The sequence below is a fragment of the Cupriavidus ulmosensis genome, assembly GCF_977008105.1.
In genome coordinates this window covers 1-57,671 of record NZ_CDRMWP010000003.1, presented here as the reverse complement: position 1 = coordinate 57,671, position 57,671 = coordinate 1, and the positions used below count along the sequence as shown (strand labels likewise).

The 57,671-nt window shown below is 61.1% G+C and carries 49 protein-coding genes and 1 pseudogene (1 of these 50 running past the window's edge); 25 read left to right on the top strand and 25 right to left on the bottom strand.

All coding sequences use genetic code 11. The features are described 5' to 3' along the window. Positions 1 to 327, top strand: a pseudogene (locus ACWTPI_RS34195) (MgtC/SapB family protein); it begins 224 nt to the left of the window's first position. A 96-nt stretch (positions 328 to 423) separates the two neighbouring features. Further along, positions 424 to 705 (top strand): DUF4148 domain-containing protein, encoded by a 282-nt coding sequence (locus ACWTPI_RS34190; RefSeq protein WP_082080014.1) that lies wholly within the window; start codon positions 424 to 426, stop codon positions 703 to 705. A gap of 318 nt (positions 706 to 1,023) precedes the next feature. Here ACWTPI_RS34190 and ACWTPI_RS34185 read toward each other — a convergent pair whose 3' ends face one another. Further along, on the bottom strand, positions 1,024 to 1,347 hold the full coding sequence (locus ACWTPI_RS34185; RefSeq protein WP_454727993.1) for a helix-turn-helix domain-containing protein: 324 nt from the start codon (positions 1,345 to 1,347) through the stop codon (positions 1,024 to 1,026). Then, positions 1,344 to 1,604 carry a type II toxin-antitoxin system RelE/ParE family toxin gene (locus ACWTPI_RS34180; RefSeq protein WP_082080016.1) on the bottom strand — a complete coding sequence of 87 codons (261 nt, stop codon included), beginning with the start codon at positions 1,602 to 1,604 and terminating at the stop codon, positions 1,344 to 1,346. Before ACWTPI_RS34180 ends, ACWTPI_RS34185 begins: the two co-directional genes overlap by 4 nt. 523 nt (positions 1,605 to 2,127) lie before the next feature. Between ACWTPI_RS34180 and ACWTPI_RS34175 the strand changes: the two genes are divergently transcribed. The 7 genes from ACWTPI_RS34175 to ACWTPI_RS34145 all read left to right on the top strand — a co-directional run bounded on the left by ACWTPI_RS34175 (position 2,128) and on the right by ACWTPI_RS34145 (position 12,237). Beyond that, a complete protein-coding gene (locus ACWTPI_RS34175; protein ID WP_370552870.1) occupies positions 2,128 to 2,976 on the top strand; it encodes an AraC family transcriptional regulator in 849 nt (282 codons plus the stop codon). 695 nt (positions 2,977 to 3,671) lie between these two features. Then, positions 3,672 to 5,396, top strand: coding sequence for a YbaL family putative K(+) efflux transporter (gene ybaL / locus ACWTPI_RS34170; protein ID WP_059414518.1), 1,725 nt, complete (start codon positions 3,672 to 3,674; stop codon positions 5,394 to 5,396). Between the two features lie 209 nt (positions 5,397 to 5,605). Beyond that, positions 5,606 to 6,034, top strand: coding sequence for a hypothetical protein (locus ACWTPI_RS34165; protein WP_059414520.1), 429 nt, complete (start codon positions 5,606 to 5,608; stop codon positions 6,032 to 6,034). Positions 6,035 to 6,545: 511 nt separating this feature from the next. Further along, complete coding sequence (locus ACWTPI_RS34160) at positions 6,546 to 7,430, top strand: DNA-processing protein DprA (protein ID WP_059414522.1); 885 nt, start codon at positions 6,546 to 6,548, stop codon at positions 7,428 to 7,430. Positions 7,431 to 7,456: 26 nt separating this feature from the next. Beyond that, a complete protein-coding gene (locus tag ACWTPI_RS34155) occupies positions 7,457 to 8,137 on the top strand; it encodes a hypothetical protein (protein ID WP_156174003.1) in 681 nt (226 codons plus the stop codon). Between the two features lie 956 nt (positions 8,138 to 9,093). Beyond that, the gene (locus ACWTPI_RS34150) at positions 9,094 to 10,083 is read left to right on the top strand and encodes a hypothetical protein (RefSeq protein ID WP_059414525.1); all 990 of its coding nucleotides are present in this window, start codon (positions 9,094 to 9,096) and stop codon (positions 10,081 to 10,083) included. Positions 10,084 to 11,157: 1,074 nt separating this feature from the next. Next, on the top strand, positions 11,158 to 12,237 hold the full coding sequence (locus ACWTPI_RS34145; RefSeq protein WP_197090439.1) for an FRG domain-containing protein: 1,080 nt from the start codon (positions 11,158 to 11,160) through the stop codon (positions 12,235 to 12,237). A 630-nt stretch (positions 12,238 to 12,867) separates the two neighbouring features. Here ACWTPI_RS34145 and ACWTPI_RS34140 read toward each other — a convergent pair. From ACWTPI_RS34140 to ACWTPI_RS34120, 5 genes are all read right to left on the bottom strand, one after another. Beyond that, a complete protein-coding gene (locus tag ACWTPI_RS34140; protein ID WP_059414527.1) occupies positions 12,868 to 14,343 on the bottom strand; it encodes a UvrD-helicase domain-containing protein in 1,476 nt (491 codons plus the stop codon). Continuing rightward, entirely contained in the window at positions 14,279 to 16,012 is a 1,734-nt protein-coding gene (locus tag ACWTPI_RS34135) for an ATP-dependent nuclease (protein WP_059414529.1), read from the bottom strand. The genes ACWTPI_RS34140 and ACWTPI_RS34135 overlap by 65 nt, the downstream gene beginning before the upstream one ends. Before the next feature lie 207 nt (positions 16,013 to 16,219). After that, positions 16,220 to 16,489, bottom strand: a complete 270-nt coding sequence (locus tag ACWTPI_RS34130) for a hypothetical protein (protein ID WP_156174004.1) — start codon at positions 16,487 to 16,489, stop codon at positions 16,220 to 16,222. A 110-nt stretch (positions 16,490 to 16,599) separates the two neighbouring features. Beyond that, positions 16,600 to 17,235 (bottom strand): DUF1444 family protein, encoded by a 636-nt coding sequence (locus tag ACWTPI_RS34125; RefSeq protein WP_059414531.1) that lies wholly within the window; start codon positions 17,233 to 17,235, stop codon positions 16,600 to 16,602. Between the two features lie 204 nt (positions 17,236 to 17,439). Beyond that, positions 17,440 to 17,829 (bottom strand): hypothetical protein, encoded by a 390-nt coding sequence (locus tag ACWTPI_RS34120; RefSeq protein WP_156174005.1) that lies wholly within the window; start codon positions 17,827 to 17,829, stop codon positions 17,440 to 17,442. Positions 17,830 to 18,626: 797 nt separating this feature from the next. Here ACWTPI_RS34120 and ACWTPI_RS34115 point away from each other — a divergent pair. Beyond that, positions 18,627 to 19,760 (top strand): helix-turn-helix domain-containing protein, encoded by a 1,134-nt coding sequence (locus ACWTPI_RS34115; RefSeq protein ID WP_082080027.1) that lies wholly within the window; start codon positions 18,627 to 18,629, stop codon positions 19,758 to 19,760. Next, the gene (locus ACWTPI_RS34110) at positions 19,757 to 20,599 is read left to right on the top strand and encodes a GSU2403 family nucleotidyltransferase fold protein (RefSeq protein ID WP_059414535.1); all 843 of its coding nucleotides are present in this window, start codon (positions 19,757 to 19,759) and stop codon (positions 20,597 to 20,599) included. The genes ACWTPI_RS34115 and ACWTPI_RS34110 overlap by 4 nt, the downstream gene beginning before the upstream one ends. Before the next feature lie 325 nt (positions 20,600 to 20,924). On the opposite strand, the gene ACWTPI_RS34105 is transcribed toward ACWTPI_RS34110, so the two are convergent. Next, positions 20,925 to 21,791: a hypothetical protein gene (locus tag ACWTPI_RS34105; RefSeq protein WP_059414537.1), complete on the bottom strand. Its 867-nt coding sequence runs from the start codon at positions 21,789 to 21,791 to the stop codon at positions 20,925 to 20,927. A gap of 935 nt (positions 21,792 to 22,726) precedes the next feature. On the opposite strand from ACWTPI_RS34105, the gene ACWTPI_RS34100 reads away from it, so the two are divergent. After that, positions 22,727 to 23,578, top strand: coding sequence for a hypothetical protein (locus ACWTPI_RS34100; protein ID WP_059414539.1), 852 nt, complete (start codon positions 22,727 to 22,729; stop codon positions 23,576 to 23,578). A gap of 54 nt (positions 23,579 to 23,632) precedes the next feature. On the opposite strand, the gene ACWTPI_RS34095 is transcribed toward ACWTPI_RS34100, so the two are convergent. From ACWTPI_RS34095 to iscB (ACWTPI_RS34020), 16 genes are all read right to left on the bottom strand, one after another. Further along, positions 23,633 to 24,937, bottom strand: a complete 1,305-nt coding sequence (locus tag ACWTPI_RS34095; RefSeq protein ID WP_082080030.1) for an adhesin — start codon at positions 24,935 to 24,937, stop codon at positions 23,633 to 23,635. 124 nt (positions 24,938 to 25,061) lie between these two features. After that, positions 25,062 to 25,697 carry a type 4 pilus major pilin gene (locus tag ACWTPI_RS34090; protein ID WP_082080033.1) on the bottom strand — a complete coding sequence of 212 codons (636 nt, stop codon included), beginning with the start codon at positions 25,695 to 25,697 and terminating at the stop codon, positions 25,062 to 25,064. 15 nt (positions 25,698 to 25,712) lie between these two features. Beyond that, positions 25,713 to 26,933, bottom strand: coding sequence for a type II secretion system F family protein (locus ACWTPI_RS34085; RefSeq protein ID WP_156174006.1), 1,221 nt, complete (start codon positions 26,931 to 26,933; stop codon positions 25,713 to 25,715). 1 nt (position 26,934) lies between these two features. After that, positions 26,935 to 28,767 (bottom strand): ATPase, T2SS/T4P/T4SS family, encoded by a 1,833-nt coding sequence (locus tag ACWTPI_RS34080; protein WP_059414543.1) that lies wholly within the window; start codon positions 28,765 to 28,767, stop codon positions 26,935 to 26,937. Between the two features lie 6 nt (positions 28,768 to 28,773). Further along, positions 28,774 to 29,403: a hypothetical protein gene (locus tag ACWTPI_RS34075; RefSeq protein ID WP_063923077.1), complete on the bottom strand. Its 630-nt coding sequence runs from the start codon at positions 29,401 to 29,403 to the stop codon at positions 28,774 to 28,776. Beyond that, positions 29,400 to 30,818, bottom strand: coding sequence for an RNA-guided endonuclease IscB (gene iscB, locus ACWTPI_RS34070; protein ID WP_082080036.1), 1,419 nt, complete (start codon positions 30,816 to 30,818; stop codon positions 29,400 to 29,402). The genes ACWTPI_RS34075 and iscB (ACWTPI_RS34070) overlap by 4 nt, the downstream gene beginning before the upstream one ends. Positions 30,819 to 31,128: 310 nt before the next feature. Beyond that, the gene (locus ACWTPI_RS34065) at positions 31,129 to 32,469 is read right to left on the bottom strand and encodes a type 4b pilus protein PilO2 (RefSeq protein ID WP_059414547.1); all 1,341 of its coding nucleotides are present in this window, start codon (positions 32,467 to 32,469) and stop codon (positions 31,129 to 31,131) included. Then, positions 32,466 to 34,250: a protein PilN gene (locus ACWTPI_RS34060; protein WP_059414550.1), complete on the bottom strand. Its 1,785-nt coding sequence runs from the start codon at positions 34,248 to 34,250 to the stop codon at positions 32,466 to 32,468. The genes ACWTPI_RS34065 and ACWTPI_RS34060 overlap by 4 nt, the downstream gene beginning before the upstream one ends. Positions 34,251 to 34,267: 17 nt before the next feature. Next, the gene (locus ACWTPI_RS34055; RefSeq protein WP_059414551.1) at positions 34,268 to 34,888 is read right to left on the bottom strand and encodes a toxin co-regulated pilus biosynthesis Q family protein; all 621 of its coding nucleotides are present in this window, start codon (positions 34,886 to 34,888) and stop codon (positions 34,268 to 34,270) included. Between the two features lie 16 nt (positions 34,889 to 34,904). Further along, complete coding sequence (locus tag ACWTPI_RS34050; protein WP_059414553.1) at positions 34,905 to 35,333, bottom strand: lytic transglycosylase domain-containing protein; 429 nt, start codon at positions 35,331 to 35,333, stop codon at positions 34,905 to 34,907. Beyond that, positions 35,330 to 36,589: a hypothetical protein gene (locus ACWTPI_RS34045; RefSeq protein WP_059414556.1), complete on the bottom strand. Its 1,260-nt coding sequence runs from the start codon at positions 36,587 to 36,589 to the stop codon at positions 35,330 to 35,332. Before ACWTPI_RS34045 ends, ACWTPI_RS34050 begins: the two co-directional genes overlap by 4 nt. Beyond that, entirely contained in the window at positions 36,586 to 37,395 is an 810-nt protein-coding gene (locus tag ACWTPI_RS34040) for a transglycosylase SLT domain-containing protein (protein ID WP_059414560.1), read from the bottom strand. Before ACWTPI_RS34040 ends, ACWTPI_RS34045 begins: the two co-directional genes overlap by 4 nt. Further along, positions 37,388 to 38,635: a TrbI/VirB10 family protein gene (locus tag ACWTPI_RS34035; RefSeq protein WP_059414565.1), complete on the bottom strand. Its 1,248-nt coding sequence runs from the start codon at positions 38,633 to 38,635 to the stop codon at positions 37,388 to 37,390. The genes ACWTPI_RS34040 and ACWTPI_RS34035 overlap by 8 nt, the downstream gene beginning before the upstream one ends. Then, positions 38,635 to 39,543: a TrbG/VirB9 family P-type conjugative transfer protein gene (locus tag ACWTPI_RS34030; RefSeq protein WP_059414571.1), complete on the bottom strand. Its 909-nt coding sequence runs from the start codon at positions 39,541 to 39,543 to the stop codon at positions 38,635 to 38,637. Before ACWTPI_RS34030 ends, ACWTPI_RS34035 begins: the two co-directional genes overlap by 1 nt. A gap of 22 nt (positions 39,544 to 39,565) precedes the next feature. Continuing rightward, positions 39,566 to 40,273, bottom strand: coding sequence for a type IV secretion system protein (locus tag ACWTPI_RS34025; RefSeq protein ID WP_059414574.1), 708 nt, complete (start codon positions 40,271 to 40,273; stop codon positions 39,566 to 39,568). Then, a complete protein-coding gene (iscB, locus tag ACWTPI_RS34020) occupies positions 40,270 to 41,688 on the bottom strand; it encodes an RNA-guided endonuclease IscB (RefSeq protein WP_082080039.1) in 1,419 nt (472 codons plus the stop codon). Before iscB (ACWTPI_RS34020) ends, ACWTPI_RS34025 begins: the two co-directional genes overlap by 4 nt. Positions 41,689 to 42,381: 693 nt before the next feature. Here iscB (ACWTPI_RS34020) and ACWTPI_RS34015 point away from each other — a divergent pair. The 13 genes from ACWTPI_RS34015 (at position 42,382) to ACWTPI_RS33955 (ending at position 55,820) form a co-directional block, all read left to right on the top strand. Continuing rightward, positions 42,382 to 43,434 carry a CpaF family protein gene (locus ACWTPI_RS34015; RefSeq protein WP_059414576.1) on the top strand — a complete coding sequence of 351 codons (1,053 nt, stop codon included), beginning with the start codon at positions 42,382 to 42,384 and terminating at the stop codon, positions 43,432 to 43,434. Positions 43,435 to 43,449: 15 nt separating this feature from the next. Further along, the gene (locus tag ACWTPI_RS34010) at positions 43,450 to 43,797 is read left to right on the top strand and encodes a hypothetical protein (RefSeq protein WP_059414579.1); all 348 of its coding nucleotides are present in this window, start codon (positions 43,450 to 43,452) and stop codon (positions 43,795 to 43,797) included. Position 43,798: 1 nt separating this feature from the next. Next, the gene (locus ACWTPI_RS34005) at positions 43,799 to 44,128 is read left to right on the top strand and encodes a VirB3 family type IV secretion system protein (RefSeq protein ID WP_059414581.1); all 330 of its coding nucleotides are present in this window, start codon (positions 43,799 to 43,801) and stop codon (positions 44,126 to 44,128) included. Then, on the top strand, positions 44,122 to 46,572 hold the full coding sequence (locus ACWTPI_RS34000) for a VirB4 family type IV secretion system protein (RefSeq protein ID WP_059414583.1): 2,451 nt from the start codon (positions 44,122 to 44,124) through the stop codon (positions 46,570 to 46,572). Before ACWTPI_RS34005 ends, ACWTPI_RS34000 begins: the two co-directional genes overlap by 7 nt. A gap of 12 nt (positions 46,573 to 46,584) precedes the next feature. Continuing rightward, positions 46,585 to 47,346: a hypothetical protein gene (locus ACWTPI_RS33995; protein ID WP_059414585.1), complete on the top strand. Its 762-nt coding sequence runs from the start codon at positions 46,585 to 46,587 to the stop codon at positions 47,344 to 47,346. A gap of 8 nt (positions 47,347 to 47,354) precedes the next feature. Then, a complete protein-coding gene (locus ACWTPI_RS33990) occupies positions 47,355 to 48,425 on the top strand; it encodes a type IV secretion system protein (RefSeq protein ID WP_063923078.1) in 1,071 nt (356 codons plus the stop codon). 2 nt (positions 48,426 to 48,427) lie between these two features. Further along, a complete protein-coding gene (locus ACWTPI_RS33985; RefSeq protein WP_059414587.1) occupies positions 48,428 to 49,675 on the top strand; it encodes a TraI domain-containing protein in 1,248 nt (415 codons plus the stop codon). After that, positions 49,675 to 51,531 carry a conjugative transfer system coupling protein TraD gene (gene traD, locus ACWTPI_RS33980; RefSeq protein WP_059414589.1) on the top strand — a complete coding sequence of 619 codons (1,857 nt, stop codon included), beginning with the start codon at positions 49,675 to 49,677 and terminating at the stop codon, positions 51,529 to 51,531. Before ACWTPI_RS33985 ends, traD begins: the two co-directional genes overlap by 1 nt. 6 nt (positions 51,532 to 51,537) lie before the next feature. Next, positions 51,538 to 52,044, top strand: coding sequence for a hypothetical protein (locus ACWTPI_RS33975; protein ID WP_059414658.1), 507 nt, complete (start codon positions 51,538 to 51,540; stop codon positions 52,042 to 52,044). Beyond that, entirely contained in the window at positions 52,019 to 52,327 is a 309-nt protein-coding gene (locus ACWTPI_RS33970) for a hypothetical protein (protein WP_454728043.1), read from the top strand. Before ACWTPI_RS33975 ends, ACWTPI_RS33970 begins: the two co-directional genes overlap by 26 nt. Position 52,328: 1 nt before the next feature. After that, the gene (locus ACWTPI_RS33965; RefSeq protein WP_059414594.1) at positions 52,329 to 52,943 is read left to right on the top strand and encodes a DUF4400 domain-containing protein; all 615 of its coding nucleotides are present in this window, start codon (positions 52,329 to 52,331) and stop codon (positions 52,941 to 52,943) included. Between the two features lie 61 nt (positions 52,944 to 53,004). Beyond that, a complete protein-coding gene (locus ACWTPI_RS33960) occupies positions 53,005 to 53,856 on the top strand; it encodes a hypothetical protein (protein WP_059414602.1) in 852 nt (283 codons plus the stop codon). A 236-nt stretch (positions 53,857 to 54,092) separates the two neighbouring features. Continuing rightward, entirely contained in the window at positions 54,093 to 55,820 is a 1,728-nt protein-coding gene (locus ACWTPI_RS33955) for an ATP-dependent helicase (protein ID WP_059414604.1), read from the top strand. Positions 55,821 to 56,366: 546 nt separating this feature from the next. Here the strand turns inward: ACWTPI_RS33955 and ACWTPI_RS33950 are convergent. Then, the gene (locus ACWTPI_RS33950) at positions 56,367 to 57,671 is read right to left on the bottom strand and encodes a replication initiation protein (RefSeq protein ID WP_059414606.1); all 1,305 of its coding nucleotides are present in this window, start codon (positions 57,669 to 57,671) and stop codon (positions 56,367 to 56,369) included.

Here is a 57,671-nt window from a genome sequence, read left to right as displayed (position 1 = left end):
GCACTCGCCGACATGAGCCGCGTCCTTCAGGGACTGACATCGGGCATTGGGTTCCTCTGTGCGGGTGGCGCCATCCTGACGCCTGACAATGGGACGCATACAAGGGGCTTCGTGACCGCCGCCAACATCTGGATCGCTGCTGTGATTGTCCTGGCTGCCGGAATGGGGCATGCGACGACTACCGTCATTGCAGCCGGCTTCGCGCTTATTGTTCTCCGAGTTCTGCAAATATCGAAAAAGCAGGGGCGTCCAGTGCGAACTGCGCAGACCGCTTGCGATGAACTTTACGAACTTGTCATGAACCGTCAACGAGACAGCAAGCTGTGAGCGCTATAAATGGGCAGGCGACTATCCCCGATCGCATAGTCGATTCAATCACCTAAAGCCACATATTTGGCATCAGCCGGAGCAGGAGTCAATAAAATGAAAGGTATCGCATTTGCCATCGTTCTATCGGCCAGCATCGCGGCGCCCGCCTTTGCGCAAGGCAGCAGCGATTCCTCACAAGGTCGCAGCCGTGCGGAGGTCAAGAAGGAGCTCGCAAAGTCCAAACACGACGGAACGTTCATCAAGAAGAACGGCGAGTACCCACCCAGCGAGCAGACGGTAAAGCAACAGAAGGCTGAGCATGCCGCATGGATGCATTCCAAAGACGGTGCCAATCCGGCGTTTGACAAGCATGACGAGCCGAATGCCCATCGGTAAGTCAATTGACCAGAGCACATACTCGAAGGCCGTCGAGGGCGAGGCCTCCTGTCTATCCAAATGGTCACACGGTACTCCAATTGCGCCGGATGGGTTCTGCTCTCGTATTCCCGCGACCAACTGGTGCTAGCGATGGGGCGCACCGGTCGAGCGCCAGTGTAGTGCTGTCGCGACGTTCCTAAGCGCCGCACGCGGGAGACAGTCAAGGCCAGAGTCGGAGCACGAGCCTCACGGTCGCGCAGAAGTGGTTGGCGACGCCGATAGTACCGAAAAAGAAAAAGGGCGCTTGGGCGCGCTTTTTCTCTGGATACCAGAATCTCAGCGTTTGACGGCTTTCAACTGGCGTTTGAATGCCTTCAGGTTGGAGACAGCGAACAGTTGGCTGCGGCCAATCTCGCTGCTAGCGACCAGCTTCTTAGCCTGCACATAGCGTCGGAAGGTTGGCATTGACACTTCCAGGTACTCAGCGGCTTCGGCAGCCGTGAACTCATTGTCGGCAAGGTGGCCAAAGACTTCTTCGTGGCTCAGGTTACCACCGGAGAATGCTTGTTGCCCCACCAGCGTGAAGAACTTCACACGCTCCCGGGCAGGCATCTTGCCGAGGGTCTCCATCAGTTCTACTGCAGTCATGGTGCTCATCATTTCCTCTCTGCCTTCGAGTACAGCTTGAGCTGCGCGTAGAAATTCTCGTGCGAGCCCACTTGGTAAAAATCAATCATCAACAACTCGACATCGACTCCTTCGGCTCGTTGCTCTGGCGTTGGCGGCCGATAGGCGACTAAGTATTCTTGGCTCCGGAACCTAAACTTGTGGACCCAGATTCCGGCCAGGTCTCCTACCTTTGGCTCCCCGATATCCGGGTTGCTACAAACGACCTCTACTTCGTCCTCAATGGCCACTTGGGGAGTGGCTTATGCGCCCTCTTGACAAACTGACCGAAAGGCTTCCTATAGCTTGGCATCATGATCTGATATAGCATCATTTCTGATTCTATATCGCATCATTTTGCATTTCAATGTCCAGGTAGCCGATGACTGCCGTTGGCGGGCGACTCTGGGGAATATAGGACCATCAGATCCACCAGTTTCGGGTCCGCCGGCGTAGTCCCCCCCCCCCCCGACGCAGCCGTCGGCAACACTGTTGCGACACACGACGCTGGCAGATCGCTCACGCGCTGGTCTGGCATGGCGCGGCAAACCGCAGTGTTCAAGGCGGGGAGAGCATTCCAGAAATTCGAGTTGCGCCAGCTCCAACAGTCACATTACGATGATTCCGGCGGTGTGATTTCCCCGAAGTCGCCTGATAGCTATCAGGTAGCTACCAGATATCCTCCCGATGAGAGAGGCAGACTACTGCCCCATACAAGCCGGACTAACGATGCGCTCACGGGCGCGCGGATGGCGCCGGCAGGAGACAAAGGACATGCAGATGCAGGCAAGCGGCTTTGCGTGCCCGCCAGCCACGACCCCGGCGCCCCGCGCCGCGGACGGCGGCGGCCGGGTGATGTGGATCACGCCGGACCGGCTGTTCTATGCGGGCCTGCTCGGTTCGCCGTCGGTGCGGACCATGGGCGGGCTGCTGATCTACGTGGCGCTGCGGGCGCCGATCCGCATCAGCCTGGACGGTACGCGCTGGGACGCCACCGAACTCGCCGTGGTGCCGGCCTACATGCCGCATTCGGTCGCGTGCGACGACCGCATGATCTGCGACATCGGGCTGGAGGCCGAGAGCATCGACCCGGCGCGGCTGCCCGCCGTGATCCGCGGGCAGGCCGGGCCGGTGGAGGACGCCGCCTTCGCCCGGCACGTGCGCCAGGCCCACGCCTGGCTCAGCCGGCACGGCAAGGCGCTCGACCTGCAGGCCGGCAGCTTCGACCAGATCTTCTTCGGGCAGGCGCTGGCGCGGCGCGCGCTGGACCCCCGCATCGGGGCAGTGGTGGAGCGCATCCGCGGCGCGCCGTCGGACACGGCCACGGCGCAGTCCTGCGCGGCGTCGGCGCATCTGTCGTTCTCGCGCTTCCTGCATCTGTTCAAGGAAGAGGTGGGCGCGCCGTTCCGCAGCTTCCGCACCTGGAAGCGCGCGCGCAGCCTGCTGCATTACGTCACACAGGATTCCAACCTGGCGCACGTGGCGCTGGATACCGGCTACCCGGATTCCACCCACTTCAGCCATTCGATCCGGCAGGTCTATGGGCTCAAGCCGAGCGACATCTTCGCCGGCTCGCGCAAGCTGGCCCTGCTCGGCGAGCAGCGGGTAGAGGCTAGTCGGTAACCCTTCCTTTCGTTCAACGTCCGGGATACTGGCCTGCGGCAATGTCTTCTAACGGCGCCGCGCCCGTCGGCTCCCAGCCCAGTAGCGAACGCGTGCGCGCACTAGAAGCCGCGCATCGGCACCGAAGATCGCGCCCAGCCAATCAAAATGGGCCTGCGCGCGATCGGCAGGAACGGATTCCACCGGCACGCCCAGAAACCGGCTCAGCGCGATCGCGATGTCGCTCGGGGCGACGCTAACAGCCGTGATGGACGCCGTCGGCGTCCGCGCTGTCTTTCCTCGGCCTGAAGGACGAAGCTTGCCGCGCCCAGGGGTCAAAGTCACACGGCTACGCCGCTTTGACGGCTCGGACGTCGCACCCAGAGGGCACCAGGCCGGCCAAGCCCACAAATGCCGATGCCGGCCGTCCACACGCGGCCGCATTATCGGCCGCAAAGCGCTCCCAGTGCTGATGTGCGTGCCGTGCGATCGCGGCTCCATGTGGGCTGTTATAGAGCTACTCGCCACTGCTCAGGCAGTGACGCCGCGCTGCGCATACCCCATTCGGAATGAAAATGACATCGCAGCCGTGGCGTCAGCAGCCTATGCGATATCCTTGTGCTGCGTGGTCGAGTTCGTGATATTCGCGGTACAAGCCACGGCTGCCGCTGCAGCGGCCGCGAGGACCCCGTTCACTCAACTTTCGCGGCCCCTGAATGGAAGACAGCATACCCCTGATCACCACGCTCGCCGCTGGCTTCAGCATCGCCTTGATGCTTGGTTTCCTTGCCGAGCGAGTCAAGGTACCGGCGCTGGTCGGCTATCTGGTCGCCGGAATCATCATCGGCCCCAGCACGCCCGGTTTCGTGGCCGATGTGCGTCTGGCCTCCCAGCTCTCCGAGATAGGTGTCATGCTGCTGATGTTCGGTGTCGGCCTGCACTTCTCCGTCAATGACCTCTTGGCAGTTAAACGCATCGCTGTACCAGGTGCCCTGCTGCAGATGGCATTGGCTACGGTGCTGGGCCTGCTGGTCGCGTGGTGGTGGGGGTGGGGTTGGGGCAGCAGTTTGATTTTCGGCCTGGCTCTATCATGCGCCAGTACCGTGGTGCTACTCAAGGCCCTAGAAACACGTGGCGCACTCGAGAGCATGAACGGCCGCATCGCGGTCGGATGGCTGGTGGTCGAAGACTTGGCCACCGTGCTGGTGTTGGTCTTGCTGCCGCCGCTGACCAACTTCCTGGGCGGCACCGTGGCGGTACCGCCAGCCGAATCGAGACCCTTGTGGACGACCATTGGGCAGACGTTGTTGCAGGTGTCCGCCTTCATTGCGCTGATGCTCATCGTTGGCCGCCGCGTGCTGCCCTGGCTCTTGTGGCAAATCTCGAGTACGGGCTCACGCGAGTTGTTCACCCTATCGATAATCACTGGCGCCATTGGCATTGCCTACGGTGCAGCCGAGCTCTTCAGCGTCTCCTTTGCTCTGGGAGCATTCTTCGCCGGAATGGTCATGCGGGAATCTGAGTTCAGCCATCGAGCCGCTCAAGAATCCCTACCACTACGCGATGCCTTTTCCGTTCTCTTTTTTGTGTCGGTGGGCATGCTGTTCGAACCAGCTATCCTGATGGAAAAGCCGGTGCACGTGTTCGGCGTGGTGGCCATCATTATCCTCGGTAAATCCATTGCGGCATTGGCCCTCGTCCTGGCCTTCCGCTACCCGCTCAACACCGCGCTGACTGTCTCTGCCAGCCTAGCGCAAATCGGCGAATTCTCGTTCATCCTGGCCGGCCTGGGACGTTCCCTTGGCCTGCTGCCCGCCGAAGGCATGAGCCTGGTGCTGGCCGGCGCGCTCATTTCTATTGCCCTGAATCCTATGCTTTTCGCAGCCATCGAGCCGCTGCGCCGATGGGTACTCCGACGCTCGAAACTGGCTCGCCGTCTGGAGCAACGAGGCGACCCCTACGCCGAACTGCCTACGACCACAGAGCGCAAGTATCTGGAGGGCCAAGTCGTGCTGGTGGGCTACGGTCGGGTGGGCAAGCGGATCGCTAGTTCACTAGACGCCCGCGGCATCCCCTATGTAGTGGCGGAACAGAACCGGGAACTGGTTGAGGACTTACGCAAGAAGGGCATGGTGGCAGTGTGGGGCAATGCTGCGGATCCTTCGGTATTGATTCAGGCCCACATTGCCGACGCGGCCATGCTCGTGGTGGCAATGCCCGATTCGCTCAATGTCCGCCAGATGGCCGACACGGCGCGCACCCTTAACCCGGGAATCGAGATCGTGATGCGCACGCACAATGAAGACGAGTCACTGATGTTGCGCAAGGAGGGAATCGGAACGGTCTTCTTCGGCGAGGAGGAACTGGCAAAAAGCATGGTCCACCATGTTCTCCAACGGTTCGCGCCGCAGTCGAATCATTCGGCCACTGGTCACGCTTGAGTACCGATCCCTCGGCGCGATTCCGTATGGCCAACGGTAGCGCGATTCACCAGATCTTCTGCTACCAGGCACTTTCGCTTACTCCTTGCCGGTTAGTAGGTTGGTACTGTATATTTATACAGTACTAGCCGCATCCCGGAAAAGTTGACTCCTGAAGTCAAGCCCGTGCGGTGCCCGTGCTTCCTCTCCCTTCACCTCGAAAGGTAATCATGTTCGTGGACCGCACCGAAATCATCAACGCCGCCAAGGCACTGCGCGCCAGCCAGGAAGAATCCCGATACAGCAAGCTCGTCGCGCTCGCGAATAAGCAACTCAAGGCAATGCAAACGGCAATCCAGAGGGGCAAGGAAGAATTCGAGACCAGACTGGTACTCGAAATCAGCGAAGACAATCCGAAGGTGGCGCTGGAACCGCGAGCGCATCGGCTAGCCGACGACCTCAGATCGCAGGGCTACACCGCAACGGTGACCACGTTTGCCGAGGTCAGCACCGACCGCAAGAACTGGACACCAAATATCACGGTCGTCATCGGTCTGGGCGATATGGTTTCCGAAGCCGACGCTACGATAGCGGAAAGCATGGTGACCGACGAGACGGAAGTCGCGCTGGCTGGTGAAGCTGCCAATGAAATGGCCTGACAGCAGGCGGCCGATTCGAGATAGGATCCGGCATCACGGGGTTCGCGTACGGTCGCGAGCGTGATGACCCTTGGCGCGGCAGGCCTCGTCCTTCAGGGCGAGGAAGGATAGCGCAGACGCCGAAGGCGTCCGTTACGGCCGTTAATGTGGCGTCGGCTGTGTTCCATGTACTAGCGGACGATCTCAATGGGAGCAACGCCACAGCTTCCAGCAAAGTGGACGGCGACCATAGCGCACTGCTCCACAGCTTGCGCCGAATGCTGGGGTGCCGAATGTCATTGTCGTCGCTCATAGACCAAACCAGACAAACGACTACGTAGAGCATCACGTGGCGCAGTAGGAACTCCCCCCCCCTTTCCGGCCTCGGCCGGCGAGCATCAGCGAGAGGGGGAGGTGGATGTCAACGGTCTTGGTCGCCCAGTGCCCGATGCCCGATGCCCAAGGCGACAGGAGGGCGAACCGGTAAGGTACGGTATATTTGGGCTATCAGAGGCACAAAATTGAGAGCGCCATGAGCACCGTAGCCGACTTTCTGTCGGAAAAGCCAATTGACACGCGGATCGAGATCGGGGCGTACGAGTATTTGTGGCAGCAGCCCAGTTCCACCATGAAACGCCTGGCAGATCTGTTCGGGGAACACCCGGGCAGCCTGCCGTCCGACTTGGTGGAGGTCGAGGTCGCCGAGCGTACCGCGAATCAGGTGGTGGAACATCTGGCCAGCCGCGGCATCAAGCGCTTCGGGGTACGGATCAACGGTGCGCACGACTATCCCTCCCGTCTTCGCGAAGCCATCGAGCCAGTCGAACTTCTGTATTTCCTTGGCTCGTGGGAGCTCGCAGAAGCGCCGCGCCGCATCGCGGTAGTAGGGACCCGCAAGGTCAGTGATGAGGGCGCACGTCGCACGCGGAAACTCGTGCGTGGTCTCGTCGAACACGATTTCACCATCGTGTCGGGGCTTGCGCAGGGCGTCGATACTATCGCGCACGAGACCGCCATCGAATGTGGCGGGCGCACGATCGCTGTCATCGGCACGCCAATCTCCGAGGTTTACCCGAAGGAGAACGAGTGTCTCCAGCACCGTATCGCATCCGAGTACTTGCTCATCAGCCAAGTGCCGGTGCTGCGATACAGTGCACAGACGCCGAAGTGGAACCGACTGTTCTTCCCTGAGCGCAATAAGACCATGTCCGCGCTCAGCGAGGCGACGGTCATCATCGAAGCCAGCGAGACGTCCGGTACTTTGATTCAGGCGCAGGCCGCCCTGAAGCAAGGGCGGAAGTTGTTCATCTTGGAGAGCAACTTCCACAACCAGGCCATTACGTGGCCAGCGAAGTATGAAAAGCTCGGTGCGATCCGCGTCCGTGAACTCGACGATATTCTCCGAGTCATGGCGTAGCCATGCCGATGCCCAGGCGCCTAACCTTGGTCGGAGAGCTTGAGCGGCCGGACCACGAGCACCTCCCTGCTGAGGACAAATGTTATTTCTGGGGCGAGTACACCCCACATAAGCACACCAGCGGCAAATTATGGGATTTCTCGCCGACGAACCAGCTCATCAGCAACCTGAAGAAGGGGATGAGCCGACGCGGCAAACCGGATTGGCGCTACAAGCAGGAAGCGATCAAGCAGGTCGCACAGGCCTTCGCCGTCCATTGGAAGTGGAAAGAACTGCTGGAGAAGTATTCTGTCGCGCTGATCCCGATCCCATCGTCCAAGGCGAAAACGGACGCGGACTACGACCCGAGGATGCTGCTGGTCTTGGAGGAGTTGTCGCGCCGCCTTGGCGCCGAGTTGGACATCCGCGATTGCCTTTCCTTCAGCGGCGCCTACGCTGCTAGCCACAAGAGCGAGGAGAAACGAGATCCGGACCGGCTTTACGAGGACCTCACCTTCGATGCGGTGGCTGGAAAAGTGGACGCACAACCGGACGTGATCCTCATCTTCGATGACATGCTCACCACTGGCGCGCACTACGCCGCCGTCACACGGCACCTGCGCGAGCATTTCCCGGACGCGAGGCTCGTAGGCGTCTTCGTCTCCCGCCGACTTCTGCCGGATCCCTTCGCAGATGCTGCAGACGACTTCGACGTGCTCGACGATTGATGCGAGGGCGATACAGTGACGAAAGTCTTCCTCAACTATGAGCGCCCGACGCCGGCGGGCCGATGCGGACCCGACACGCGCCCGACTTGGCGATCGCCGGCACTGCAACACCACGCAAGGCTGACGCGGTGCTCACGCGCGGGCAGGCCCACCAGTTGGCGGCATACGCAACCCGGGAGAGCCCCGCGCGAACCAGCCAGCGACCGCATGCGGGCTCACAATGAGGCAGGAGCCGAGGCGACGCCGACACCGGCCGGCTGACCGCCCAGGGCCAACATCACCAGCTGCCAACAGCATGCTGCCGGGCCAACCTCGATGCAGGGAGTACGCTGTCGCGCGCTGGCGTAGGCGGGGCTGGCCACGCTGGCAGGAATCTTCGACGCCGCCGACTACCTGCACGCTGGAGCCGACGCTGCCCCGCGCGCATGGCAGGCTGCCACACACTGGGTCGGCATGCGACCTCGAGACGGGGACGAGCTCCGGGCACGAAGGGCCGCTGACGGCCGATAGTGTTGAAAAACTCGCTGGCAGCCGTTCTCTGCTCGTCTCCGGAGGTACCTTACCCCTCAACCGTCGGTCGATCGTGGAATACAAGCCGATCTGAGAGGTCGACTTCTGGCGATTACGGTGCGCGCGCCATGGGTATCGAGTTTTTCAACACTATCGACCCATTGCTGTCACACGCACCGTCACTCGGATTGGCCTCTGCGCAACCGGTTGCGGTCAGTCGATACCAGCCATCCTACTTCATGGTGTACCGCTCATTTCCCTCATCGAGGCGCGAACAACATCGATGCATCGGCGACCGACAGCAAACACTCCCAGCTAGCAGCTCACGGAAGGTATACGCGGCGGGGTTGATCTGCGGTTGATCCGCCCCACATCGTGGGGCTATGCAAGCGAAGCCCACCGCTGCGGTTTGGTGCGCCGCTGGCTCAACCAAGGAGACAAGGCCGATGGCCCAACAATATACGATTCGAGACGCGGCTCGCAATTTGGCCGCAGCTGACTTGTTCCGGAAAATTTCTACTGAAGAGAAGGCTGCCAAGTTCGCCGAAGAACTGCAAAACATGCCCGATGCTATGCTGCAGACCATGGCGCGGATGAGCGGCATTCCGGCTCATCAGACTGCCCTGCACCTGGCCATGATGCGCGGGCAAGAGAACGAGTTTTCGCGTGGGCTTAATGCGCTCGATGGGTGGTTCCAGACTGGCGACCTCATTTTGATGACAGGGAACCTAGCCCTCGCGCAGGCTCAGAAGGCCCTTTATAAGGACGCGAGGTCTAGCCACGTCGCAATCGTGCATGCTGACTTTATCTGCATCGACGCGATCCCGAAGGTCGGCGCATCGAATCGAGTCATTCCTGACGTCCTTGCCGATGTTGAGCCCGGGTGGCGCGTGATCCGACATACGTCGGTTGGGCCGGAGAACACCGATCACATCATGCGCGCGTGTTCGTTCTACCTGGCGCAACCTTACAAGATCCTCCCATCCAAGAAATCGGCCAAGAAGTTCGCATACTGCTCGGAGTTGGCCAGGAAGGTGTATCGGGACATCGGCGTCGCCGGAACGGGCATCCCTGACGATCGAATCATCGCGCCGGCGCACTTCGACCGACTTGCAGACCATCACCCGAATTGGGTGGACGTGACCGACTCTCTGCGCCCCGCAGTCGAGTTCTGCCAGAAGTACCCGGAGATCCTCCGTGCGACCGCCAAGATGTTCATTGACGGGCTGAAGCTGAATCGCAGGCGCTTTGAGGAACGGACCGAATTGCTTGCCAAAATTCGGGACTTGACCAAGGCCGGCAAGATCAGCAAAGAGGATGCTCAAGATGCCGTGGCACAAATTAGGGAGATCGAGCACAACATGAATCACACCTTCTGGGATGTCCCGCGCAAGGCCGGTGGGTTCAACGGCCCCGGCGAGGATAAAACCGCTTGAGCGCGGGCGCTGGCCACGTTGACCAGCATGCCGGCTGGTGTTTATCAAGTTGCGGGCCATGCCAAAAGCGGTCGGCCGCTATGCAGCGTGATACGCCGGCCGCGTCGACCAATAGGTGTCGCTAGCTTGCCGCCGACTGCGCCGCCACACTGGAGCGTCCGGTGTCCAACGGCAAGACGTCAGGAGACATAGATGACCGCGAATGGCTGCCCTCTGCGATGGTGGACTTTCGACTCTCAGGCTGCAAGCGGCCGAGTACAGCCTGAACCAGCCATATAGAGGTTAGGTCCGGAAGTCCGGCTGTAGCCGGTGGCGGCCATTGTGGCAGCGTGTCCTGGTACCCTCCCCGCTCACGCTGCTCAGAATTCCCTGGCAGGTCCAGGCCCCCGGCGGCGGCCGGGCTGCCGGGTTTTACCGAGCCGTCAGTTGCCGGCATGCCCGCGCGGGCCAGGCACGCTCCCGACCAAGCCGCCGCACTCGCTGTAGCGCCACGCACGGACAGGCCCACCGGCCGGCGGGGGCCAGCGGCGCGACCGACTGCCGGCACCAATACCACCCGAAGAACGCAAGACGCCAGCGCCGGCACCGACATGCCGGCTCACCATGCAGCCCGAGCCGAGCCGACGCCGGCACCGGTCGGCTGGCCGCCCAGGGCCCACACTACCAACCGCCAGCAGCATGCCGCCTAGTCAAACTCGATGCGAGGAGTACGCTAACGCGCGCTGGCGCCGGCAGCGCCGGCCAGACTGGCAGGAATCTTCGATGCCGCCGAATACCTGCACGCTGGAGCAGGCCCTGCCCCGCGCGCGTGGCAGGCTGCCACACACTGGGTCTGCGCGCGACCTCGAGACGGGGACGAACGCCGGGCGCGGGGGCAGTTGACGACCCAAAGCGAACGATGGAGCAATCCTAAAGGGGTCATTTCGTCTCGCGTCGTAGTCAACGTGGGGTTCCACACACAACAGAAAGCTTCTACTTCCAAATATAAGTAGACTTCAAGACCGACGTTGGCCTCTTTTCGGTATCAAGAGGACGAAAAGCGCAGCGCCAAAAACGCGCGGCCGGGAGATGCGAATGAGTGGAATCGAGACATTATCAGAGCTTCGCCGTCGTAAAAGCGCGTTGGGGAGGAGACTGGGCCCATTTGAGTTTTTTTACGACTCAGAATTGCCAGCCCTTTCTCAACTAAAGAGTACCTTCGCTACCCTCCGTCCTTCAGCGCCCGTGATCACTAGCGCCGCTGGCCAAATGACAATCGCAGTGGAGTCTGCGGAGGCGGCGTTCATTTTCCTGAAGGGACTCCAGACCCAATGTTGCCATAGTCCAGGGACTGAACCGGGTTTTGGTGGATTAGCCGGACCCTTGCTGTTTAGAGGTATGCGTGACGAATCATGGGATATTGAGACATCAATCGCTAGGGTATCTCCGAATGAGCGGGCGGCCGCCTCTCACCTCACTGACGCATTTTCACGGTTGACCGCCACTGTCGGCCATGGCATGGCCGGGCTACGGCTCCCCCCATCGAGCTATGTGTCAGTTGCTCAGCACTACGGCTTCAAGACCAGTTTGCTCGACTTCACCCCGGATCCCGAGGTTGCCGTGTTCTTCGCATGCCAAGAGGGATCGATGACTCAAGGCGTGGTGTACTTTCAAAACATAAACCGGCTTCTCGACCAGGGACTGCGTATTCTGCTGGCCCCGCCGCTCTTTAAACGCATTGAAATACAGCGTGGAGTTTTTGTGGATACCCCGGGGGTGCTTTCAAAATCCCTCTTCAATCGGATCGTGTTCCCATCGAATATTCCGTTGACAGTGTTTCGTAACGGAGAAGCAGTTGACTTGCTGTCCATGCCTGACTGGATAGCAGATGCCTCCGCCTTCGTTGAAACATGGGCGCCGGGGAAAGTGCTCGATAGCTTCTCCGGCGACGAGTGGGAGTGGGACTTCTATGCAAAAGGACCCACGTATGATCCAGTTATGGAACTAGCTCGTTGGCTAGATTTTTACGAAGATGCCCGGTACTGGCTCGCTGGCCTCGTGTGTGGCAGCGAAGAGGCCTTTCTTCCCCGTTTGGTTAATGCCATAGCGCACGACAACCCCGAGCTTGCATCGCTGCATGATGAACTTCAGCGCCTGTTCGGTAAGCCAACTTGAGGGGAAGGCATCCGATCGGTCGGATTCTCGTGACCCGTATCGGTCGTACGAGGCATGAGCGCATTTGCGCCATGCAACTCCACTGAAAGCCGGTCGCGAACGTACCAGTTGCGGGCAGCACGCCGAGCCGACCGCGAGGCTGGAACCGCGCTGACGTGCGCAGCCGCCCGCGGGGCCGCTCTGGCTGACCAGCGTCTACAGTGCCGCCAGTTTCCAGCACGTCTGCGAATCCTAAACGCGCCCGAATTGGCTAGCATCTACCGCGCCGCCTGCTCCGGCCGACTAGGGCCAGCGGGGCGATCAACCGCCGACGCATGCACACCGGGGACTCAACGCCCGAACCCGCCAGCGGCCACGCCCTAGCTCACAATGAGGCTGGATGTTTGGCGAGCCGCGTTCCCATATTGCCATTGCCGCGGGCGGCTTTGCCGGGTTGATTGAAGGACTGCTGACGCAACCCACTGCAGCCGCTCGAGTCTCGATCGCCAATGTCAGTTGGTAGCGGGAGCAGAAGCTCGATGTCCGATAGCGCACGTCCGATTTGGAGCGAGGAGCGGCCGTCGAGGGTCCGACAGCCGCCATTGAGAGGGTGAGTTCGATTGTTGAATGTGACTGTTGAATGAGCGTTCGCTAACGGCCCGGGGCAGGCGTTAGCAACGGCGTCGACGAGCAAACTACGACTCGTCTTGCGCCTCGCGTCAGAGCCACGTAGAGGTGTTGTGCAGTCATGCGCTCGGGCTCAAGTATGACCACGACGTCAGCCTCCAGCCCTTTCAGAAGAAGCGTGCTTCCAACGGCTCGCCGGCCCAGCGGCCGAGCCAGTTGGCGGTTTCGCTCGCGGGTCTGAATCACCGCGCCAACGAACCCGACTTCGCCCCCGGCCGCCCTCAGCGCTGAGATACAGCAGTGCAGCACCTCGGGTCGGTAGACACGCGCATTGCGTTGGTCCGCGAGGGACTGAAGCAGATCAATTGAAGTCGTGTGGCTGGGAGCCGCCATGAACGCCACTGCTGCGGCCTCTGCAGGCGTCGCAGGGATGCGTGCTCGGCCGCCTCGTATCGTTTCGACTCGCGTGAGGAAGTTTGCGGCACCCACCCCGGTCATCAGTGAAGTCGCGAACTCGACAATTTTTCGCAACGCGTTGGGGTTCGTCAAATCGAACTGGCGGGCGAAGTTCACCAGGTCTTTCAGGTCGACCGCCTCGACGGAGGTGGCACCCGGCGTCTGCATGGTGAGTTGATGCCGACCATTGACATTGATGGAGTCGCCAATGACCAGAACGCGGCCGTCTCGGGTTGGCGCTTCCGTCCGGGCGGCCACCAGTCGTTGCTGCAATTCCGCGCCTTGGGTTAGTTGAACCCACTGGACTCCCTCCGGTGCCCCACGCAGGTCCACAGATTGACCAGCCTGCAATGATGCGCGGGCTTGAAGTAGCCAGGCACCCAGCGCGTCCATGCCTGCGAGTCGCCATCGCCAGGGGGTCTGCAGTGCGCCGATGGGCGGGAACATGGTCTGAGCCTCGCGCTCCCAGTGGACCAGTGGCTCGCGGAAGCCGAATATCGCTTGCATCGGGTCGCCAAGGACACAAGTGGGCAGTGTCTGCGCGATGGAACAGACGATGGCGTGCTGCGCGGCATTGCAGTCCTGATACTCGTCGACCAGCAAGCGCGAATATGTCGAGGTTATGGGGTCACTGATGTGACCGGCCTGCAGGAGCCCTTGCACGGCACCTCGGATAGCAGGGTAGTCGGCATTCGGGTTGGCCAGTTCGAGAACGCGCGCGTCGAGGCCCGCTCGGAGCGGAAACTTGGCCGATAGCCGCATCGCGAAGCCGTCGATGGTCGACACCCTGTAGGCTGAGCTTGGGACGCCGCCACGCTGGAGCCTGGCGCGTAGAGCGGTGACTCCAGCATTGGTGTGCGTCAGCACCAGGACTGGCTTGTTGTCGGCGTGCAGACTCAATGCATCCGCGATGAGCTGGGTCTTGCCGCATCCGGCTGGGGCGGTAACTGAGCCTAGGCGCGCCTGGAAGATGTCAATCTCAGGCGGCGGCACTCGTCCACCCCCAGAGCTGGTTCGTAACTTCGATGAAGCCCGGCTCTGCATTCGCTATGTGGGGACCGACGATGTCCTTGGCGATTTCCTGGAAACCGCTCAATGACTTGAACCAACCGTTCTTGTTATTGCGAGCGGCAAGTCCGAGCAATTCTCGGCTCGCAGGTGTGTAGCCGCCATTCAGCCGTTCGGCCTCTATGGCATCCAAGGTGACTTGTCCGTTTGACTTCGACTTGATGTGCTCGGCCATGAGCTCGCGGCCGACCATCTCGTCTGCCTTATTCAGCAGTGCGTGCACCGCGTCATCGCTTGAATGGCGGAATAACTCGTCCTCGAGTGCCAAGCCGGGCCGCCACGTGAGGTACTGGCCGCCAGCGGCAACGAATCTCTCAACTAGTCCGACGGTTGAAATAGGCTTGTCCGCGTCGACGAAGACGAGGACGCGATAGCCCAAGTTGAGGAACGCCTCTCCCCGTGTGAAGCATTGATCGGGGCTTCCCCCGCCTGCGTCCACGTATGAGCCTCCGTGGGCCAGGAATGACGTCGCGCCACAGTGGACCCACCACTGGTCCATCCCGCGAGCGAATCCGACCTCGCTGGCGCCTTCGCAGACGATGACGGACTTGGACAGGAAGGCCTCGGCCGCCTTGCGCAATGTGCCCTGGATGCCGTCGTCTGTACCGGCACATATGGCCGTGTGGATGCCCGAACGCTGGCGCACGACGAAAAGCTGGTTGCCAGCGAGTTCCCTGAGCGTCACCGGTGAATGGGTTGTCATAAAGACCTGCAGTGGCTGGCTCGCGTCCTTCGCCCCGAGTGAGTCGAGCAGTCGCATGAGCCGGTGCGGCTCAAGTCCGTACTCGACCTCGTCTACCAGGGCGACGGTGGCGGCGGCGGCGGCGGCCCTTTGCAACCCCGCGACAAGCAGCCGCCCCGAACCCGTTCCCAGCGACCGCAGAGGAATGCCGGTCTCGCTATGGAGCGCGATAGCACCGTCGCCGATCGACACTGAGTGAGCATCAAGTAGCGCCTGAGCGCTCGCACCGACGGCTACGCCCAGGCCGGTAGCTGTCTGGGTTACCACTTGCAGGGTCTGGGCGAGTTGAGGGCCGGCCTGCGCGCCGAAGGTGGCCCGGGCGGCGCGTGCCGCGCCGGCGAGTTCCGAGCCAAGGTTCGCGCGCTCTTCCGTGAGCCGGTTCAACACCGAGCCCCTAGCCCAAGAAAGGTTCGTGTTTGCGTAGGTGCCGATTCGGGCTGGTGCTAGGAGGCTGCGGTCCTTCCAGACCAGAGACCGTTCCAGTTGCTGGTGAGCGGCTCGGTCGGAATAGAGTGTCCAACTCGGCTCGAGGTCGCCCGTGACCTCGAGCTTCAGCGTCAGAACCGTTTCCAAACCTGCACGCGGCTCGTCTTCAAGTAGCCCAGCGCCGAGGTCAAATCCGCGAAGGAACTCTCCGTATGTGTCAATGTTCTTCAGCGCGTCGGGTAGTGCGCCGAGCGTGACCGCAATCACGATTGTCCCGGTGACGTCCAGGCCGAAGAAGTCCGTGTCGCCGAAAGGCGCGCTCCTCCGCGCTCCAAGGCACAGGTCGAGGGCATCGAGGATGGTCGACTTGCCGCTGTCACCCGGGCCAATAAGGCAGTTCACGCCGTTGGACGGTGTCCAATCAAGCGTCTGTATCGAGCGGAAATTGCGAATTTCAAGGCGACGAACGCGCGTCATGTTTACTCTTAGTTGATCTGGCTAATCCCAACGCGCCTGAAGCCGCCGAAGGGAAGCAAGGGTACTCGTCAGGCTTCCCTAACGTCAGCTCTCTCAGGCAAACCTGTCACCGAGAGTCTAGAGGCCGACTGAACGCGTGCAACCTATATCGGCCGCTCAGATCTTATCTTTTAATGACGGTTCATGGCCGGATGCAGCCCCGCGGCCCTAAGCCGGAAACGACAGGCCGACGATGGGTGCGGTGGAGATAAAACCCTCATCCGCTGGATTTTGAGGTGTTCGCTTGGACTTCCAGTACCGTAGTTCCGGGATCCCGGCTTCAATCTCGGCGCGCAATGTCTCCGTGAGCCGTCCGGCCATGTAGACAACCTGCTCGGCTCCCGACCAGCCATCACTGATTTCCTTCACCTGGTTGCCCTGGGCTGCAGCAAGTTGGATGGCACGATTGATTGCTTCAGACTTGGTTTGTACAGTCATAGCCTGTTCAATTGCCCCTTTGATTCTGTGTCTGGCCTGTGGCAACGAGCACACCTGAATGATTCCTGGTGGCCTGCGACGGAAGTCTGCTGTATTCGGCAGCCGGCAAACTAATCCGCAAGAGCGTGAGGAACCCACTCTCCGTCACGACGGGCGAGCACGCATCTCGACAGCGCGTACCGTTTCTCAGGAAGATCTCTGCTAGCCATCTCCTGCATGAATGGCAGCGCGCCATCCCATCCAGAAGCCGACACGAACAGCAAATCGCGCGCGGGAACCACAGCGAGAATTTCTCCGGGCATCTGTTCCTCGATCTGCTCCCATAATGATTCCAAGAGCAACAACGTCGCCTCAAAATTCCCACCTGCGGTGACCATGTAGCGAGGCGCCTCGCCATGAAACTCAATCTCGGGTAGTCGCATAGGCAAATTGCGAAGGGCAACTGCATACAACTCTTCCTCTGAAATCGAGGCGTCCGTGAGTTCTCGATAGGTAACGAAACGGAAGTGAGTTGGCAAGTCGATTGCGTACATGACGATCAAGTCCGCCGCAAACGGCCTCGTGACAGGCGAATCGTCGCGAGCGAGGACCAAGACATCATCAGAGGGATCGGCCGGTTCCATCACCTTTAGGATGGGGACTAGCAGGTTAAGGTCCAGGCAGCCTGCTGCTGAGGCTCGCTCCGAATCTTCCTTGCCGGTGCTCGTCGTCGCCGGCGTCTTTTGCCCTTTAGACTGCCCAAACATTCGTATTCTCGACGTTTTATTAAGTGCCCTCTGCGAAGGTGCATGGTAGCGCGCCTGCATCGAGTATGTATACAAAACAGATCGGAACCCCCAGTGACCCCTACTGGCCGGCCCCGGTCCTGGTAGGCAGGTCACCGGCGGACCGCTGTCGGCCCCCTACTTCCGCCAGCGCTAGCTAGGACGCCGCCGAGGAGCAACCGACCCTTAGCGGTCGGACGGCATGCTGGTGGTGTAACCAGCAAATGGACCAACGAATAGAAATCCCTCAGCGAGTTCTCGACAAACTTTGCTCTGGCTAGGGAATTGCGAGGCGAACTCCGGCCAGGCTTGATCGACAAAAGCATCCCATTGGTGTGGGTCGAGTTCATGGATCTTTCCGTCGCAGATTTCGACGACTTCGAAGCCACGGTCGACAAGTACAGTTACCGCATGTTGGGCGGCGACCTCGTGGCTGGTGCCTGAGGCAAAGACTGGTACGTAGGCGCCAATTAACTCCGAGGGCATTTCCCGGTTGTCACCGCGTTTGACATGGATGGAAAGCTGAAACAGGCGTGGATGTTGAGCCGGCTGTCGCTTCTTGAAAAATGTCAGCATGAAGTGGTCTAGACTGTTCGTTGCCATTCGAAGCCAAGAGCATATCGGAACGCTTGCATACGGCCGTAAGCGAGCGATTCCAAACTGGGCAATCTATGGCCGCTTCTGGCTGCGGCCATTGTGGCAGCGTGTCCTGGCATCCTCCCCGCTCGCGCTGCTCAGAATTCCCTGGCAGGTCCAGGTCACCGGCGGCGGCCGCGCTGCCGGGTTTTACCGAGCCGTCAGTTGCCAGCATGCCGGCGCGGGCCAGGCACGCGCCCAACGTCGACTCAACACGTACTACAACACCACCCACGGACAGGCCCACCAGTTGCCGTCACGCCGGTGCGAACCGTTCATTCGCGAGCCGGCTAGCGTCCGCACATCCCCGCCGGTCGACCGCGGCCTGCGGCGCAACCAACTGCCGGCACCGGCACCGCCCGGAGAGCGCAAGACGCCAGAGTCCACATGCTGGCTCACCAGGCAGCTCGAACCGAGGCGACGCCAGCGCCAACCGGCTCGCCGCCCAAGCCGGTACCACAGATGGCCAGTAGTACGCCGCTCCGACCTCAAGGCTGGGACCGCGCTGACGCGCAAACGCCAGCGCCGCCGGTCAGGCTAACCGGGATCTCCTGAGCTGCCAGTTGCCAGTACTCTGGCGCCGCCCGCCCGCCCACCCGCGTGCGTGAGCCTCCGGCCCCTGCGCAGCAACTCCGCGCTATGCAAAGGGCGCTGGTTGAAGGAAATTCGGCACCGTAGTAACATGGCCGTGAGATGTAACACGGACAAGTTATTCCTCACGGCCAAGTGACTACGACATGAATCCTCTATCGCACATCCCCGCTGAGCTTCGCGCTTGGGATGCCTTTCGTGACCTGTTTGAGGGTGCCGGTTGGCGACTGGTGGAGCCTAAATCGCCGGAGAATCCGGAGGACGTCTTCCTGACGAGTGATCGCGGTCACACCTATTGTGCGGTGCTCAAGTTGTTCAATGAGGGACGCGCAGACCGGCTCACTGCTGCGTTTGCACAGGGGCTACTGGAGGCCCGCTTGCACGCGAAGGAACAACGAGTGCGTCCCGCTGTGCTGATCTGGGTGAACAGTACAGCGCCAACACTTGTCGACCGTCTTGTGAGTTTTCACCAGCAGTACGGTGACGGCGAGCCATTCGCCCTGCTGTCGAGAGATGGGACCGAGTACGTTGACTTCCCGGGCCTACATCGATCCAAACAGCGCAACACCCAGTTGGCTTCCCACTGGGCCAGCCACAGCGCACCACCGCGATTGGTGCTTTCGGATCTCAGCCAGTGGATGCTCAAGCTCCTGCTGGCGGTCGACATTAAACGCGAGGGAATGATCGGTGTAGATGCGACTCGCTATCGCACGGCGACCGACCTTGCGAATGCCGCAGGCGTCTCCAAGATGACAGCCACACGGCTGGTGAACGCCTTGAAAGAAGAAGGTCTCATCGAGTCCAGGCCATTTCTAACGCTTGTGCGGCGACGTAAACTGGCGGAGAGATGGAAAGCGGCGTACCAGACTCCGTCGCTCGCGGTAACCATGAAATTCCTATCACCAGCTCCGGCTAGCGATCAGATCGTCAAGCTCTTAAAGAAGGAGCACGGCATTCTTGGAATGTTCGCCGCGGCGAGCGCCCTTGGTGTCGGCCATGTTCGCGGCATACCACCGACAGTCTGGGTTCCGAACTTGACTGTGGCAGAACAATGGCACCAGATGCGCCGTGCCCGGGAAGGCGAATCCCCTGATTTGATCCTTCAACAACCTAATTTTCCACAATCGCTGCAGCGCGGCAGTGTACTCCGTGACGGCATCCGGGTTACTGATATCTTCCAGACTTGGCTCGACGTTTCGGCTCACCCTGCACGCGGCGCTGAGCAGGCCGCTGAATTGGAACATGGGATTCTTGCAGACGTCATCGGAGAAAGCGCGTGAGCGACCTCATCGAATTCAGCAAACTCGCCATGACACTTGAGCCCTGGCGCTCGAAGATCGTCTTTGTTGGGGGGTGGGCCTACCGGCTATACCGATACGAGCCTCGCGCCATCAATCCCGAGTACGGTGCGATCTTCACCCAGGACGCTGATGTAGCGTATGGCAGAGAGGAAGCCCTCGAGGGTGATATCAAGAAAGCGCTCGAGGGCGCTGGGTTTAAAGAAGAGCCCAATTTCGCAGGTGGTTTCCGACCGCCGGCAATGCGCTATACGTTGGGGGAGCAGGCCAACGGATTCTACGCGGAATTTCTCACGCCGCTGACCGGCAGCGGCAAGCGGCGTAACAAACGAACGAAGGAGTTTGAGGTTGATGCAACTGAACTCAACGCCGGTGTCGTCGCACAAAAACTGCGCCATCTCGACGTGCTGTTGCATGAACCGTGGCTCGTAACAATCCCTGCGGAGGAATCGGGGGTTAGTGAGGCTGTAGCAAACCTGCGCGTTCCGAATCCGGTGAGCTTCATGGTCCAGAAGCTCCTCATCCGTGATGACCGAGTCTCGAAGAAACGGGCGCAGGACGTCTTGTACATCTACGATGCAATGTACCTCTTCAATACGGTGATCGAAAGCGACCTCGTCCCGACTTGGAAGCGTCTCGAAGCAACCTTGGACGAACCACAACGCAAGTCCATTCATGCAGGCGCCAAAGCGCTGTTCTCGGACGTGAACGACACCATCCGTGATGCGGTGGAGATTCCTGAAGACCGCAAGATCGACCCGAAAGAAATGCTCTACATCTGCCAAACCGGCTTCGAGGAGCTTTTCGGCAAAGCGAAGTAGGTAGCTCTCCGACCTGGTGCTTAAGAAGTTCCCGAGGATTGATATTTCCTCCGCCCCAAATAAGGGGATGCCTACGGGGGCGCGAGTACCTTCGGCCGGTTCCTGCTTCGCCGGGCGGCCTGACTGCACCATATCCCTCCGCAGGCAATATCGGCATATCCTGCCGCCCCCCTAAAGCGCGATTGCGGCACACACAGTCGACGACAGCTTCCGGTCGAAGCGGGCGCTAAACGTCGCAGGTATCCGTTCTGCCGCGCCCCCTTGTTCAACAACCGGTTCGCCGGCGCTGATGCGCTCGGTACCTCGCAGTATGGCTAACTGTGCATTACTCGGCCCGCATTGGATCAGTAGCCTGACCCGGTTGTGCGGGCGTATTGAGCCTGTTGAGCAAGTCGATGGCGTCGTCCTCGCTCAGTTCGGTGAACAGCGGAGGCAGATACCTCACTTGCATCTGCAGTTGGCTCCCGCCAGTGACTTCAGGCAGGACAATCCGAACATTATCGAGCACCTGTTCTAGACCACCGTCTAGAGTGAGAAAGCGAACCCTGAGTTGAATTGGCAATTCTCTTGCCACAGCTTTTACAAGCGCGATTCTCGGAATGAGGTGGACGTCGCTCAGCACGTTATACGTTGCGTCTGGCTTTGCAGGCTTCAGCATCTTGCGTGCATCAAGGTTGCCGTACAAGCAGGCGACGAACAGAACCACGATGCCGTCAGTCCTTTTCAGCCCGCCCGATATTGCAAGTTCAGCGAACTTATCTTCGACGGCCCTGCGCGCAGCTGGTGCGACCGGTTCAATGATTAAAGGTGCCGCCTTCGTCCGGAACGCTGCGCGCGCGTCCCAGTCGGCTTCCCGAAGTCCCGCAAAGAGCTGAGCGAACATATCCTTTGCAGACTTAAGGTACTCGGAGTCTGTACGCGCAGACCTGAAAAAACGGGAGACCGCTTCCGTTTCCTTCTCAAGCTGCATTGTTTTCTCGGTCACGTTGTCTTCGCGTCCATGTTCGCCCTCCATCAACGATGGCAATGGACTGATGGCGTATTGAGGCATGTCGATTCCCCGAAGAAAATCGAGCATCCGTTGCTCCTTATTCCCTTTCTGTTCCTTTCCGGCGATCGCGACTTTGATGACGGACAATACATTGCGATCCAGAAGAAAAAGCGTGTCGATCTGTAAATTGGTGGAGTTCATATTTTTTCATTTATATTGGATGGACGGCTCTTTGACTGGTTACCTAACCCTACTATATCCTTCAATGAAGTGAGCGCGGGAAAATATGAAAGCCGTGGCCGTTGATACGTGCAATACGTGCGTGCCTGGCCTCCCTTCGCCCACGTGGAACGAACTCAGACACTGGAGCCAGACTGGCATTACCTTAAACGAACTCTGTGCCGAGAGACGCATGGGCATGAATCTTCATGCATGGCGAACTGTCCAATCCAGAAAAATAACTGCACCGACGTTTGCGAGCTCGCTGCTTTTGGTGGACACGCTTACGCGAAAATGAGTGGAGCAGTCGTATGGGGGCGCGATCCCAACGTCCTAGATCATCACCGCTATTTCCCCATGGCTGTCGGCCAAGCATTCGCTGAGGCGATCGACCGCAAATCAGAATTTCCACTTCTGGCGACCGACACAGCAAGCCTTCATAGCTTTCCGATGCTCCTCGCCTAGCAGGCTGCGGAAGTACTCCCCGCACACATGCAGAATTTTTCGCTGGTGCGGGCAGGTGTGCCTGGATTTCATAATCCGGAAGATGCAAGCCCTCGCATTGAGTTTTCTTGCGGCGGGAGGCCCGTTTCCAGCGTCAGTCCCTCGATCACCGCAACTGCGGGCGGATCTGTCCCAACGAGCGCATCCGCACCAGGTTGTACGCGGCGATGCTCAGCACGAACATCTGCTCCACCCGCTCACCTTCCACTGCCAAGAAAACTCGCGCGCGGCTACCCCTCTCCCTGGTGGCTCAAGATCAGCCAATTTCTGCCGATGTGGATTGGTTGGGGTCTTTGCGCGCTCAACTATTTGTCGGGGCGTCGCGCGGACTTGACTTCCCGGCCAAGTCGGTAAGCTAAGTACAAGCGCTACAGAAATGCGCCAAAGCCCTGAAACTCAATAGGAAAAGAAAAATGCAAAAGAGCACCAAGTTCGCGTTCTCCGCAGTTGCCGCAGCCGCGGTCCTCGCACTGGCCGCATGCGGCGGCGGCGGTGGCGATGCGCCGGCCGCCTCGGCCCCGGCCACGACGACGCCTCCGCCCGCGCCGGCGATCACCGTCCAGGGCACCGCCCCGGCTGTCACCGCTGATCCGCTGGCCGTGGTTTTCGTGCCGTCGACCGAGACTTCGACGCGTTCGACGCAACAATCGATCGCCGCGAATTCCTTTGTGGCTTCATTCCAAAAGACCACGAGCGAAGGCGCATACACCACCATCGGCCCGGACGCCAACAGCCTGATCTCGCTGTCCTCCGGCAAGGTTGTCGATGTTTCCGGTAACGGTGAATATGCGATCGGTCGATGGACCGATGGTTCGAGCAACATTCTGGGCAGCTTGAACAGCAACCAGGGAGCGCACTATGTGGTCGGCAAGCCCCTAGCACTCAATGCGGACTTCAGCGGCGCACCGACGGTCAAGGCGAATTGCACGGCTATCGCCGCCACCTCACCAACGGCGACCAGCGGTAATTTTGCCCCGGGCAAATTGAACTCCGCCACCGGTGTGATCGGCATCACCTTCCCCGGAATCGAGACTCTGACGCTCGATATCGCAATCGGGTCGGATGCCCATGCAACGGCCACGATCACGGGCACCCTCTTATACGGCGTCGGCTCGGCATCGGGAGTTCTTTTTCACCTCCAAGCACTCGGCAGCGACCCGAAGAATCCCCTCGTTGCCCTCGGCTACTCGATGCCGACACCTACGAGCGGGGACGTCTCGGGCGTCGTTGTCCTGAAGTGCACCAGCCCGACTGGCCCTGTCTGAGTTACGGGGGGGGGAACCGGCGTTGCCGATTCCCCCAAAACAAGCGGCTCCCGCCTAGCCACCGTTTCCGCCGGGATTCGACAAATACCCGGTCGACGTCGGGATGAATTCGGTGCCGGGAGCGCATGCCCACCCGCCAACGGGACTTTGTTGTCCGGGGGCTCCCGCCTTCGTGACGCAGATCCCAACATAGCAATAGTTGCTGCAAACAGTCGCTCCGCCAACGACGACGCCATCAGCTACGCTCGATGTTCCGCTACCAAGTCGCCATACACTGCTTTGGCATGACAAGACGCGCCCAGCAGGGTCAGAACGGATTGACCCCTGAGGGTCTCCGCACCACTGCCCTTCAGTGACCGTCTGCCCGCCACCGGTAGACGGCACAATTGAGCCCGCCGCATACAGATACCCATTCGCCGCCACTGAACCAGTTGCCGAAATATTTCCGTAGCTTGTGACTTGATTCGTAGTCACCGCATTCGCGGACATCAGCCCGCCTACTGAGGCGTCACCATAGGACTGAATGCGGTTGCCATAGAGGCCATTCGCGCTGGCATTACCCGCAATCGACGCATCGCCAGCGGAACGCAGCGTGCCGCCGCTGACCTGGCCGGCCGCGGCCACATTGCCGTTTGCGGAGACGGAGCCATTGGACTGGAAGTTGCCCACCCTGTTCATGGCCTGGTTGTTGGCATCCATCGGACCGGTGAGGTTCAGCGAACCATCGCGTTTGTAGAACTGGTTCATGCTCTGCGCCAGCAGCGAGCTATTTCCCACGCGCATCATGAGCACGCCGGCCGGCGAGCCGGGTAGCGGATTGGGCGCGGTCCAGCTCGCCGCCATCCCCGTGACCACCGTCGGCGACTCGGCGTAGGACGTGCCCCCGTCGACGCCTGCTGTTTCGACCGCCAGCGTCATATGGTCCGTCCGGATATTGCCGGCCGTGTCCCGATATGCCGTGGTCGAGTACAGCCGCCCGGGAATCGTGCAGCCCGTGATATCGCCCGCGCAGTTCGTCGGCGTCAGGTCGATTGCGAACGTGAGGCCGAGTGGGCTTTTTTCGCTGTAGCCAATCGGGAGCAGCTTCAGGTTGATGAAGTCCTGAATCGTCGGATGCAGCGGATTGGCCACGACCGCGGACACGCTCCCCACCGTCATGGTTGTCGAGCCGGCCGGGCTCGCAGCGAGCGCCGTGAAGTTGTCGAACGTGTACGTGTTCGCCGCACTGGCCACGTTGGCCATATATTGGCCCGTCCCGATTGACAGGGCTTCGTCGATCGCCTTGTTCGAGGTCGAGATCGTCGTGGCCAAGGCGATGGACGACACGATTAGCGTGAAAGACATGTCCGTGAGCAGCACGGTCAGCTCCTATGGAAATGCCCGATCGAATGACCGGGCAGGTGTGGCAGCAAGCTATTTTCGGACACAAATGCATAGCGCCTGCGTCCGAAAGCTCGCGAGAACAGGCCCTCTTTCGATGTGATTACGACGTGAACAGGTTGATCGTGTTGCTGCCGCCCGAGCACGAAACCTTGCTGGGGTCGATCGTGGCGCCGACCGCCTTGATCACCGTGTTGTTCACGATGATCTTGCCTGCGCTGGCTTGGTACGAACCAACGATCGATACGCACGCAGCATCGGGCTGGTTCGGAATCGTCCATTGCAGCGAGTCGTTAGCACTGAGCAACTGCGACGGCGCGACGGTAAGCGTGCCACCGCCGGGCTGGAGAATCACGCTGCCGCTGGCCTCGGTCATCGTGGTCAGGTCGCGGAAGATGCCGTTGCCGATGAGGCCTGCCATCGTCACCTTGTCGTACTGGCCACGGTACGATGTCTTCACCTTCCCGATCACGCTGTTGAGCTCGGTGGTCAGTTGCTGCACCTGCGAATCGGTCTGGTTCCGCGAGAAATAGACGAGACCGGCGAGCAGCGCCAGGCCCGCGAGCAGGAGGTAAAAGCCGTAGTCATCGAGCACGCCGCCCCACTGCCGGCGTGTCCGCTTGTTGCGCTGCCCTTCCTTCATCCCCGAGACATTGAGCGGGGCCGTGGTTGCGTGATCCGGCGTGTTGCGGTTGAACGTGTCGACTGCCAGCGTGCCGGCTTGTTTGGTGCGTGCCATGTTCGGTTCTCCAGGTTAGGGGTGAATGGCGGGGGTAGAAGGGGCGCCCATGTATCCAGACATCTTCTGGATACGGGCATTGGTCTTGACTTCGTCAATCATGAAAGCGGGCATATAAGCCAGCGCGACCATCAGCCCAACGAGCAGAATGCTGGCGCGTCGGTTGAATCGCCCGGCCTTCACCTGCATCTCGCGCGGCGTGCTCTTGAGCATTTCCTTCGAGACCGACTCCAGCATCTTCGACAGGTTGCTCTCGTACTCGGCAACGTCCTGAATTCGGAAGCTGGTCGCTTTATCGAACAGGCCCGTGTCGAAAACCTTGCCGCCGTCGTTCGGCGAGTATTCGAGGTTGAGCAGCATCCGGTCGATGTGGTAAGCGAGGTACGGATACGCAGTCGAGCGAATCAGCTCCAGGGCCTGCGTGAGGTTGCGCGCGTCCGTGCCAAACTTCCGGGTCGACGAGGCCATCCCCGCAAGGAACTGCGCCCCGTGGAAGCGTCGGAAGAAGTCGAACACGATGACCCTTCGGTCCAACCACGCGCGGTATCGGCCCGTGTAGCGCGTCAGTGCACGCACGATCCAATACACGATGCCTACCTCGGTCAGCAACACCGCCCAGCCCCAGTGCCGGATGAACGCCGACCCATAGTGGTACGCCGACGCCAACGGCCCGTAGTTTTCAACCCGCAGGTTCACGGCGAACGCCTTGTCCAGCTCGGGTGCTACCAGGAACGCGATCAGCGCAAGGTACGCGTGCAGAATCACCAGCGTCATACCCACACTGAAGAGCGTCGACGCGATGCCGGTCTTTGCATCCTCAAGCGCGATCAGGTTTTCCGAGAGGGCATATAGCCCCTCCCGGATGTCCCCGCCCTGCTCGGCAACCGCGAGAATCGGGATGTCCTCGTCCGGCACCGTGCCGCGGAAGATCTCCGACAGGCGGACTTGTTGGGCTTCCCCGTGCAGGCCTTCCCAGCGGGCGAGCCAGTGCGCAGCCAGGCGCCCGAGCGGCTCGCCGGCGCGGCGTGTCGCGTCCTTCGCGAAATGGTTGGAAATCGGCTCCCCGGGTGTCGCATCGATGCGCTTGGCCAGGTCGAAGTAGTATTGCGCGCGTTCCGAGCGGAACCGCAGCTTGGCCCAGAACAGCTTGTCGGAAAACATGCGGTCGCCCGCGCTCACGACGCGCCGGCCGACCAGTTTGCCAAACGCACCGCGAATCTTTTCGCTCATCGTCATGTCACGCTCCATCGTGGCGCATCTTGCGACGCGCAAGCTTTGCCTCGTAGGCATCCATCGAGCACAGGCGCTCCGCCTCGCGCGGATCGACGACGCCGGTGAACACGTTGTACATCGCGACCTCGAAGCAAGATTTGCCGGTGCTGTCGGGCTGGTCGAATCCGAGCACTCTCTTGCTGCGCTGGTAGGCGGCGAGCTCCAGGTTTCGCGCGTCGCGGATGTATGCGAGATCCTGTTCGTCTGGCTCGAACATCTCGGCGGCCACGGTGCGACCGCGGATGCCATTGAGCATCGGCAGATTGGGGCGGCGGCACAGGGGGCACCCTTCCATGTTGCGAACCCGCATGCCGTCGACGTCGAACTGGAAGAGCCGCTCTATCTGCTTCAGCTTCTCCGCGCCGAGAATCTGCTTCATCTCGTCGCCCTGATGGCCGCACGAGCAGGTCTTGGGAACGAGTGCCTGGTAGACGTAGAGGTTCACGAAGCCCGGCGTGGCCAGTACGCTGCGCGGGATTTGCAGTTCCCCATCCGAGAGACGGTCCGGCGCCTGCAGTGCACTCGGCGCGTGCACCGTCGTCAACGCTCGCAGGCCCGCGCCAGCGACGTCACGGAAGAGGCCCGCCGACTCGTGATCGCGCACCTCACCGATCGACACGAAATGCGGGTTCATCCGCTTGATCTGACGCTTGACCGCGATGAAGGGGTCTTCGTCGCGATTCGCGCCATCCAGTGTCCGCGCGATCGAGAAATGATGCGTGCCGCGCGCGAGCAGCTCAACGGGGTCTTCGACCGCCATCTTGTGCATCCAGTCGGGCAACTTCTGCATCACGGCATGTGCAGACGTGGTCTTGCCAGAGCCAACCACCCCGACGAAGACGGTGCCACCGCCCAACTGGAGCGTAGTGCGGTCGATGATCTGCGCCTGGCTCGGGAAATAGCCCAGATCCTTCACAAAATCGACCGTCCTGTCTTCGACCTCCTCGCGGTGCAAACGCATAACCGTCACGTGGCCGGTGGCGCTCTGCATCGACGCCCAGCGCAACACCACCGCCTGGTCGTCGACGCGGGCACGAATGCTGGTCTGTTGCGGCAACACCCGACTGAATACGCCCTGCGATCCGCCCTTTCCTTTCTGCCAGACATGAGCCAATGTATCGAGCAGCACGCCGGTTTCCATTCGGAATTCGGGCGGGGCAACCAGATGGCCGTCGATCGCAAAGCGGATCTGCGACATGCCACCGTGGTCAGCCACCTCCCAATGCAGGTCCGACGCGTTTTCGGTCAAAGCAAACCGAATCGCGGACTCGAAGTTCTGCCACAAGGCGCTTCCACTCCGCCGACCCATCCCGCCGGCAATCTCCTCCCGCCCGGCGCTCGAATCGAAACTGCCACGCGAAAGCGTCACCATGACCTGCGCGGCTGCCACGTGGACGCACTTCGCGGCAGCGTCATAGCGCAGGCGCAGTTGGCGTTGGATCTCTTCGGTGAAGTCCGAACTGAGCATCTCGCGGGTGAGAATCAGTGCGTATTCGCCGCGCTCTGTGCCGCCGGCGCTCTTCGGTTCGCTAACCAGCACCGGGCAAATCTCATGGCGCAATGACGGAGACATCCGAAGGTCGTCATATAGCGGCCGCACGAACTGTGGCAGGTCATCGACGGTTCGGATCTCTTCGCCGTCAGCCGGTGCAGCTGCTGCGCCAAGTAACGTCGCATGAGCGTGCGGAGCGGCCGGTGCAGTCTGCACCAGCGCTGGCGTTGCGCCCGACAGCACTGTCACACCACCCGTTGTGGGAACGCTGTGAGCCGCCGTGTCGCGTTTGGAGAAGAATCGCATGTTGCGTCAGCTCTTGGCCGTGGCGGACGCTGCCACAGGCAACGGCGCTGGCTGCATCGCGGGCATCGTCGGCGCCCGCAACGGCATCCCGGGCTGCGGCTGCGGTGCCGTCGGCGCGATCCCCGCGCCAACGCCCGCGGGCACCGGATCGACCTTACGAGATACCGTCGGCTCGGGGTCCACCAGTTGGCCCGGGAGCGCAGTCAGGTCCTCCTCCACCAAGTTGGCGACCAGCTTGGCCTTTCCGCGCGTGAGCGTTGTGCCCTTTTCCGTCACGGACGCCACCGTGTACCCGCGGATCGTGGCGCCCACCTTGGCGGGATACAGTTGCCCCTGCCAGCGCACATAGCCGCGCAATTCCTTGCGAATGCCGAGCGCGGACGCGTCCACCCCATAAACGGCCACGGTCTGAGGGCCCCGGTCTTTGGGCACAGCGGCGACTGCGCCGGCAGGAGCGGCCGATACGATGGGCGGCGGCGCGCCCTTGGCGAGTTCCTGATCGAGCTGCTGCTCAGCCAATTGCGCATCCTTGGCGATCAGGCGCTGCGTCTCGGTCGTCGGCTTCGCCTCCTCGGCTCGTGCACCGAAGGAACTGGCCAGCGCGAGCGCCGCGAAGGTGATCAAGGTTCGTTTCATCGGGATGCGCGGGAAACCCCGTCCTTCAGGACGGGGATGGATAGCGCGGCGTGCGCAGCACGCCCTTCTCCCGCTTCTCCTTTGTAGATGCTATCTTTGGTTCGAAAGTGGTAGCCATATCCATCGGCCCGCTGCACCAGCGAGCAATGGCGATGACTGATGCCCTGTACGACACCATTCGGCGTTTGGATGTTGAATGAACCTGATGCCCGTACTGCAACGCGGCCCGCATAGGTACCGGCCTTCTTTCCGCTTGGCACGACAGCGTGCACTCGGTCGCCTGTTTGGAATCCCTTAACCTGCTTCTGGCGCATCAAGTAACCGCGCGGGAACCCCGAGGCAGTCAGCCGCGTGCGCTGGTAGCTGCCACGCCCCGTCGCTTTCACTTCAAGAGTGGGTCGCTGCCAGCCGGTGATGGCGTTGACGTCGCCGACGCACGCCGCATCCAGTGCATGGGTCTTTGGAATGGTGTACGCGGCCCGGTTGAACTTGGTTCGGCCTCCCGAGGCGAGTTCAAGGGGCAGGCCCGTGGCCCGCAAAGCGTTCGCCAATGCCCAGCGCGTCGCGTTGACGGCAGCGGCATCCGTCAGTGGACGCGATGCGGTCGCAAGTATCCGGGCCAGACGTTTCGGGTCGTCGACGTACTGACGAATGTCCTTTGCACCCTTGTCCTGGTTGCAGGGGCCGCAAGCCAGTCCAAGGTTGCCGATGCGGTTCGTGCCGCCTTTTGCCCTCGCAGTCAAGTGCTCGATCTGAAGCGGGCGGTCCGTCGCGTCGCAATAGATGCATGTGCGCCTCCATTTTTCGAGCAGGTATTCGCGCACCTCGTAACCGGCGAGCGTACCCTGTTGGTACTCGACGCCAGAAATTTCCGGATTTTCCATTGCCTGCATGTCAAAGCGCACCAGCTCAGACGAGACGCCATTGACGGGAGCCCAACGGCGGATGCGCTGGACCCATGCCATCGTCGTGTCCACGCGATGCTGGAGCGATGGCGCGAGCCAGCCTGCCGGGCGCGTACGATTCAGGAAGCGCGGCGCCCGATAGCGCAGGTTCGCGCTGCGGCGACGCCGGCGCATGGAGCGGCGAGCCGTCAGCCCTTCGCTGATCTGGCCGCCACGATGCACGAGTTCGAACAGGTTCAACACTGCCGCACCACGTCGGATCTCCCCGGATACGGAGCAAGCCAGCTCCGTATCGCGCACTAGCGCCCCCCCGGTCATCTTGCTGCCTGGGTCCAACTTGATACGCAGGGGCTGAAACTCGCAGTCATCGACCGTGCGGTCAACCAGACGGATAACGGCCGGCACAACGCGATGCACGCGCGCCCGGCGACGCTCAAGCAGCAATCGAGCGCGCTTCTCGGTGCATGGCATGAGCGGCTTGCCATGCTTGTCCAGAACAAAAACCGACATGATCGGCTCCTATATAAGTGCCCTTACGGGCCTTGTAACGCCTTCCTCACGGAAGGTCTCCCCTCGGGCAGGTTGTGCAGCAGATTGGGATGACTCCCGGCGATAGCCCGTTTCGTGCCTACCCGTGGCTTGTCTGCCGCCATCGCTTCCAGAGCGCCGAACTGAGGAAGCATTCGGCGGTGGGTCTGCGCACTTCTGCACAACGTAGCGGGCTGGTTACCGCTTGCCCTGGTCAATCTCGGGCTCTTGGGATCGCTCCCTCAAGCCCCTCCCTTCAGGGAGGGGTTATTGACGAATGTTTCCTCAGTCGTCAGTCTTGCGCGTAGGCCGTGCCGTTGAGCGCGAGCATGAACTTGGATTGCTTGAGGGCAGGCTGCGCGTCCAGATCGACGGTGACCGCGATCTTGTCGAGCGTGACGGTGCGTGGGAACGCCACGATTTCGGTCGCGTTGCGCATCGGCCCTTCCAGTTGCCACGAAGCGGTCCGGTAGGCATGCTCGACCCCAATGGAACCGGCGGGAATGACGCCGAACAGGGCCGCATCTCCCAGCACAGCCTTGCCGGCGACCGGGCGCAGCGTCTGCAGCGTCGAGCCGAATCCCGCACGCAAGGCCATCGGCTTGGGCGGTTGAACCAGCAGCGCCGTCAGTCGTATCTCCGGACCCACGTCGAAACCGCCCTGCACCACCACTTCCTTGTCCTCGTTGCGGAAGATCGGGTTGGCCATGTCATCCGGCAACGCAGCCAGAAAAGTCATATTGGTCGCGCCCTTGGTCGTGGCCTTGACCTCGTAGACCAGCGTGCAAGCAGTCCTCGGCGTGACGACCCGGTCGCAGGCCACTGTCTTGAGCGTCCACCCACCGATCTGCAGCGGTACCGCGCTCGTGAACCAGGCCATGAAACGAGGGACTGCGGTGGACGCGAGCGCGACCGGCACGCTTGCACGGGAGGCTATGTCCTCCGCGTAGAGTTCGGCCGGAGACTTCTGCGGCGGAGGCGGGTGCATCTTTGCCTGATAGGCGCGATAGGCCTGCGCGCTGTACTGCCAACCGACGATACCAAGCACGGCGAGCACGCCAAGCACGATGGTCTGCTTGCGCTGCGTGATGGCGCTCGGCCTCTTCAGGAGGGCGTGTGGACCCAGGCCCTCCGCGATCTGCTCGAGCGTGAACGGCACGTGGACAGCGCGCGTATCGGGCGGGAATAGCCCCTGAATCTCGGGAGCATTGCCCGCCAGCTTGAATTGGCCGTCGCACTTCGAGACAAAATCCACCACCAGCGCCGCCAGTTCCCGCTCGTCGCTGATCACCTGGTCAAAGCCTACCCGTGGCCGGCCCTTCACGATCCCACAGACCAAGTACCCGACGTGAGTTCCGTGTGCCTGCAGGTGGAACACGAACAAGGCATTCGGGGACAGTTGGGGAATGCGCGCGAGCGCGGCCGCCGCCGAGTACAGCTTGTCCTTGAGCTTCACCTGGGCATCGGCAGGCCCGAGATAGCCCATGTGCAAGGCCGACTCTTCGTGCCAGATCCGGGTGGCGCGGACTTCCTTCGCGACGCGAGCAGAAAGCGCTGCCGGCGCGTCGCTGCCGGTCAGCGTCCGCCATTGCATCCCGAAGGCAACCTTTTTGCCGTGGATGTCGAGGATCATTGTCCCAGTGCTCCCTGGTCCTGCACCATCACGGTCAGCAGCACCAGCGTGAAGGTGCGCGAGCGCGTTGCAGCCAGACTGCCGCCGGCCAGCAACGGCAGGTGTTCGGCCAACGTACGGTGCGTCGTGGAGGTGTCGTTCTGGTCGAACGCCGTCACGATCACGGTCTGACCGTTCCGGACCGTCACTTCCTGCCCGTTGATACCATTACCGGCGATCTTCGGAACCTCGACCGTTTGCTGAAACGCGCCAGTGCCCGAGGTCCTGGACTGGATTGGACCATCGAGGTCCGATTTGTCGAACGCGATGGTCATATTTACGTCATCGCGAGAGGTGGCATCGGGGAACAAAGCCAACTTGAAGCCGACCGTTCCTGTCGACGTTGTGATCCCCGGGGTTCCGCCAGTGCCGCCCACCGTCGATGCTGCAGGAGTGGTGTTCGACACGTACGTAAACTGACGCCGCGTGTTGTACTGCGCGCCGTGGCGGTTGCGCATTGCAATCGGCACCGTCGTCGACGTGGTCGCAGTCCCGTACTGTTTGAGCGCGTTGATGATCGCCTGCGTCCCATTGAAGCCGCCAGACGTAATGGACATGCCCACGCTCCCGGCATCGGCGCCGACCAGAGATGTCGGCGACAGTGCGGTCAGCGAAAAGCCCGGGACGTGTTGCAGCGCCTTGGTCAGCAGGACGTTCCAGTCCGCTCCTGCCTGCCCGCTGTCGGTGATCGTGAAGTCCACCGTCTGGAATTTCGCGTAGACCATGCGCGAATAGATTGCAATCTGTTTGCGGACGATCTCGTCCGCCCTATCCACGGCTTCCTTCGTGTCGGTCAGGGCCAGCAAGCCCGTCGACGGATTGATCGACATAGAGCCGGACACAGTCAGCACCGGCTCGATGCTCTTTCCGATGTTCTCGAAGTCGTCCAGATCCTTTGCCTCTGCCTTGGTCGCCGTATCGATCTGGACGGCCTGCCCGGCCGCGCTGCCACTGGTGCCGTTGGCTTGGGTGGTTTGACGGAACTCTGTCGTGAACGAACTCTTCCCCGGGCGGATGGGCAGTTGCCACATCTTGGTGGAGAGGCGGTAGAAGCGGATGACGCTCTTGCTCGGCACATATTCCCAGTTGATCGACAGCCGCGTGGCGATGAGGTCGAGCATCGTGGCCAGCGGCATCTTCTCGCTTTGCTTGAACTCGACATTCAGGGCGGTTTCAACGAGCGGAACAGCCTGGTTCGCGGTCCCGCCGGCGGCGCTAGCGAGTCCGGCCGGAAGCGGGCCGCCTAGCGTCGGCGCCGGGCCGATCGTCGGTGCCATGCTCGGCGAACTACCATTGGCCGTCCGGCTGTTCGCAGTCGCCGCGGCTGCGCCGCGCGGCATGAGCGCAGCCGGAGGAAGGTACACATCGTTTTCGATCTTGACCGGAATGCCGGTGGCCATGGTGATACGCTGACCGGCCACCGCCAGCGGCATGGACCGGTCCGGGAAGACGATCAAGGTGTCGACATCCTTGCGCAGCGCGAGCGGGAGCGTCACATTCCTCGAAGTGGGCACCGCGCGGCCGGCCAGGAAGGGCTTGTCCACCTCTTGCGCGCGCTCGATCGCGGCGCGGTCCCTGCGCATGCGCGCGTACAGCGAATCGGTCATCTGGTCCGAACTGGCCTGCAGGGTATCGACGGCCTTCTGGTTGCCTTCGAGCAGTTGCGGCGAAACGCAGCCCGAGAGGATCATCGTGGTCAGCAGCGCGCCAGCGACGGGACGCGCGAGAGTTTTTAGTGTCATTTCGAGTTGAGATCCGGTTATTGGCTCGGGTCGCACTTCGTGGTGGCCTTGACCACCCGCACGCGCTTGTTCGAGTAGAAGCACGGCTGCAGAGCGAAGTCGGTCAGTTCCGTCGAAGCGAGCAGATGGCGCACGGCTGCCTTGAAGTCACCGTCGAAGCTGTCGGCTCCCTCCACGGGGACATCGCTGTCCAACTCCCACGGCGCCAACGTCCAACCGGCGCGCGGTGCCCATCCTTCGATGACCTGGCGGAACGTGCCGTCGCCCGGGGACACCACCCAGCTCGTCGGCGCGGCCGGCTCGCTAGGCACCGTTGCAATGGGACCGGGCACGGCAGCCGGCACGATATCGCTCTTCGAGTCGATGAGGGACACCGCCGCTACCGGCACGGTGCTGGGCGCCACTACGGTAGGAGCAACCGGCACCGACACTGCAGGAGCAGGCACGCTGCGCTTCGTCACGCTGGCCAGCGGCTGCCAGCCAGAACCCGAGAGTGGCTTAGTAGGCTCGAAGCTGCCGACAGGCTCGACGCCGAACGGCGAGGCCACCACTGCGGCATTTGCACACGCGCTGGCGGCGATCACCCCGACGGTGGCCAGAATCCGGCCGAGCCGGGGATGGCGAGAATACTGAGACATGGTTGCGTTCCTTCGGTTATCGGGTCTGCGTGCGCAGCAGCACTTGGTAGATGAGAGTGGCGTATCTCAGCCTTTTTTCGGGCGCGCCAGCGTTGTAACAACCCACGGCGGTCCAGGTCGCACCATTCCGGTCAAGGCAATCTCGTAGCACCCACGCGCCGACATAGGCGTTCACGCATGGGTCAAAGAGCGACTGGCGCGTGATGCCATAACGGGCCAGCCTCGGCAGGTGGACCGAATTGATTTGCATGAGGCCGATGTCCTCGGTGCCATTGGCATTGCGATTCACTGCACTCGCTCGCATGCCGGACTCGTGCTGCGCGATCGCACGCAGCAGGACCGGGCTCAACTGCTGGTATTGCGCGGCGTCGTCTAGACAATCGGCATGCGCTGCAGGGGCAAGCACGATGACCGCCGCGCTCAGAACGGATTGGACGCGCGTCATCGGGCCGCTGCTCGCTCGTAGAAGCGCACTTCCGGCACGCGATCGACCTGGACTACATTGCCGTCAGCGATGACCGTGAGGTGATCCGAGATCCCGTTGAACCTGTAGAAGCGGTCCTTTTGCTCGCCACGACCCTCCCGGCTTTCGCCGAACACCGAGATGCTCGCCATCGACTTCGCAAAGCTCAGGTACGTTGCGCCGTCCTTCTCGAAGATGCGCTCGAGGCCGGCACCGTTCTCCGTTGGAAACAGATAGGCGATACCGGGAACGCGCGCGACTTCGACGGACTTGCCACCGCCGGTCACACTGAACTGATCGACAGTGGCGAAGCTGAGTACTCTCTCGGCATCGTTCCAGTCCAGATCGAGCACCTTGCCGCCAACATCCCGCACTACGAGGCCCTTCGGCTGTTCGTCAAAGCGGATTTCGATCTTTCCGTTCTTCGCATCCCGGATCGCCATGGCGTCGAACGCGCTCGCCAGAGACGGGCCCTCAGGAAGAGCACTTCCGACGGACGCAATCGCCGGGCCCGCAGCGTCTTCCTTCACCTGCGCCGGCGCTGCCACTTCCAGCCGTCCCGCCACCGGCGCGGAGCCGCGGGCGACGCCCTCTACCGCGAAGCCCTTGGGCGGCGTGCCGCGCAGCGCAATGTTTCTCCGCCCGAAATCGACCTCGGCGTACAGATTGCGCTGCTCAAGCACCCGACCCAACACCTGAAGCCAGTTTTCGCCGCCGTGCGTGTCGATACTCACGTCGTCGGTCAGTGCGATATCCTTCTGTGCGGTGCCGCTCCAACCGGTCGGCGCGATGGTCCGGACCATCTGCGCCAGCGGCAGCGCCGAACGGCCAGGCCTCACCAGCGGAAGGTTCGTGTAGCTCCCGATCAGGGCGATGCGCCCCGAGATAGCCGCCAAGGAACTCGGAAGGTCCCCGACCGAATTGGCAGGCTCCGACGTGAAACCGTTGGCCCGCTTCCACCGGGCAACGACCAATTGCCCGCTGACGGTGTATCGCACCACGTCCGGCACACCGTCCACTACCCAATACGGGCCGTTCTGCTGTGCGCCTTCGGCCTGGACCTGCTGGCCGGAACGCGGCTGGATATAGGTTGCCGAACCGTCATTGAAGATCAGCGCCGGCCGGTCCACCGCCCGCGCGACCACCTGATAGTCGAAATCGAGCGGGTCCGTATCTGCCGCGAGCGCGGTTCCGCTCGCTGCCAACACCAGCGCGGAGAGGAGGAGCCGTTTGATCATTTTTTTGATTCCAACTGCGAGAGATGATTCATGAAGCGCTGGAAGTACGGGCCGCCGCGCGCGGGGTCGGCACTGTGGTACCAGGCCACGGCCTTGACCGAAGAGCCGCTACGCTGCAGGTTCTCTGCCAAAATGCTTTCCGCGACGCGGATGTTCGTCGCCGGCGCGAGGGCGGCCCAGGCCGACTCGAAGCGCCGGCCGTGGTAGCACCAGTTGACCTGCATGAGACCGACATCGAAATCGCACCGTTGTGCAGAAATGAGTTGTTGGATCGCCGCATAGGCGTCCTCACGCGTAGCAAAGAACATCCCGCGACCAGCAACGTTGAGCGTCCACGGCCACGGCCTGCCGCGATACGCTGACTCGTTCATCGCGATGCCGGCTAGTATCTTGGGATCGATCCGCTCGCTCATCTGCGAAAACGCTTCCGTCTTCGGTGCGCAGGCCCATCCGCCCTGTCGCTCCGTCATCGCGGCCTGAGCTGCTTCGACCAGCGCGGCCGGCCGCAACCAGCCTTCGCGGGCAAGCAGCGTTGCGATCGGCTGCTTCGTGCCGCCGAGCGTGACCTCTGCGCCGGCGGCGCCACCAGGCCCGATCTGCGCCCCGATCAACTTCGCCGACCAGCCGAGAAATGCGTCCAGCCCGCAGTACAGGACTGGGCGGCCTTCGATCGTGTGCACCCGTGGCTGGCCGTCGGCACGGACCACGATTGCGTTCGGGCTAATGACTGCCTCGATCGTCGCCGCGTGCGCGCAGGCGGCGCCAAGAGCAAGCACCGAGAGAGAGGAGCGAATGTACTTAATCACGATATGGCTCCAGCACCATGTCGTGATTGACCTGGACCATCATCTTCTGGCCCGGTTTCGTAGTGATGGTCGGCCGAATCCCCTGATTGCGATTCAGAATCGTTTGGGCCGTCTGCGTGGCCACCTGCCCGGCTGCGTTGCTATATGCCGTCACCCCGCCGGCGCCGAACGTGGTGGCCGTGGGGGTGTCGTTGAAGCGAAGCTGCAACGCGCCAATGACAAGCGCTCCCCCGAAGATCTTCCAGAAATGGCTATTGACGTCGCCGCTGATGCCCGCATAACCATTCGGATCAGCGCCCTGCATGCCGAGCAGCGGTACGGTCTTCTTGTTCGGGAGCTGCATTCGGATGAACGCCGCGAGAAGCCGCTCTTGCCCGACTGCGATATCGCTGTTGTAGACGCCGACCAGCGTCGAGCCGGCAGGGATGACTCTGCAGTCCCCCTTCACCGTGTCGTACACATCCTGCGTTACCGTCGCGCGAAACTCGCCCGGCTTGTCCGAATTCATGCCCCCAACGAAGTTGGCCGGGATGACGAACCCGCGACTGAGGGTGCACTTGGGCAACTTGCCATCAAAGCTCGTCCGCTGCGTGGACGCTGCCGCCGCGTCTTTCAGAAACTGCTTGTCGCTCGAGATGGACGCGGCCGTGGGTTCGTTCGTCGCGGCCGCAGTCGCGGCAGCCGTGCGCGCGGCCGCCGCCTGCTGCAGTAACCGCATCTGCACGGGGTCCGTGACATCCACGAGGCCCGCGGAGGGGGCCTTGACCTGGTTGATCTGGGACTTCCGGTTACCCGTCTTGAAAACCGGTGAGGTGTAGATGGAGTCAAGCTCATTCTTGGCCGCATCTGGGCCCGATTTCTCCACCTGGCCGCCAAGATCGCGCGCCGTCATCACAGGTGTCTTGCCACCGGCGTCCGGCTTCACCGCAAGTTGCCGCTGCCGCTCCGCTTCTTCGCGTGCCTTTTGCTGCTGATCGCGGATGGTCCGATCAAGGGACTGTCCGCCCTCGGCAGTGTCCGCGCGTTGCTTGAGCTGAGCCGCGCGATCCTCCTCGGCCTTCGCGTCCAGCTTTGCATCGGCCTGCGACTGATAGAAGTAGCCGAGCACGCCCACCAGCACCGCTGCCACTGCACCCAGTGAATACACGATATTGCGCGGCAGCTTGCCCTTGACGGTGCGCTCCTGCGCGTCGCTCACATCGGAGACGTTCTTGTCCCGGTTGCCCCTGTCGCGACGCATCAGAACAGCCCCAGGATGCGACGACGGCCGCGCTCAACCTTCACCTCCGCGTCGCCCGAACGCAGCGCGATGGTCGCGGCCAGCCGCTGCACCACCAGGTAGTCGCCGCGACGGATGAAATTGACCACGACGAAATCGCTACCGTCCTTTATCAGAGCTACCGGCCAGTCGGCGCCATTTGGGATCCGCAGCCAGACAGACTTGCCGTCGTCGAAGACCGTCTCCGGTTTGAAATCCGCGCTACCGGAAATGTTGTAGTCGAAATTGAGCTTCTCCGGAGAGACTGCAACGGTATCGGCGCCTCCCACGTGCGCATCCGGCCCTCCCTCGACCTCTGCCTGCTCAGCACGTTCGGATCGTCCCTCGTTGCGCGCTCTTACCTTCGCAGAAATCGAGGCCGGAATTCGAAAGCGAACCTTCTGGTAAAAAATGCCGCCCAAGGGGGACGAGACCAGCGTGAATTCGTAGCTACGCTTGTTGGTGTTCACCGACAAGGTGTTGACCAAACCAGGGGCCTGAGGTTTTACATACAGATGGTTTGCACCGTCGGTATCGTAGTCCCACCGGACACTCTCACCCCACGCCGGGTCGCCCACGATTTGCTCGTCGTCCGGGAACTCGATTGTGGTCATCTTCAGCGGCGCGCTGAGCACGCGGAAGATCTGGTCGCGGTTGTAGGTAAAAACCACAAGTCGGGAGTCGCCCGGCAACGCGATCGGCTCCACCCCGCCGTTGAACGGATTGGCAGGATTCATGGCGTCGCTGAGACTGCCAATGCCCAAACCAGGCAGCCCCAGTTTTCCGGCTTGCGGTTTTTCAGCGGTATGCCCCTCGGGGGACGACAACAGCATGGCCACTGCAAGGGCTAGGGCAATGGCGGTGAACCGGGAAGTGATACGAGATTCCATAGCGAGCGGGCCAGAGCCGTCGTCAGACGGCAGACTTTTGAATGCTGAAGAAAACTGGGTAGATGCCGAACGGGTTGGGGCCGAGCGCTGCGTCGCTCTGCGGTGGCTTCACCTGGTATCGAAACGTGATCGCGTACCGCTGGCGGCGAGGCTTGAACCCATCTTCCGTTGTGGTGGTGATGAACTCGACCACTACCGTGTTGTCAGGAAGCACCGCGATGTTCGTCACCTTTGGCTCTCGGACCAGGGTCGGCGAGGCGCTGATGGCACGAAACGGTGCATCGTCGTCGACCCATGACTGAAACTGGTCGCGTGCAGACCCGATCATCTGGTCTCGCACCGTCCGCAGGGTCCGCGACATCCGGGAATCCTCGATCTGCGGGGTAAGGATCGGTTCGATGGTGTACATGCGCATCACCAGGTCCTTGAACGCCCATTGCAGTTGCAGACTCTGCGGCACGTAGGATTCGAGCTCGCGCGTGATCGGCTTGCCGGTCGCATCGCTCGACACGCCAACCACCTTTACGACCGACGGTGGCGCTTCGCGCGTCATGATTGCCGCCAACGCCAGAACAGCAGCAACGAAGGTGGCGATCTTCCAGTGGTTCCGATCAACGACGATACGCGTGGTCCGGTCGAAAATGAGCTTCTCGGGGCTCTCACCGGCATACATCCCCGGTGCCACAGCCACGGCTTTGGTCTGATCGGATTTCTTGGAGAAGAGCTTCATCGGGATGCGCGGGAAACCCCGTCCTTCAGGACGGGGATGGATAGCGCGGCGTGCGCAGCACGCCCTTCTCCCGCTTCTCCTTTGTAGAGGCGATCTTTGGAACGAAAGTGGTAGCCATATCCATCGGCCCGCTGCACCAGCGAGCAATGGCGATGACTGATGCCCTGTACGACACCGTTCGGCGTTTGGATGTTGAATGAACCGGATGCCCGTACTGCAACGCGGCCCGCATAGGTACCGGCCTTCTTTCCGCTTGGCACGACAGCGTGCACCCGGTCGCCTGTCTGGAATCCCTTAACCTGCTTCTGGCGCATCAAGTAACCGCGCGGGAACCCCGAGGCAGTCAGCCGCGTGCGCTGGTAGCTGCCACGCCCCGTCGCTTTCACTTCAAGAGTGGGGCGCTGCCAGCCGGTGATGGCGTTAAGGTCGCCGACGCACGCCGCATCCAGTGCATGGGTCTTTGGAATGGTGTGCGCGGCCCGGTTGAACTTGGTTCGGCCTCCCGAGGCGAGTTCAAGTGGCAGGCCCGTGGCCCGCAAAGCGTTCGCCAATGCCCAGCGCGTCGCGTTGACGGCAGCGGCATCCTTCAGCGGACGCGATGCGGCCGCAAGTATGCGGGCCAGACGTTTCGGGTCGTCGACGTACTCGCGTACGTCATTTGCACCCTTGTCCTGGTTGCAGGGGCCGCAAGCCAGTCCAAGGTTGCCGATGCGGTTCGTGCCGCCATTTGCCGTTGCGGTCAAGTGCTCGATCTGAAGCGGGCGGTCCGTCGCGTCGCAATAGATGCATGTGCGTCCCCACTTCTCGAGCAGGTATTCGCGCACCTCGTAACCGGCGAGCGTACCCTGTTGGTACTCGACGCCAGAAATTTCCGGATTTTCCATTGCCTGCATGTCAAAGCGCACCAGCTCAGACGAGACGCCATTGACGGGAGCCCAACGGCGGATGCGCTGAACCCATGCCATCGTCGTGTCCACGCGATGCTGGAGCGATGGCGCGAGCCAGCCCGCAGGGCGTGTGCGATTCAGGAGACGCGGCGCCCGATAGCGCAAGTTTGCGCCGCGGCGACGCCGGCGCATGGAACGGCGAGCCGTCAGCCCTTCGCTGATCTGGCCGCCACGATGCACGAGTTCGAACAGGTTCAACACTGCCGCACCACGTCGGATCTCCCCGGATACGGAGCAAGCCAGCTCCGTATCGCGCACTAGCGCCCCCCCGGTCATCTTGCTGCCTGGGTCCAACTTGATACGCAGGGGCTGAAACTCGCAGTCATCGACCGTGCGGTCAACCAGACGGATAACGGCCGGCACAACGCGATGCACGCGCGCCCGGCGACGCTCAAGCAGCAATCGAGCGCGCTTCTCGGTGCATGGCATGAGCGGCTTGCCATGCTTGTCCAGAACAAAAACCGACATGATCGGCTCCTATATAAGTGCCCTTACGGGCCTTGTAACGCCTTCCTCACGGAAGGTCTCCCCTCGGGCAGGTTGTGCAGCAGATTGGGATGACTCCCGGCGATAGCCCGTTTCGTGCCTACCCGTGGCTTGTCTGCCGCCATCGCTTCCAGAGCGCCGAACTGAGGAAGCATTCGGCGGTGGGTCTGCGCACTTCTGCACAACGTAGCGGGCTGGTTACCGCTTGCCCTGGTCAATCTCGGGCTCTCGGGATTGCTCCCTCAAGCCCCTCCCTTCAGGGAGGGGTTATTGACGCCCGGCGACTTCCTCTTGGATGCCGCCAATTGAAACAGCGAAAGCCCCAACGCAGAGGGTCGAAAGCTATGCGATTTTCGAGAGCATTCCGCTTTAAATCGCCTATCTGCCTTCGATGAGGTCCTCGCGCATCGCCCGCCCCTCGGGCCGCTGACCTCGACTCGTTCGACTACCTGGCGAAGACCTCTTCGACCCTCTCTCTATGGCGTCTCGTGGCCAAGAACGGGTTTTTGACCGAAAGCTGGCATTTTGAGTGCGCCTTTCCGAGATCAACTCAATATCGTGATATTGGCGTCGAACGGAACAGCGAAAGCGCATTCGCATTTTTGCCGAATGCTCACGAAGATCGCATAGCTTTCGCTCCACACGCGGCGATCAAGCCCGCCAACAATAGCGGGCATGGATCCAGTAGCCGCCAACCACCCTTTCCTGCAGTTGAGTCAACTCGAAGAGAGCGCCGTCGCGATGTTCTTCGAGTCGCTGTCTCCCATTCGCCCGCACTTCGAGGCGCCCGACGTCGCCGAGATCATGATCAACAACCACCGCAGCGTATGGATTGAGCGACGAGGCGAGCTGCTCCGGCTGGATATCGAACTCGAACCAGCCAAGGTCGAAGGCGCAGTGCGCGCCCTGGCCTCGTCAGTGCAGAAGTCCGCCGTCCGCGGCACGTCCCAGGGGATCATCAACGCTGGCCACAAGGGCTTGCGTATCGCCGCGGTCATGCAGCCGACTGCGATCGACGGCCACGCGCTGAGTATCCGGCGGCATCGGGATACAAAGCTGAGCCTCGCCGACTACGCACAAGCCGGCGCCTTCTCGTTGCGCCACGCCCGAAGCGCCGAGGCCGATCGGCCTATCTTCAACGGAGTCGTCGAAGACGAAGCGTTGGCGGACGCTCTGACACAGTTGGTAGTTCGCCGGAAAAGCGTTCTGGTCGCCGGCGGTACTTCATCCGGGAAGACCACCTTCCTGAACGCACTCGTCGAAGTGATCCCGCCATCCGAGCGGGTCGTGACAATCGAAGACACGATGGAACTCAAGCCGCAAGTACCGAACACGGTCCGGCTGCTTTCGAACACCGACAAGAATGTCACGACGCAGCAACTCGTCGCGCTGAGCTTGCGCTTTCGGCCTGACCGGATTCTCGTGGGCGAAGTCCGCGGTGGAGAAGCGTTCGACCTGCTTCAGGCCCTCAATACCGGACATGACGGCGGTATGGCGTCCCTTCACGCCAACAGCGCGCCTGCGGCGCTGGCCCGGCTGGAAAGCTTGGCCATGCTCGGCATCCCCCAAGGCTCCCGCTGGGAACTCGACGACATGCGGAAGCTGATCGCCGAGAGTTTCAACTATGTGGTGCACATGCGCCGCACGGGAGAGACCAGACACGTTTCCGAGATCGTCGAGATCAAGGGAGCGCGCAAGAACGGATATGACCTCCAACGCGTTTTTTGACCACGAAACCAAATCATGCTGAATCGCACCTTCCACCGCACTGCACCGATCGTTCGCGAATACACCGCCCCGGTCGTATTGCTGGCCGCGCTTCTCACCGTCGCTCCCCCCGCTTTCGCCCAAGAGATTGCCGCCTTCTCGAATCTCGGGATCTTCGTCTGCGGTCTTGCGACGTTTATCAACACGAAGTACCTATTCGTTGGCGGTCTCGTCCTCTTGGTCTTCGGTTTTATTTCTTACGCTGCCTCCGAATCCACGCTGATAAAGGTTCTGTCGGTCCTGATCATGGGTGTCGGCCTCGCGGCTGCGGCGCCGTCGATCATGAAGCAGTTCGGCATTGGTGCCGCCTGCACGGGGTTCTAGCATGCGCGAGCACCATGTCAGCATTGGGCTCTCCCGCCCACGGCAGATTGGGGGAGCAGTTCGGAGCCTGGCCCTCGCGAATTGGCTGATCGTTGCGCTGCTGGTGTACATCACCTTCCGAAGCGGCTGGAAGATTCCGACGGCCTTCGTTGTGCTCGGCATGTTCTCCCACTGGCTGCTCGCCTGGCTCACATCACGCGACCCTTGGTGGAATCAGGTGCTCAACGTCTACAACCAGTATGGCGATCTGTATGAATCGACGCCGTGGCATGGCAAGTTGCACTCCCTGTTCCGCCGGCCCTACGGCTTTGACAGCGACCTGCCATGCTGAAGCGACGCCCGCTGTATGAGATCGTGCCGTGGCTGACCTCGATCACGCCTGAGCTGATCCTGAACAAGGACGGCTCGCTGCTCGCTACCTACGATTTTGAGGGGGTCGATGCTGACTCGCCGAACGCAGGCGATATCAGTTCCGCACGCGATCAACTCGACCAGGCGTGTAAGAGCTTCGACCATCGGATCACTGCATGGTGGCGGCTTCGACACCGGCGTGCCAAAGACTACGTGGGCGGCGAGTTCTCCGAAGGCGCCGATGCGCGCCTCGACGCACTGAACCGCGCGCACATGACCACCGGCAAATACTTCCGGAATACCCATTCCCTGGCGCTGGCCTATACGCCGGAAACCGGCATCGCCAAGTTCTTCGACAAGGTCGGCTTCCACATGACCACCGGCGGCAAGAGCATCTATGCCGCAATTTTCGAGGCCACGAAGGATACCCTGTTCGCTCGCAGCGCGTTCGCATTCGATCTCGAACGTGCTGCAACTGAAGTGAAGCGATTCGAGTCGATCCTCGACGCTTTTGTCGGTGGCGTACCTCGGCTACGAATGAAGCGGACGGTCATGCAGGACAGTTATGCGTCGTTGCATCAGACTGCCAATCCGAGCGTGCCGCCCCGCCGGATCCGATATCCGGTAACGCTACTCGACACGCACCTGACCGAATCCGAGGTGGCATCAGGATCCGAGCGACTGCTGTTCGAATCCGCTCACGGGAAGCGCTACGGAGCGATCATCTCCGTCAAGGAATGGATGAGCTTCCAGGAGGCCGCTCTAGACAGTCTCATGCAGATCGATGCTGAGCTCGATATCTGCATTATGTTTCGGTTTCTGGACACAGCTCGTGCAACCGCGTACATCGAGAAGGTCCGTCGATTCTACAAGATGGCGTCCTTCAACGTCCGAGGCATTCTCAAGCAATATTTTGCCAAGGAGGAGCCGGAGAACGATGAAGGTCGGATCGAGCTTGCCAAGGAGGCTGGCGTCGCGCTTAAGCGCCTAGCAGCCGCGAATGTTCAACACGGCTTCGCCAATATCTCGATCATCGTCTATGGCCATAGCGAGTCCGAGTGCGAAGATGCTGCGAGCGAGGTGGTCGGTGCGCTGACCAACGCGGGCTTCGGATCGATCCGGGAAAAGACGAACTTGATGCCAGCGTGGAACAGCACCTTGCCGGGTCGCTGGGACAAACAACGTCGGCTGCAGTTTGTCGAAACTCCAGCCATCTCCGATATCGCGCCGGTTCGCTCCATCCAGCCCGGGCCACTGCAGAATCATTGGCTGTCGGGATTGGCCGGCAAGGAAGTACCTCCGCTGACCTGCCTGCCTACCCGACATCGCACGGCGCAGCGCGTCGACTTGCACCAGCCAGGCGGCAACGGGCACCTCTTCGTGATCGGGCCAATCGGTGCGGGCAAGTCCGTATTCCTCAACTTCCTTGTGTCCCAAGCCGGGCGTCATGACGCGCGCCGCATTCGCTTCGACAAAGATCGCTCCACCCGCATTCCGACGTTGCTGAGTGGCGGCAAATTCATCGATGTGACGGGCAAGTTTCAGAGCTCAACACCGATCAACCCGCTGTCTCTCCTGGGTGACCCAAAGAATTTCACCTACGTCAGCGAATGGGTAACGCTCGCGCTCGAAGACGATGATTTTTCCCTCACGCCACAGCAGTCCTCCGATGTATTTGAGGCGGTGAAGATCCTGGCAACCTATCCGCGGGAACGCTGGATGCTCAGCTTTCTTGCGACGTTGCTTCACGACACGTTGCGTGAGCGCCTGCAGGTGTGGCTGAAGGGCGGTCAGTACGGCAACTTCTTCGACCATGCTGATGACGCGTTCGAGGTCAGCGACAACCTGTCGATCGAGATGGGGGACCTGTTCGAGAAGTACCCCCGCGCGGCGGCGCTCTTCGTCGACTACGCCTTCCACCGGATCAGCCAGTCCATGGATGGGCGCCGGTACACGATTATCGAGCTGGAAGAGGCTGGGTTCTTCTTCCAGTACGCGCGCTTCTACCGCCGTCTCGATATCTGGATCACCACGATCCGGAAACTTAACGGCGCGATCTGGATGGCAACGCAGTCTCTGCGCCAGCTCGAGCGTGTTCCAGACTTTGAAATTCTGAAGGACAACATCGGCAATCTGGTCTATCTGCCCAACAACCAGGCCAACACCAGCAAAGGTCTCTACAAGGACAAGTTTGGCCTGACCGATGACCAGATCCAGCTGATCAACGACGCGGTCCCCAATCGGGACTACCTTTGGATCACGCGCTCTCAGACCCGCATGTTGCAGAGCACGTTCTCCGACGAAATGGTAGCGATGCTTCGCTCGGACGGCGTTGCACAGCACATTCTCGACCAACACATCGCCACGGGTGCCCCCGATTGGCAAGACCGCTATGTGCGCGAGATGCTCGCGCGTTCCGCCTGAGGAGAACTGAACATGCAGAAATTGATTGCCAAGGCCACTCTTGCGGCAAGCATTGCCGCGTCAACCGGTGCGAATGCCACCGGCCTCCCGGTGATCGACGTGGCCAACCTGGCCCAGACGACGGTCTCCGCCCTTCAGTCGGTGAAGACTGAAGTCTACGAGAACACGAACATCATCTACCAGTACAAGATGATGGCCAACCAGCTGCTTCAGGCCACAGGCCTGGACGCGGACGCGCTCACGGAGCAAACGTCGTCGATCTCCGACAACATCAACGACCTGCAGACCTATGGCGCTGCCCTGAAGGACCTGTACGGCGGCGTGTCTGACAGCGCCGATTATCTGCACCGTGTCCAAAGCATGGTCAGTTCCTCAGGCAAGACATCTTCTCAGTGGTTTCAGGATCAAGCGTCGCTTCTGGCGAGTGGCGACAAGACGGCGAAGAACCTCTTCAATCTGGGCTCCAAGGTTTTTTCTAATACTGAAGCCCTCGCAAAGCGCCGGAAGCAGATTCAGGAGAAGACCAATCTGACCCCTACGGCCCAAGCTACGGCGCAGACCACCAACCAGATGCTCGACGTCCTGGCGAGTCAAAACTCAGATGTCCTGCGGCTCATGAGTACGAGAGCGCAGGCGGACGCTGCAAAGGAACAACAGGCCAATGCGGAGGCAACCGAAAAGACAGAGGCAATGAAGGGGATCGTCGCGGAACAGGACAGGCAATTGCAGCAGATCCGCAGCACGGTCTACACCCGCGATTATCGAAACCAATAAGGATCCCGGTGAGAGTCTTTCGATACCTGCTGGCCGGCATCTTCTCGGCGCTCCTTGTGTCTCTCGTGATCGTACGGCCCGCGCTAGCTCAGGCGTCGGGCGACTCTCCGACGACGGGCGTGAGCTCGCCAGCGCCGCCCTCCAACGAAAGCGGTGGTATTGCATTGGGCGGCCCCAAAGGTGCGGTGGGGGAGGCGATCGAGAAGGCACTCGCCCAATTTCGGTCCGTCCAGACAAGCATCATCACCGCCGCGGTCGCCATCAGCCACTCCCTGAAAGACGAAGCGGATAAGCTCGCTTTTGGCCTCGGGATCATCACGCTCACGTTAGCGTCATTGCGATTCGCCGCAACCAGTGATCCGGTCGCGGCGTGGACAAGCTTTCTGGAGACGATACTGCTTCTCGGCATCTTCGCGGCCATCTACGTCGGCTATGACCAGTTTGGACCCGGGATTCTTTCCTGGTTTCAATTCCTTGCGGACAAGATAGCCGGTACAAATTCCTCCAACCCCGGACTCGTTCTTGCCTCGGCTGCCGGCGGCTTCCTGGACGCGTTTCAAAAAGCGATGGATGCAGCAAGTTGGTACCAGAAAATTGGTGTCGCGCTTTCCTTCTTCGTGATGATGCTCGCCTTCGTGGTGTGCGCGGTAACGTCGGTGGTCTACACGTTCTTTACCGCACTCGGCGAGATTCAAGTTGCCATTGGGATTGTTCTGGGACAGATCGCTGTTGCGCTTGGATTCTCGGACTACACCCGGCGGTTCTTCTCTTCCTGGTTGGACTACATGATCACTGGATCGATGTATGTCGTCGTCGCCAACATCATGACCCGGCTGGTTTCCGCCTCGTTCGAAGCCTCTATCGTCGACCTCAACAACATCGGTAACCAATCGATTGCCGGTGCAGTCTACGCATTGATTATCTCGCTCTTCTTGCTGTTCCTCTCCTTTGAGATCCCGAAAATCGCCGGCTCCATCTGGGGCGGTGGTGGCGGCTTTAGCGGCTCGGCAATCATGAAAATGGCGAGCGGAGCGGGCAGAGGTGCCTGGGCGGCGGGCAAAAAGCTCGCCAAAGGATAAGCATGCACACCGCGGCCGATCCATCATCAATGCTTGAACAACACCGTGATCGCATCACGCTGGTATGCCAGTATGCGAACGAAGCCGATCCAGCGGACTTCGATCGACGATGGCTCTCCGTACTGAGGTGCTGCGCAGCTTGGTTCTCCTCCATGCCGTTGCGGCCCGATCAGCACGCCGAGCCGGGCGGCGCCTTTCGCGCGTCGGTCGAGGCTGCCTACTTTGCGATGCGTCTTTCCGGTGGGCAAAAGTTTGGGGCCGATCAACCGTCCGAACGCCGGCGCGCACTTGAACCGCAGTACCTCCACGCACTGTTCCTCGCAGCATGTTGCTCCCGCTTGGACGAGCCGTACCGCAACTTCCAGTTCTTCCGTAATCGGGACAACGCGGAATGGGTGCCGGTGTTTCACGGCGCGTTCGGGCCGTGGCTCGGACAGGACACCTATCGTGTGGTGCGGCGCGAATCGGCGGAGCCGGTTCAGCGCATGCGTACCGCCCTACTCGCTCGCGATATTCTTGGCGCAGAGCGGCTCGAGCAGTTTGACAGCGTTGTGATGTCGGATCTGCTGGGTTCGATTAACCCAGATCCCCGCCCGACCGGACTCGAGACGCTTCTGCACAAGGTCGCTCGCCAAGCGATCGACGCAGTGACGCAGTTCGAAATCAAGGCGCGTCGTGCGGCCTTTTCTCCTGATACGACGGCGGCGCCGAGTGCCGCCTTGCTCTCTGCGAGCGGCATCGTGTCGACCGGGGTGGCGCCTGTTGCGCCTTCTCTACCAGTCGCCCCGGCGACCAAGGAGGTCGCCCCGCCCGCCAGCGATCCGCCTGGCCAGACCGATGCCCCCGCCGGCGGCCAAGGCCGGCCTCAAGAGAACGGCGCAACAAGCACGTTGCCGGAGACGGAGCGCCCAAGCGTGCTGCGTCTCGATGGTGAGCGCACCGTGCGTAAGGAGGTCGCCGGCGATCCGTTCTCCGCGGTACTCACGACACCGTCGAACCTGATGCGCGACTTCTTCCGGGCGCTCTCACAGGACGTCACCGCCGGCAAAGTGAAGGTCGCCTGGGTGGACAATCGCCTGGCCATTCCGAAGCGCGTGCTCAGCAACTATGGCATCGCCTCCGAGACTCTCCTGGACAACCTACGCAAGCAGCAGCTTCTCTTCAAACAGGTCGGTCAAGACATTCTTCTGGTCGACAAGGTCGGCAGCCTCATCGCCCCCCGCCCGGCCTCGTCTAATGAGCTGCAGTGATGGACCACTACGTAAGTCACTTCCGCCCGATCTTCGAGTTCCGCGCTGCGGTCGGCTGGGCGCTGGCCCTGGTCCTGCTGCCGTTCTCGGGAATGCCGCACGCCGCGTACTTCGCGCTGTTCTGCGCGGTGGTTCTCACGGCACGCTCGGCACAAGTATGGGCTGCGCTGAAATTTCGCATGGCCATCTCAACGAAGTGGTTGTCCCTCATTCACATTAGCGAGCTGATCGGCACCAGCAACCGAATGAAAGAGGACATCGATTCGATGTACCTTGGTTTGGGCTTCGAATGGACACAGAAGCATTGCCAGATCGCGTACGACGTTCTCCGGATGCCGTCGACGGAGATTCCCGGCCTGCCCAGGTGGCTTCCCCATGCCGTGGCTGCACGTGTCGAACAGGTCTTCGCCCCCAGAAACGCAATTCGCGATCGTCTGCCACAGGGCAAATCTTGGATCCACGGGATGGAACCGGTGAAGGCAATTGTCCCGTTTCACTACAAGGCCATGCCCGGCCATACGCTGGTTGCTGGCACGACCGGCGCGGGTAAGACCCGGACGTTCGAGATCATTTCCACGCAGGTGATTCACAGCCCTGACGACGTTCTGGTGATCATCGACCCGAAGTCGGATGCGGAATGGATTGCTAGGGTGAAGCGCGAATGCGAGCGCGTCGGTCGCAAGTTCCTCTATTGGAAACAGGCCGAGCCCTCCAAGTCGATCCGGCTCAATCCGCTTGAAAACTGGTCGCAACCGTCCGAGATCCCGAGCCGCGTCGCGCAGTTGATGGAAGAAGGCCCTTTCCGGCAATTTGCGTTCTTGTTCATGGATCGCAGCGTGAAGGGCGAGCTTTACGTGGGTGACAAGCCTAACCTCCGCTCGATTCTTCGCTATGCGCAGGGCGGCGTCAACGCGCTACTCGATAGAGGCTTGCGCCGATTCTTCCCTGAGGCCGGGATGGCCGATTGGGAGGACGAGGCCAATGGCTTCATGCAAAAGGTGGGGCAGCGAGCCGGCGGTACCCTGCTCGACGCAATGGTGCAAATGTATGTTGAGCGGTTCGCCAACGCCGGCCGCGGTCACGAGTCCATTGACGGGCTAGTGTCCACCTATCAGCATGATCGAGACCACTACGGCCGGATCATTGCCTCCGTCCTGCCCTTGCTGCAGATGCTTGCGACTGGTGAAACCGGCCTGATGCTGGCGCCCAAGGCTGATGACTTTGAGGATGACCGTGAGATCTGGGATATCGACAAGGTGATCAAGCAAAAGGCGGTCCTTTACGTTGGCGCCGACTCGCTCGCGAACTCGATGGTCGCTCAGGCCATCATGTCGATGATTCTCGCCGATGTCGCGTCCGTGGCGGGTGCGATCTACAACTTCTACAAGAAGCCGCCCAAGGTGGTTCTGATGATCGATGAGATTGCCGAGGCTATCAACGAACAGACGATCCAGATCCTGAACAAGGGCCGCGGTGCAGGCTTCAATGTGTTCGCCGCCTTCCAAAGCCGTTCCGATGTCACATCCAAGCTCGGAAACGTGGCCAAAATGATGCAGGTTTTAGCGAATCTCAATAACCAAATCGTCTTACGCTTGGAAGACACCGACACGGCAGAGTGGATCTCCGACAAGTTCGGTGAAACAGCGATCCGCAACCTGGTCACCTCTAGCAGCACCAGCACTGGCACCGAGGCTCACGTTGGTGAGTTCAGCGGATCAGTTTCGCGGTCCTCACAGCTCGAGAAGGTTCAGTTGGTCCCGAAGGAGCTCATCACGATGCTGCCGAATCTGCAGTACTTTCTGCGCATCTCCGGTGGCTCTGTCCACCAGGGTCGCATTCCTATCATCCAAGGTTAATTGTCAATGTCCGTCAGTCTTTTCCGACAAATCGCCAGGGAGTACAAGCTCTCGGCAAAGCTGTCGCCGGTCTTCAACCTTTCGCCCGATCTGGACGACGCTTGCACGCGGGTTGTCGATTACATTGGGGTGAACTTCCGTGTTCGCGAGGAGCCGCTGGTCAAGGAAATGCTCGTTGACGCAATTACGGCGTGGCGGGCCGCGCGGAAGCATGGGGATGCCAATGTTGCATTCATGAAGGGGCTTTTTGGCCGTTCCCACGATCTCTACACGATGCGCTACGCGGCGTTCAAGGGAGAGAAGTACACCGTCTGGTATCCATTCAACGAACCGATCCCCGCCTTCGAACAACGCCAGGCACCCGGCTATGTCTGCCAGGTGGTGAATGAACCCGTGCCAGGCACGGTCACTCAACGTAGTGCCGCATTTCAGCTCGCGGCGCGCGTCCTGACCGGGCATTCCTTCTGTCGCTACTTCGAGGCCTACGATGTCGCTCGCGACTTTGCACACTAAGGCGATGGCTCTGCGAGCCCGAGTCGACGGGTTGCCCATCGCGATAGCCGCGCGCGTCACCGGCGTCGATCGCGCACTGGCCGCGTCGATGGCCACGTGGATTCGGATGCACCGTGAGGAGGGCGAGCCACTTGGTTCCACGCCGGACCACTTCGTTGCCGGCGGGGCCGCGCCCTGCTTTGCGTTGCTCCGCATCGCCTCCGACCGCCCCGGAACGTTCTACGGTGCCATTATTGCGACCTTCTGTCTTCCCATCTTGATCGCTCTTCGGTGGGTGCTCTGACATGGCGAGCAAATTCGCATCTCACATCCGCCTCTGGTTGCTGGCCACCCCACTCGTGCTCTGCGTAGCCGCGCCGATGCTTCGGGACGACAGCGTGTTCGAAATAGGAGCAACCGAGCAGGAATCGGTCGCAGAAGCGTTGGGTGAGCATCGCGCAGACCAGGCGACTAAGGCAGCCAACGATCGATTCGACCGTTGGTTCGTGCAATCGGGAGCGATGAAGTTTTCGTTCTCCGGCTCCGACGTGCGCACTCAGTTTTCGGACGGCGGGGCTGCTGACATCGGGCGCAGGTGGGTCCGGCATCTATGGCTGTCAGTGTACCGAGGCGTCTATCGGGCTTCAGTTGCCGGTTACTGGCTCTTTGGTTCGCTGGTTTTCCTCGCTGCCCTGCTCAATGACGGCGCTGTGGCCAGAAGAATCAAAGCTGCCTCGGCCGGCTTCGCCAACCCGGTCTCATTCCACGTCGCGGCGCACGGATTGTTGCTTTGCTTCGGCATCACGTCCTCGGCCATGTTTGTCCCCGTGCCGCTGCTCGCCTACTGGTGGAACGGTGCGGTCGGCGTGGCCGGCTTCCTCTGCTGGCGCCTGGCTTCCTCGTTTCACGTCGGTCGATAGTGCGCCAGCCAACACCATTTCTGATTTTCGGGCACCCCCTGCCACCTTTGGGAGATACACCATGACTGCAACAACCGAATTGGCGAACACCGTTGAGCGTGAAGAGCTTGCGCTCCCCGCCGCCCCCGACACCGATGCGTTGGCGGGCGCCACGGACATGCGTCCGGCGTCGGAGACGCTGGACGTCGATGCCGAGCTGCTCGAAATGGAACAGTCGGCGGATGCCCTGCGCAAAGAGGGGTTGATCTCCTCGGCCGATCTGGAGCGGAAGATGGCCGCGGTCGAGAGCACCCGCAAGATGTTCCGGGAGCTCTCGCCGGAGGACCGTCAGGCAATCGTTCGGCGGCGCCGTGAGCTTGGCCTGCAGATCCTCACGCGCGAGCTGGCAGGCGCGTCGGTTGTCGTGGTCGGCCTCCGGCTGAACCACACGCGCCTGCGCCCGTTGTTTGAGCAATGGTGGCCATACATGAACCGGATGAGCCTGAACCTGCAACGCTTCGGTCAGAGCACATTTTCTCGCACGGAACTCTCGACGCTCGAGACGTTCCTCGAACGTGAGGTGACCAAGCTGGAAGAATACGTTGACGAAGTGCTTCGTGTAGCGACGGGATACAGGACTCAGCGCCAGCAGGAGATGGCGGCGAAGAGCGACATCATCTTCGAACCGACGATTACCCGGCCGTCGATCGATCTGGAGGTGCAGGCGTACTCGCGCTTCGCAGTGCGCACACTGCAGATCCTGACCAAGTTCGACAAGGCGATGGACCAATTCGACTTCATGGTGTGGAACGGGATTCGCGATCAGTCTGATGTGAACGAGGAAGTGACCCGCTTCCTGCGCAAGTTCCAGCCGCTCGGCCTGCGCAGCTACACCACGCACCTCAAGCTGATGACCACGGTGCGGGGCGCCTGACGATCCGGGCTGAAAGTATGGCAGCGACGAGGCCGTGGACTGGTCATGTGCCACGGGGAGAGAACATGTGGCATCAAGTGGCATCGCACGGCGTTTCCCCGGTCCTCGTCGCTGCCACTTAGTGGCAGTTACTGGCACCAAGTTCGCGATGGTGCTCCTTTGTCTGCGATGCGCGGTGCATCTGGCACTTACTGGCACGCCGGGACGTGCCCAAGAATCCAAACGAGACCCTATACATGGCGCTTGATGATGTGTTGGCGGGCCTCAATCCCGCCCAGCGCGAAGTCGTGGAGCTTCGTCGGCACTGCGTCGCGGTAGCCGTGCCTGGGGCTGGGAAGACAGCGACCATAGCAGCCAAGGCCGCAACACTTCTCGCCGACCCAGAGGTAACAGTGGGTGCCGTGACTTTCAGTCGGGATGCGGCCATTGAACTGCGCGACCGGATCCTGGCCCTTGCCGTGCCCTCGGCAAAAAAGCGCCTACTCGCGGGCACCTTCCACTCGCTTGCCTACAAGCAGTTGCATCGTGCATCGGCAAGCCGAATTGAGATAGCAAGCAGTGGCCACCGCCTCGCGATCCTGACCCAGGTACTTCAGGACACGGGCATCGGCTGGAAGGTGGAGGATGCCCTTGCCGCGATCGAGCGGCTAAAGACGGTGCTCACTGCCCCCGATCCAGGAACGGTCGACTCGCAGTTGTACTTGGCCTACCAAGAAGCGTTGGAGCGGAATGGAAAGATCGACTTCCAGGACATGCTTCGCCTCTCGGTCGACGGCATGCGCCGGAAAGCACTGAATCCGTACGCTGTTACCCACCTTCTTGTAGATGAGTATCAGGACTGCGATGACCTCCAGGCGCAATGGACCGCCGCCCATGCCGATGCCGGCTCGACCGTGACCGTGGTCGGCGACGACGACCAATCCATCTACGGGTTCAGGTCGGCGCTCGGCTTTCGCGGTATGGAGCAGTTCATCAATCAGTTCGACGCCAAGACTGTCGTGCTGGGCAAGAACTACCGCTCTCGCGCGGAAATCCTGGCAGCCGCCGATCTGGTCATTCGGAACAACAAGGATCGGATCCAGAAAGACCTGGTCGCGGACCGCGGGCCCGGAGGAACGGTGCACTTCGAGCGATGTGATAACGAGTACAACGAGGCAGTGGCCGCAGTCGAGGCTCTCACGCCGTGGCTCCGAAACGGCGCAACCGCCGCCGTGCTCGCGCGCACCAACCGCATTCTGGATCCGGTTGAGGCCGTCTGCCGCTCCCATGGCATCAAGTATTTCAGGGCGGCGGGAAAGTCGATCCTTGATCGGCCAGAGGCAGCCTTGTTTGGCACGCTGCTCAATCTCATCCAAAGGGCGTCAGACTCCGGCGTCGATTCACTACTGAGCCACGCCGGGATCGGAAGTCACGAGCTGATGCTGCTGCACAAGAAGCTGGGATCGGCTTGGAATGGCGCGTCTGCGAAGAAGAAGGACCTTCTGGACATGGGCCTGTCCGAGGAGTCGACGAAGAAGTACCGGGACTTCGTGAAACGGATGGCAGACTGGAGATCGCTTTGTGACCGGGAATTCCACTCTCTCGTGCTCGATGGAGTGCGAGAGTGGATGCTGCAATGGGCCGTTTCCGACCAGGCCAAGCGGGCAATCAACACGACCTATGACGTCCTGTCGAACCTCAATGGCCCGTTTTCAGATCGACTCGAATATCTGCGGCGGAAGAACAACGAACCAGCGCCAGACGCATTGGTCCTCACGACAATGCACGCCTCGAAAGGACGCGAGTGGGCGCACGTGGCGCTGATACGGGTCGAGGAGACAGTGATCCCTGACGACGGAAGCACGGAATCGGAAGAGCGTCGCCTTTGCTATGTCGGGATGACACGCGCGCGGGACTCGCTGAGGATCAGCACTGCTAAGAAGAACCCTACTTCCCGATTCGTAGTTGAGGCGGGACTAGTATAGCGAGCCTGTGGAATATTCCACCGATCGACCGCTCGGCGGGCGCCATCGTTCACCTGCCGGCGGAGGCCACGTGCCGTGGCATGTGGTGGCGCAAAGACGTCTCCGAACAACAAGAAATGGTGCCGGACGGCTATGTGCCATCAGACATCGTCGCGTGAAGCGCGCCTGCACTGGATGCGATCGCATCGTGCAATCTCCCGCACTTGGCCATTCCTTCGACCTCGGCATCTCCGGCCGGGGCTTGCGCGCCAACATCCTCGTCTCAAGATGTCCGCCGGAATCGAGACACCAGAGCCTCCCTGGGTCGCTTCGATCGCGGGAAACGGTACTTGCCGGACAATTGCCCTAAGGTCGGCACTGGCATGAGCGCGTCGGATCTGGCGCCCTCAGCACAGTTGCGCTAGGTTGAACTCGCGTTTATTCGTCTGTTGCGCCACGGACCGGCCATAACACGCCACCCCTCCTTCAGCGCGGGCACGGACTGGGCTGGCCAGGGTCTGCGGCGCCACGCACAGAGGTCTCAGTGAGCGTAGCGGTTCACGGACTCTAGACGTTCCCACCAAGGATGAATGCGAGGATATCGTCCGCTGAGGGCTCGCCCCACGTCTGATCCGCAAGCCAGCGGAAGAAACTGGACTGTGCAAGTTTGCTGGGCTTCTTGGACGCTGGCAGGCGCAGATCTGCAGCTGCACACTGTTCGTTGTACTGGCCTATGAGAGCGCTCTGCTCATCGGGCGAGAGTTCCATAAAGTACGCCTGAGCATCTGGAAGGCGTGCGGCGATGTATTGATCTTTCGCTTCGGCAGGCGTTCTTGCGCCTACAGCCTTTGGTGGCTTCTTGTCGACGTGGGTCTCTTCAACTGGTGAAGCTGCTTTGGCCCAGTCTTCTGTAACCGCTTTCCGGAAATACGCGGCCACGTTGTCCAGCGACGGGACGTTCTTCTTGCCAATGCGTGCCCTGGTGTAAGCGACGGCCTGCCTTACTCGTTCCGCACCATAGGTGCGGGTCATCTTCTTGGCCTCGGTAAGGGGTACGCCGAATTTCACGACAGCCTGAATCAAGTCGAGATCCTGCTGGTCTTCTTCCGGCGGCGTCTCCTTTCGCTTGATCTTGAACTGGAGCTCCATCACCGAACGTCCATTCTTGTGCTCAACGAGTTCGATGAGGTGATCGGAAACGGCATTGATCTCCTCGATGCACGGGTTGAGCACGGCTCGCTTGAAGATTTTGTACTCTTTGTACTTCGTCTCGCTCTCCTCGCGACCCAGGATCAAATTTCGGAAGATGGTCAGTGGAATTCGGGTAGTCACGCCAATCCGTTCATACCGGACGGTGTTCTCCCAAAGAGCGAGGGAATGGGCACGCCGGAACAGTTTCGCGATGCGCATGTCGATCATCGCAAACCGCTCGGGGTTCAGGAGTTCCTCGGAAATCTGCGGTGCAAACGAATAGGATAGCTGGGACCCAGTGATTTTCGCGCCGGCGACAAGCGTCGAACCAGTCCAGGTGGCGGTGCCGTCGCTGTTCAATTGGTCCCAATCCACCACGGTCCGCATGAGCGATTTTGCCGTTTCCTTGATGTAGCCTGTGTCCTTCGTGGTCAAGCCTAAGCCAGCCATCATCTCCGGAATCGATATCTGGAAGATCGTTGCACCGTCGCTCTTGGCAAGCCGATGCTCGATCGCATTCTTAATCAGGGCATTGAACAGACGCCGTTGCTGTAGAGACAGTGCACCGCCAACTGGCGACAAGTGAATCGCCTGAACGGCCTTCTTGAATGGTTCTGGCACTTCGGGTTGTTGGAACAACGCGATTTGCGCGCCTTTCTGACCCGTGGCTGGTTTGGACAT

Excerpts from the sequence above, each read along its gene's own strand:
- ACWTPI_RS34190 (WP_082080014.1), top strand. The coding sequence starts at position 424 with ATGAAAGGTATCGCATTTGCCATCGTTCTATCGGCCAGCATCGCGGCG.
- ACWTPI_RS34185 (WP_454727993.1), bottom strand. The coding sequence starts at position 1,347 with ATGATGAGCACCATGACTGCAGTAGAACTGATGGAGACCCTCGGCAAG.
- ACWTPI_RS34175 (WP_370552870.1), top strand. The coding sequence starts at position 2,128 with ATGCAGATGCAGGCAAGCGGCTTTGCGTGCCCGCCAGCCACGACCCCG.
- ybaL (WP_059414518.1), top strand. The coding sequence starts at position 3,672 with ATGGAAGACAGCATACCCCTGATCACCACGCTCGCCGCTGGCTTCAGC.
- ACWTPI_RS34165 (WP_059414520.1), top strand. The coding sequence starts at position 5,606 with ATGTTCGTGGACCGCACCGAAATCATCAACGCCGCCAAGGCACTGCGC.
- ACWTPI_RS34160 (WP_059414522.1), top strand. The coding sequence starts at position 6,546 with ATGAGCACCGTAGCCGACTTTCTGTCGGAAAAGCCAATTGACACGCGG.
- ACWTPI_RS34150 (WP_059414525.1), top strand. The coding sequence starts at position 9,094 with ATGGCCCAACAATATACGATTCGAGACGCGGCTCGCAATTTGGCCGCA.
- ACWTPI_RS34145 (WP_197090439.1), top strand. The coding sequence starts at position 11,158 with ATGAGTGGAATCGAGACATTATCAGAGCTTCGCCGTCGTAAAAGCGCG.
- ACWTPI_RS34140 (WP_059414527.1), bottom strand. The coding sequence starts at position 14,343 with ATGCAGAGCCGGGCTTCATCGAAGTTACGAACCAGCTCTGGGGGTGGA.
- ACWTPI_RS34135 (WP_059414529.1), bottom strand. The coding sequence starts at position 16,012 with ATGACGCGCGTTCGTCGCCTTGAAATTCGCAATTTCCGCTCGATACAG.
- ACWTPI_RS34130 (WP_156174004.1), bottom strand. The coding sequence starts at position 16,489 with ATGACTGTACAAACCAAGTCTGAAGCAATCAATCGTGCCATCCAACTT.
- ACWTPI_RS34125 (WP_059414531.1), bottom strand. The coding sequence starts at position 17,235 with ATGTTTGGGCAGTCTAAAGGGCAAAAGACGCCGGCGACGACGAGCACC.
- ACWTPI_RS34120 (WP_156174005.1), bottom strand. The coding sequence starts at position 17,829 with ATGCTGACATTTTTCAAGAAGCGACAGCCGGCTCAACATCCACGCCTG.
- ACWTPI_RS34115 (WP_082080027.1), top strand. The coding sequence starts at position 18,627 with ATGAATCCTCTATCGCACATCCCCGCTGAGCTTCGCGCTTGGGATGCC.
- ACWTPI_RS34105 (WP_059414537.1), bottom strand. The coding sequence starts at position 21,791 with ATGAACTCCACCAATTTACAGATCGACACGCTTTTTCTTCTGGATCGC.
- ACWTPI_RS34100 (WP_059414539.1), top strand. The coding sequence starts at position 22,727 with ATGCAAAAGAGCACCAAGTTCGCGTTCTCCGCAGTTGCCGCAGCCGCG.
- ACWTPI_RS34090 (WP_082080033.1), bottom strand. The coding sequence starts at position 25,697 with ATGGCACGCACCAAACAAGCCGGCACGCTGGCAGTCGACACGTTCAAC.
- ACWTPI_RS34085 (WP_156174006.1), bottom strand. The coding sequence starts at position 26,933 with ATGACGATGAGCGAAAAGATTCGCGGTGCGTTTGGCAAACTGGTCGGC.
- ACWTPI_RS34080 (WP_059414543.1), bottom strand. The coding sequence starts at position 28,767 with ATGCGATTCTTCTCCAAACGCGACACGGCGGCTCACAGCGTTCCCACA.
- ACWTPI_RS34075 (WP_063923077.1), bottom strand. The coding sequence starts at position 29,403 with ATGAAACGAACCTTGATCACCTTCGCGGCGCTCGCGCTGGCCAGTTCC.
- iscB (WP_082080036.1), bottom strand. The coding sequence starts at position 30,818 with ATGTCGGTTTTTGTTCTGGACAAGCATGGCAAGCCGCTCATGCCATGC.
- ACWTPI_RS34065 (WP_059414547.1), bottom strand. The coding sequence starts at position 32,469 with ATGATCCTCGACATCCACGGCAAAAAGGTTGCCTTCGGGATGCAATGG.
- ACWTPI_RS34060 (WP_059414550.1), bottom strand. The coding sequence starts at position 34,250 with ATGACACTAAAAACTCTCGCGCGTCCCGTCGCTGGCGCGCTGCTGACC.
- ACWTPI_RS34055 (WP_059414551.1), bottom strand. The coding sequence starts at position 34,888 with ATGTCTCAGTATTCTCGCCATCCCCGGCTCGGCCGGATTCTGGCCACC.
- ACWTPI_RS34050 (WP_059414553.1), bottom strand. The coding sequence starts at position 35,333 with ATGACGCGCGTCCAATCCGTTCTGAGCGCGGCGGTCATCGTGCTTGCC.
- ACWTPI_RS34045 (WP_059414556.1), bottom strand. The coding sequence starts at position 36,589 with ATGATCAAACGGCTCCTCCTCTCCGCGCTGGTGTTGGCAGCGAGCGGA.
- ACWTPI_RS34035 (WP_059414565.1), bottom strand. The coding sequence starts at position 38,635 with ATGCGTCGCGACAGGGGCAACCGGGACAAGAACGTCTCCGATGTGAGC.
- ACWTPI_RS34030 (WP_059414571.1), bottom strand. The coding sequence starts at position 39,543 with ATGGAATCTCGTATCACTTCCCGGTTCACCGCCATTGCCCTAGCCCTT.
- ACWTPI_RS34025 (WP_059414574.1), bottom strand. The coding sequence starts at position 40,273 with ATGAAGCTCTTCTCCAAGAAATCCGATCAGACCAAAGCCGTGGCTGTG.
- iscB (WP_082080039.1), bottom strand. The coding sequence starts at position 41,688 with ATGTCGGTTTTTGTTCTGGACAAGCATGGCAAGCCGCTCATGCCATGC.
- ACWTPI_RS34015 (WP_059414576.1), top strand. The coding sequence starts at position 42,382 with ATGGATCCAGTAGCCGCCAACCACCCTTTCCTGCAGTTGAGTCAACTC.
- ACWTPI_RS34010 (WP_059414579.1), top strand. The coding sequence starts at position 43,450 with ATGCTGAATCGCACCTTCCACCGCACTGCACCGATCGTTCGCGAATAC.
- ACWTPI_RS34005 (WP_059414581.1), top strand. The coding sequence starts at position 43,799 with ATGCGCGAGCACCATGTCAGCATTGGGCTCTCCCGCCCACGGCAGATT.
- ACWTPI_RS34000 (WP_059414583.1), top strand. The coding sequence starts at position 44,122 with ATGCTGAAGCGACGCCCGCTGTATGAGATCGTGCCGTGGCTGACCTCG.
- ACWTPI_RS33995 (WP_059414585.1), top strand. The coding sequence starts at position 46,585 with ATGCAGAAATTGATTGCCAAGGCCACTCTTGCGGCAAGCATTGCCGCG.
- ACWTPI_RS33985 (WP_059414587.1), top strand. The coding sequence starts at position 48,428 with ATGCACACCGCGGCCGATCCATCATCAATGCTTGAACAACACCGTGAT.
- traD (WP_059414589.1), top strand. The coding sequence starts at position 49,675 with ATGGACCACTACGTAAGTCACTTCCGCCCGATCTTCGAGTTCCGCGCT.
- ACWTPI_RS33975 (WP_059414658.1), top strand. The coding sequence starts at position 51,538 with ATGTCCGTCAGTCTTTTCCGACAAATCGCCAGGGAGTACAAGCTCTCG.
- ACWTPI_RS33970 (WP_454728043.1), top strand. The coding sequence starts at position 52,019 with ATGTCGCTCGCGACTTTGCACACTAAGGCGATGGCTCTGCGAGCCCGA.
- ACWTPI_RS33965 (WP_059414594.1), top strand. The coding sequence starts at position 52,329 with ATGGCGAGCAAATTCGCATCTCACATCCGCCTCTGGTTGCTGGCCACC.
- ACWTPI_RS33960 (WP_059414602.1), top strand. The coding sequence starts at position 53,005 with ATGACTGCAACAACCGAATTGGCGAACACCGTTGAGCGTGAAGAGCTT.
- ACWTPI_RS33955 (WP_059414604.1), top strand. The coding sequence starts at position 54,093 with ATGGCGCTTGATGATGTGTTGGCGGGCCTCAATCCCGCCCAGCGCGAA.
- ACWTPI_RS33950 (WP_059414606.1), bottom strand. The coding sequence starts at position 57,671 with ATGTCCAAACCAGCCACGGGTCAGAAAGGCGCGCAAATCGCGTTGTTC.